This window comes from Peribacillus sp. NPDC094092 (assembly GCF_050279365.1).
Classification (GTDB): domain Bacteria; phylum Bacillota; class Bacilli; order Bacillales; family DSM-1321; genus Peribacillus.
The window spans coordinates 228,328-285,998 of record NZ_JBNNUC010000004.1; the positions used below are offsets into that span (position 1 = coordinate 228,328).

General features: G+C 35.1%; 42 protein-coding genes and 5 pseudogenes (1 of these 47 running past the window's edge). 10 read left to right on the forward strand and 37 right to left on the reverse strand.

Annotated features, from left to right (window positions below; translation table 11 throughout):
• The 5 genes and pseudogenes from ACQKNS_RS19515 to ACQKNS_RS19535 form a co-directional block, all read right to left on the reverse strand.
• Nucleotides 1–579 carry the beginning of an MFS transporter gene (locus tag ACQKNS_RS19515; RefSeq protein ID WP_427644935.1) on the reverse strand. It extends 657 nt beyond the left edge of the window, so the window shows 579 of its 1,236 coding nt (coding positions 1–579); the start codon lies at nucleotides 577–579; the stop codon falls past the left edge of the window.
• Nucleotides 580–741: 162 nt separating this feature from the next.
• Entirely contained in the window at nucleotides 742–3,060 is a 2,319-nt protein-coding gene (locus tag ACQKNS_RS19520; RefSeq protein ID WP_427644936.1) for a helix-turn-helix domain-containing protein, read from the reverse strand.
• Between the two features lie 212 nt (nucleotides 3,061–3,272).
• Nucleotides 3,273–3,848 carry an HPP family protein gene (locus tag ACQKNS_RS19525; protein WP_427644937.1) on the reverse strand — a complete coding sequence of 192 codons (576 nt, stop codon included), beginning with the start codon at nucleotides 3,846–3,848 and terminating at the stop codon, nucleotides 3,273–3,275.
• 280 nt (nucleotides 3,849–4,128) lie between these two features.
• Nucleotides 4,129–4,325: pseudogene (locus ACQKNS_RS19530) on the reverse strand (NAD(P)-dependent alcohol dehydrogenase); the annotation flags it as partial.
• Nucleotides 4,326–4,893: 568 nt separating this feature from the next.
• Complete coding sequence (locus ACQKNS_RS19535; protein ID WP_427644938.1) at nucleotides 4,894–5,232, reverse strand: DUF1360 domain-containing protein; 339 nt, start codon at nucleotides 5,230–5,232, stop codon at nucleotides 4,894–4,896.
• Nucleotides 5,233–5,449: 217 nt separating this feature from the next.
• On the opposite strand from ACQKNS_RS19535, the gene ACQKNS_RS19540 reads away from it, so the two are divergent.
• From ACQKNS_RS19540 to ACQKNS_RS19550, 3 genes are all read left to right on the forward strand, one after another.
• Nucleotides 5,450–6,541: a hypothetical protein gene (locus tag ACQKNS_RS19540; RefSeq protein WP_427644939.1), complete on the forward strand. Its 1,092-nt coding sequence runs from the start codon at nucleotides 5,450–5,452 to the stop codon at nucleotides 6,539–6,541.
• A 192-nt stretch (nucleotides 6,542–6,733) separates the two neighbouring features.
• A complete protein-coding gene (locus ACQKNS_RS19545; protein WP_427644940.1) occupies nucleotides 6,734–6,880 on the forward strand; it encodes a hypothetical protein in 147 nt (48 codons plus the stop codon).
• Nucleotides 6,864–7,298, forward strand: a complete 435-nt coding sequence (locus ACQKNS_RS19550) for a M67 family metallopeptidase (protein ID WP_427644941.1) — start codon at nucleotides 6,864–6,866, stop codon at nucleotides 7,296–7,298. Before ACQKNS_RS19545 ends, ACQKNS_RS19550 begins: the two co-directional genes overlap by 17 nt.
• Nucleotides 7,299–7,420: 122 nt before the next feature.
• Here ACQKNS_RS19550 and ACQKNS_RS19555 read toward each other — a convergent pair whose 3' ends face one another.
• Nucleotides 7,421–8,149 carry a GT-D fold domain-containing glycosyltransferase gene (locus ACQKNS_RS19555; RefSeq protein ID WP_427644942.1) on the reverse strand — a complete coding sequence of 243 codons (729 nt, stop codon included), beginning with the start codon at nucleotides 8,147–8,149 and terminating at the stop codon, nucleotides 7,421–7,423.
• Nucleotides 8,150–8,192: 43 nt separating this feature from the next.
• The gene (locus ACQKNS_RS19560) at nucleotides 8,193–9,434 is read right to left on the reverse strand and encodes a hypothetical protein (protein WP_427644943.1); all 1,242 of its coding nucleotides are present in this window, start codon (nucleotides 9,432–9,434) and stop codon (nucleotides 8,193–8,195) included.
• A 574-nt stretch (nucleotides 9,435–10,008) separates the two neighbouring features.
• Here ACQKNS_RS19560 and ACQKNS_RS19565 point away from each other — a divergent pair.
• The 4 genes from ACQKNS_RS19565 (at nucleotide 10,009) to ACQKNS_RS19580 (ending at nucleotide 17,884) form a co-directional block, all read left to right on the forward strand.
• Nucleotides 10,009–15,201 carry a hypothetical protein gene (locus tag ACQKNS_RS19565; protein WP_427644944.1) on the forward strand — a complete coding sequence of 1,731 codons (5,193 nt, stop codon included), beginning with the start codon at nucleotides 10,009–10,011 and terminating at the stop codon, nucleotides 15,199–15,201.
• 137 nt (nucleotides 15,202–15,338) lie between these two features.
• Nucleotides 15,339–16,217 carry a glycosyltransferase family 2 protein gene (locus ACQKNS_RS19570; RefSeq protein ID WP_427644945.1) on the forward strand — a complete coding sequence of 293 codons (879 nt, stop codon included), beginning with the start codon at nucleotides 15,339–15,341 and terminating at the stop codon, nucleotides 16,215–16,217.
• A 92-nt stretch (nucleotides 16,218–16,309) separates the two neighbouring features.
• Nucleotides 16,310–16,921, forward strand: a complete 612-nt coding sequence (locus ACQKNS_RS19575; RefSeq protein ID WP_427644946.1) for a class I SAM-dependent methyltransferase — start codon at nucleotides 16,310–16,312, stop codon at nucleotides 16,919–16,921.
• Nucleotides 16,922–17,056: 135 nt separating this feature from the next.
• Nucleotides 17,057–17,884: a glycosyltransferase family 2 protein gene (locus tag ACQKNS_RS19580; RefSeq protein WP_427644947.1), complete on the forward strand. Its 828-nt coding sequence runs from the start codon at nucleotides 17,057–17,059 to the stop codon at nucleotides 17,882–17,884.
• A gap of 15 nt (nucleotides 17,885–17,899) precedes the next feature.
• On the opposite strand, the gene ACQKNS_RS19585 is transcribed toward ACQKNS_RS19580, so the two are convergent.
• From ACQKNS_RS19585 to ACQKNS_RS19600, 4 genes and pseudogenes are all read right to left on the reverse strand, one after another.
• On the reverse strand, nucleotides 17,900–19,183 hold the full coding sequence (locus ACQKNS_RS19585) for a glycosyltransferase family 2 protein (RefSeq protein WP_427644948.1): 1,284 nt from the start codon (nucleotides 19,181–19,183) through the stop codon (nucleotides 17,900–17,902).
• An 84-nt stretch (nucleotides 19,184–19,267) separates the two neighbouring features.
• Nucleotides 19,268–20,464 (reverse strand): annotated as a pseudogene (gene sat / locus ACQKNS_RS19590) (sulfate adenylyltransferase).
• Nucleotides 20,465–20,493: 29 nt separating this feature from the next.
• Nucleotides 20,494–21,107, reverse strand: a pseudogene (cysC, locus tag ACQKNS_RS19595) (adenylyl-sulfate kinase).
• An 18-nt stretch (nucleotides 21,108–21,125) separates the two neighbouring features.
• Nucleotides 21,126–21,991 (reverse strand): annotated as a pseudogene (locus tag ACQKNS_RS19600) (sulfite exporter TauE/SafE family protein).
• A 1,721-nt stretch (nucleotides 21,992–23,712) separates the two neighbouring features.
• Here ACQKNS_RS19600 and ACQKNS_RS19605 point away from each other — a divergent pair.
• Nucleotides 23,713–24,498 (forward strand): FkbM family methyltransferase, encoded by a 786-nt coding sequence (locus tag ACQKNS_RS19605; RefSeq protein WP_427644949.1) that lies wholly within the window; start codon nucleotides 23,713–23,715, stop codon nucleotides 24,496–24,498.
• 225 nt (nucleotides 24,499–24,723) lie between these two features.
• Here ACQKNS_RS19605 and ACQKNS_RS19610 read toward each other — a convergent pair whose 3' ends face one another.
• From ACQKNS_RS19610 to ACQKNS_RS19620, 3 genes and pseudogenes are all read right to left on the reverse strand, one after another.
• Nucleotides 24,724–25,197 (reverse strand): CmcI family methyltransferase, encoded by a 474-nt coding sequence (locus ACQKNS_RS19610; RefSeq protein WP_427645144.1) that lies wholly within the window; start codon nucleotides 25,195–25,197, stop codon nucleotides 24,724–24,726.
• Nucleotides 25,198–25,308: 111 nt separating this feature from the next.
• Nucleotides 25,309–26,175: a dTDP-4-dehydrorhamnose reductase family protein gene (locus ACQKNS_RS19615; RefSeq protein WP_427644950.1), complete on the reverse strand. Its 867-nt coding sequence runs from the start codon at nucleotides 26,173–26,175 to the stop codon at nucleotides 25,309–25,311.
• Nucleotides 26,172–27,157: pseudogene (locus ACQKNS_RS19620) on the reverse strand (polysaccharide biosynthesis protein). Before ACQKNS_RS19620 ends, ACQKNS_RS19615 begins: the two are co-directional and overlap by 4 nt.
• 280 nt (nucleotides 27,158–27,437) lie before the next feature.
• Here ACQKNS_RS19620 and ACQKNS_RS19625 point away from each other — a divergent pair.
• A complete protein-coding gene (locus ACQKNS_RS19625; RefSeq protein ID WP_427644951.1) occupies nucleotides 27,438–28,130 on the forward strand; it encodes a glycosyltransferase family 2 protein in 693 nt (230 codons plus the stop codon).
• A 79-nt stretch (nucleotides 28,131–28,209) separates the two neighbouring features.
• Here the strand turns inward: ACQKNS_RS19625 and ACQKNS_RS19630 are convergent, their stop codons facing one another.
• The 22 genes from ACQKNS_RS19630 to ACQKNS_RS19735 form a co-directional block, all read right to left on the reverse strand.
• Nucleotides 28,210–28,911 (reverse strand): glycosyltransferase family 2 protein, encoded by a 702-nt coding sequence (locus ACQKNS_RS19630; RefSeq protein WP_427644952.1) that lies wholly within the window; start codon nucleotides 28,909–28,911, stop codon nucleotides 28,210–28,212.
• A 27-nt stretch (nucleotides 28,912–28,938) separates the two neighbouring features.
• Complete coding sequence (locus tag ACQKNS_RS19635) at nucleotides 28,939–29,979, reverse strand: glycosyltransferase (protein WP_427644953.1); 1,041 nt, start codon at nucleotides 29,977–29,979, stop codon at nucleotides 28,939–28,941.
• Nucleotides 29,976–31,103 carry a glycosyltransferase family 4 protein gene (locus tag ACQKNS_RS19640; RefSeq protein WP_427644954.1) on the reverse strand — a complete coding sequence of 376 codons (1,128 nt, stop codon included), beginning with the start codon at nucleotides 31,101–31,103 and terminating at the stop codon, nucleotides 29,976–29,978. The genes ACQKNS_RS19635 and ACQKNS_RS19640 overlap by 4 nt, the downstream gene beginning before the upstream one ends.
• A 64-nt stretch (nucleotides 31,104–31,167) precedes the next feature.
• Nucleotides 31,168–32,220 carry a glycosyltransferase gene (locus ACQKNS_RS19645; protein ID WP_427644955.1) on the reverse strand — a complete coding sequence of 351 codons (1,053 nt, stop codon included), beginning with the start codon at nucleotides 32,218–32,220 and terminating at the stop codon, nucleotides 31,168–31,170.
• A gap of 504 nt (nucleotides 32,221–32,724) precedes the next feature.
• Nucleotides 32,725–33,654, reverse strand: a complete 930-nt coding sequence (locus tag ACQKNS_RS19650) for a GDP-mannose 4,6-dehydratase (RefSeq protein ID WP_427644956.1) — start codon at nucleotides 33,652–33,654, stop codon at nucleotides 32,725–32,727.
• Nucleotides 33,651–34,616: a GDP-mannose 4,6-dehydratase gene (gmd, locus tag ACQKNS_RS19655; protein WP_427644957.1), complete on the reverse strand. Its 966-nt coding sequence runs from the start codon at nucleotides 34,614–34,616 to the stop codon at nucleotides 33,651–33,653. The genes ACQKNS_RS19650 and gmd overlap by 4 nt, the downstream gene beginning before the upstream one ends.
• A gap of 1,704 nt (nucleotides 34,617–36,320) precedes the next feature.
• On the reverse strand, nucleotides 36,321–37,421 hold the full coding sequence (locus tag ACQKNS_RS19660; RefSeq protein ID WP_427644958.1) for a glycosyltransferase: 1,101 nt from the start codon (nucleotides 37,419–37,421) through the stop codon (nucleotides 36,321–36,323).
• A gap of 1,191 nt (nucleotides 37,422–38,612) precedes the next feature.
• Nucleotides 38,613–39,632, reverse strand: a complete 1,020-nt coding sequence (locus ACQKNS_RS19665) for a mannose-1-phosphate guanylyltransferase (RefSeq protein ID WP_427644959.1) — start codon at nucleotides 39,630–39,632, stop codon at nucleotides 38,613–38,615.
• Nucleotides 39,633–39,897: 265 nt separating this feature from the next.
• On the reverse strand, nucleotides 39,898–40,356 hold the full coding sequence (locus tag ACQKNS_RS19670) for a dTDP-4-dehydrorhamnose 3,5-epimerase family protein (RefSeq protein WP_427644960.1): 459 nt from the start codon (nucleotides 40,354–40,356) through the stop codon (nucleotides 39,898–39,900).
• Nucleotides 40,349–41,194, reverse strand: a complete 846-nt coding sequence (gene rfbD, locus ACQKNS_RS19675; protein ID WP_427644961.1) for a dTDP-4-dehydrorhamnose reductase — start codon at nucleotides 41,192–41,194, stop codon at nucleotides 40,349–40,351. The genes ACQKNS_RS19670 and rfbD overlap by 8 nt, the downstream gene beginning before the upstream one ends.
• A gap of 4 nt (nucleotides 41,195–41,198) precedes the next feature.
• Complete coding sequence (gene rfbB / locus ACQKNS_RS19680) at nucleotides 41,199–42,158, reverse strand: dTDP-glucose 4,6-dehydratase (protein ID WP_427644962.1); 960 nt, start codon at nucleotides 42,156–42,158, stop codon at nucleotides 41,199–41,201.
• Nucleotides 42,155–42,895 carry a sugar phosphate nucleotidyltransferase gene (locus ACQKNS_RS19685; RefSeq protein WP_427644963.1) on the reverse strand — a complete coding sequence of 247 codons (741 nt, stop codon included), beginning with the start codon at nucleotides 42,893–42,895 and terminating at the stop codon, nucleotides 42,155–42,157. Before ACQKNS_RS19685 ends, rfbB begins: the two co-directional genes overlap by 4 nt.
• Nucleotides 42,896–43,238: 343 nt before the next feature.
• Nucleotides 43,239–44,186: a mannose-6-phosphate isomerase, class I gene (gene manA, locus ACQKNS_RS19690; protein WP_427644964.1), complete on the reverse strand. Its 948-nt coding sequence runs from the start codon at nucleotides 44,184–44,186 to the stop codon at nucleotides 43,239–43,241.
• 580 nt (nucleotides 44,187–44,766) lie between these two features.
• A complete protein-coding gene (locus ACQKNS_RS19695) occupies nucleotides 44,767–46,482 on the reverse strand; it encodes an ABC transporter ATP-binding protein (RefSeq protein ID WP_427644965.1) in 1,716 nt (571 codons plus the stop codon).
• Between the two features lie 582 nt (nucleotides 46,483–47,064).
• The gene (locus tag ACQKNS_RS19700; protein ID WP_427644966.1) at nucleotides 47,065–48,327 is read right to left on the reverse strand and encodes a LysM peptidoglycan-binding domain-containing protein; all 1,263 of its coding nucleotides are present in this window, start codon (nucleotides 48,325–48,327) and stop codon (nucleotides 47,065–47,067) included.
• 200 nt (nucleotides 48,328–48,527) lie between these two features.
• Nucleotides 48,528–49,277 (reverse strand): (S)-benzoin forming benzil reductase, encoded by a 750-nt coding sequence (locus tag ACQKNS_RS19705; RefSeq protein WP_427644967.1) that lies wholly within the window; start codon nucleotides 49,275–49,277, stop codon nucleotides 48,528–48,530.
• 460 nt (nucleotides 49,278–49,737) lie between these two features.
• Nucleotides 49,738–51,195, reverse strand: coding sequence for a cardiolipin synthase (cls, locus tag ACQKNS_RS19710; RefSeq protein ID WP_427644968.1), 1,458 nt, complete (start codon nucleotides 51,193–51,195; stop codon nucleotides 49,738–49,740).
• A gap of 232 nt (nucleotides 51,196–51,427) precedes the next feature.
• The gene (locus tag ACQKNS_RS19715; RefSeq protein ID WP_283896419.1) at nucleotides 51,428–51,691 is read right to left on the reverse strand and encodes a metal-sensitive transcriptional regulator; all 264 of its coding nucleotides are present in this window, start codon (nucleotides 51,689–51,691) and stop codon (nucleotides 51,428–51,430) included.
• A gap of 170 nt (nucleotides 51,692–51,861) precedes the next feature.
• On the reverse strand, nucleotides 51,862–52,305 hold the full coding sequence (locus tag ACQKNS_RS19720; RefSeq protein ID WP_427644969.1) for a CoxG family protein: 444 nt from the start codon (nucleotides 52,303–52,305) through the stop codon (nucleotides 51,862–51,864).
• 178 nt (nucleotides 52,306–52,483) lie between these two features.
• Nucleotides 52,484–53,008: a DUF4309 domain-containing protein gene (locus ACQKNS_RS19725; RefSeq protein WP_427645145.1), complete on the reverse strand. Its 525-nt coding sequence runs from the start codon at nucleotides 53,006–53,008 to the stop codon at nucleotides 52,484–52,486.
• Nucleotides 53,009–53,797: 789 nt separating this feature from the next.
• The gene (gene aspA / locus ACQKNS_RS19730; protein WP_427644970.1) at nucleotides 53,798–55,228 is read right to left on the reverse strand and encodes an aspartate ammonia-lyase; all 1,431 of its coding nucleotides are present in this window, start codon (nucleotides 55,226–55,228) and stop codon (nucleotides 53,798–53,800) included.
• Between the two features lie 23 nt (nucleotides 55,229–55,251).
• On the reverse strand, nucleotides 55,252–56,241 hold the full coding sequence (locus ACQKNS_RS19735) for an asparaginase (RefSeq protein ID WP_427644971.1): 990 nt from the start codon (nucleotides 56,239–56,241) through the stop codon (nucleotides 55,252–55,254).
• A gap of 226 nt (nucleotides 56,242–56,467) precedes the next feature.
• Here ACQKNS_RS19735 and ACQKNS_RS19740 point away from each other — a divergent pair, with 226 nt between their 5' ends.
• Entirely contained in the window at nucleotides 56,468–56,842 is a 375-nt protein-coding gene (locus tag ACQKNS_RS19740; protein WP_427644972.1) for a helix-turn-helix domain-containing protein, read from the forward strand.
• A gap of 538 nt (nucleotides 56,843–57,380) precedes the next feature.
• Here ACQKNS_RS19740 and ACQKNS_RS19745 read toward each other — a convergent pair.
• Nucleotides 57,381–57,548 carry a hypothetical protein gene (locus tag ACQKNS_RS19745; RefSeq protein ID WP_192205058.1) on the reverse strand — a complete coding sequence of 56 codons (168 nt, stop codon included), beginning with the start codon at nucleotides 57,546–57,548 and terminating at the stop codon, nucleotides 57,381–57,383.
• Between the last annotated feature and the right edge of the window lie 123 nt (nucleotides 57,549–57,671).

The following is a 57,671-nucleotide window of genomic DNA, read 5'->3' on the forward strand; positions in this document are numbered from 1 at the left end:
GATCGCAAACATTGTCCCCAGTGCATAGTAGGCATAATGCCAATTCAAGTCAATCAGCCTGGCCCCGATCACAAAAGCCAAAATTCCGCCAATTCCACTCGTTGACAAAATGAGCGATTGAACAAAAGTCCGTCTTTTTTTCGGGAAATTTTCGGCGATTCCTTTTGAACAGCTTGGAGGGTAGCCTGCATGGCCAATACCAGCCAAGAAACGAATCAAAATAAACATCAATAAGCTTCCAGCAAGGCCAAATGCGAATGAAAATATTGTAATAAGCGAAAGCGAAAGCATTAGTACCTTTTTATATCCAATCTTATCTGCGAGCCATCCCCCAGGTATCTGCATTAACGAATAACCCAGGAAAAATAAACTCATGATCAAACCGGTTTGACTTGTGGTTAGATGGAATTGTTCAGCAATTGGAATAATTGCAGTCGAAATCATGTTTTTGTCCATGTAAATCATGGAATAACCAGCCATTAAAGCTGTAGTCAACAAAACTCCACCGGTATTTTTTTCGTTTGATACCGAAAGTTTTACTTCACTTTGCTTCTTAATCGTTCCTTGAGAAACAGACATAAAAGGCTACCTCCGCAATAATATTTATGTAATCGCTTTCTTGTCTTCATTATAAATATTTTAAGTATTGAAAACATTCCAATCATTGTCGAAAACATACCCCTTCATTTGTCCTTTTTCGATACTCGGCTTCACCGGACAACAAAAAAAGACCATTAAGTTTTAACCTAATGGCCTAATTTCAAAGAGATGAATGGCATTTAACGTCAAAGTGGATTGTAAAAAAAGCTCCGAATCAATGTTTTCCTCATAAATTTGCAAATCTGGATAAGCTCGCTGCTTAAGATAGGTAATGATCTCCTGGTCATAAATATACTGCTGATTGAGATTGAGCCAATTAAAGTAAAATGCACCGTTATTTCTATCGAGAATGTGTTTGCGAATTTGATATGTACCAGAAGGCAGCCCTGAAATCATGATTCTCTTTTCCTTGGTTAAGGAGCGCAAAAAGAAACCTTCGACAGAATAAGTGGGATTAACATAGGAATTGTTATAAATGGCCAATTGGTACCCTTGTTTCCCCTTCGTCAGTACAAAGTCCTCACCTTCGGCTAAAATCTCCAGTCCTATTTTCGCCATTAATTGCATGTTAAAAAACGCCGGACGTTTTATTTGATAATAATAAAGCAGGGCAATTCCATTCATTGCAATATTTTCATTATCTATATTGCTTTTTTCTAATGAATGGGTATCAATCCAAAATCCTAAACCGGAAATCTCTTTTATAATATCAAGCATATCTTTAAAAATGAGAGCTGAACGAAAAAAAGTTCCACTTAAATTTACTGTATTACCGTAGAGTGTATTCCAGTTTGTCAGGTAAATTGGTGTGCCAGCCAAGCCAGCTGACAAAAGCTTTGCTTTTAATTCGATACACGATTTCTTTATATAATCTTTTACTCCCTTAAAGGAGCTGTTATCCATATCGGTAAAATCAACTTGTTCATTTGGATTGCAGCTAAAACAAACCAGGTCAATTTGATCCATTTGCTTTAAAAATTCAGTAACAGGGACTGATAATCCTTTTTCTAAGGAAAAAGGCACTTGAACTCCGACCTTTGCGGTGGAAGCCCTCTTCTTCACAGTTTGGAAGTATTGTTGATAAAAAGTCCGCGCTTCTTGATCCCACTCCGAGAAAACCAATTCAAATTGCCATTTTCCGACAAAGGCATCGCCAAAATAACTGACAGCATGCCGTAAAAAGTCATCTAGCATCTTTAAATAACCCGGGCAGCTAACGACTTCCTTTTCAATATCCACACTTATGAATGGAACTAAACCCAGCCTTTGAAACTCGTTAAATAAAGCATCAATCTTATAATACGGCCCACCTATTTGTAAAAGCGGGTCGATTGTCGTAAATGTGGGGGAAAATAGGTTCGCGAAATAGGCATATTCAAAATGGAGCCGCTCCTGAATAAGCTTTAATTCTGCTTGAACCTCTTCATTTAAGGCATATTCCAACTGTCCAATCACCAGTAATCGCTGAGCTTTCTTCCTCACAAGAACTGGCTCTTGCGGCAGGTTGATATGTACGGCCGAAACTCCAGATTCTTTCACCTTAACACTTTGGTCCGTTTGCGAAATATACTTGCTCAATTCAATTAAAAAGTCCGGCGAATTCACCAAGGTATATTGTTCGCTTATATTATTCACTTCCTGGAAAGGTTCTTTTTTGTGAAGACCTCGATATTCGGCAGGTGTTTGATTGTACATTTCCTTAAATGCCTTGTTAAAAGCTTTCACATTTGGAAAACCATTATTTAACGAGACTTTCATAATGTTATGATCGGTATATAACAGCTCATGAACAGCCGATTTCAAACGGATTTGTTTTACATATTGTGAAAAACTCACACCAACAGACTGTTTGAAATAACGGGACAAATAGTATAAGGATAAATATTGCCGTTTGGCAATCTCCTCAAATGACATCTGTTTGCGATAATTTTTTTCAATAAAAGTTAGGATATCCCTAATTCTTTCATCCTTCATTTCATTAAATCGATTCTGCCCAAGATGTGTCGTTTTGAAATTCCGGATCAGGAGTGTAACTAACTTGTAAATCTGGCTCTTGATTTCGAGTTCACTTCCATCCAGCTCTTGGTAATGTGCGATCAAAATTTCAGCCAAGAGTTGACGGATTTGGTCAAAAAGAAGATATAACCCGTTATCCTCTTTGGATGAATGGCAGTCAAAATAACACACATGAATATCCGGATAATGCTGCCCGATGGAATCAAGGGGAATTTGCAGCAATAGAACTACATTATCTTCATGACCCTTTACGGTATGGACATCATTAGCATTAATAAGCAGAAGATCATTTTCCGCCAAGTGAAAAGAATCTTGATTGACCATCACCTCAATTTCTCCCCGGATAACGAAAAGAATTTCAATTCCTAAATGGATATGCTGTGAGTGATGGCGAATATTTTGCAAACTGATTTGGTAAGAATCTTCCATTAATGATTCAGACATGAACATTCACCTTTTTTACTGGGATTTTACCACTGCCCATCAAGCTTTAGCAAATCATGATCAAACGCTATTTTTCATGAAATAAGATGGTAAGCAAGGTTTTTCATTCTATTAGTTAGAAAAGCCACAGCACCCCGCTTATTGAAGTGAAGCAGTCAGTACAATAAGCGGGGTGCTATAAAAAAGACACATATAAAAGTAAAATAGGGTTTTCATAACCAGTGTTTTGGATACTGTCTTGTTTGAAATAAATTATTATAAATCATCGATATTAAAACTAATAATAAGGTACCTATTACAATCGGGATCAGGAATCCCCAGCCAGCTTGAGAATTGATCGAAACAAGGGCACTTGCTGCTGCGGGAGGGTGAACGGTTTTTGTAAAAGTCATGATAATTAATACAATAGCCAGTACCAGACCGATAATGAATAGGCTTTTACCAAAAAAGCTCCAAATGATAAGGGCTGATATTGTAGAGATTATATGTCCTCCAATAACATTACGGGGTTGTGACAAGGGACTTTTATGCGCACCAAAAACAATAACACAGCTCGCCCCCAGCGGAGCCAATGCCATAGGATATCCTAAATAGACAGCTATAAAACTAATAATGATAATGGCAATGAGTCCACCTGTAGCTGAAACAAAGGAATCCAAATAATCAATTCTGTCTTTTTCTCTAGCTTCGCCCTTCATTTTCTTTAAATAGGCTGTTAAACCTATGTTTTGTTGATTACTCCAACTTTTTCCAAGACTTTTCTCAAAACTTTTTTCTAATTCCATCATTTATGTATTCCTCACGTTTTCTAAGTAAGCCGACAAGTCGACAGGGTTTTTATATATTGTTATCTTACAGGAAAACAATGAATTTTTAAATATATATCTGAATATTCATTGTATGTTTTCCCCCTAAAACAATTAACAATCCCCTCTTAGTCTGTGAAGCTTACATCATAGTTGGTTATTTTATTGAGGATTTGCCATTAATAATGAGTATAGATTAGTATTAGCCGGCCATCCTGATAATCAGAACGCACCCTTTAGCTTTATAAAAGCTTGCTTATTATCATGTCTTGCTGTTATGTTCCAAAATTAATGCGAGATTTCCTTTCTTGTGTCCTTTCTCTACATATGTATGGGTTAGAATTTCTTAATATCTGTCAATGACCAGTTTTAACTTCCCCGCTTCAACAAGTTCATTGAGGAAATTTAGAGTTCCGGTGAATTTTGACTCAATATCACCTTCTTGCTGGTTGTCAATTTAATAAGAACTTCAGCCACTTCATGACGCGTGAATTCAAGTGGCGGGACCATTAATCTATCTTCATCTTTTATGTATGGGGACATGTTTCATGAAGCCTTGTTCAAACATTTTTTTGCAGTAAAAGCTGTGTTCTAGGAACAGGGGTCTTATGCCTATTTTCAGCAACTCAAACTGGCTAAAGATTTCTTCTGCATTATTTGCCATAATAATTGCCTCACCCGAATGATCTCGGTCGACAAGTATTTTTAATGAAGTATTCCTCACTTTATTTTCCCCTTCAGTAATAAGAAGAAAAAATCCATTCGTTTCGAATGGATTTTAAGCAATCAATTGCTTCCCTGATTCTTAACAATAGAATTTAAGCCCTCTTGTACTTACTGTAAATGAGCACTGCCCCATGCTGTCAAAATTTTAACCTAAGAATATATGAGCCTCTCTGTCTATAAAGCACTTTTATGATGATCAGCATATAATACAAGTCTGAATAACTATATTCGCCAATCAAATTACATAAAGTTCATTAAGTTTTTCATTGTTTACTTTTACACGATTAGGGAAAATGCACTTTCATACTTTAGATTCAATAAAAGAAGCAGCTCCCGCAACAGCAAAGACCAATATGATTGGGAAAGCGACAGGAAAATAATAATAGGTAAGTACAGTAATAAGGGAACACCAAAACCCTACACACCAATAACAACTTAAAAGCGATCCAATGAAATAACGAAGTCCTGATCCTTTTATTTCAATGATTTCCTCCAGTTGTCCAGAGGCATTTTCCTGGATGGTGGCAGTCAAGAAAGGTTTTCTGATGAATGAAGTGATTTCGTCAAATACAATTAAATGTGTTAACCGGAAGGTAGCCAATATCAAAACAAAAAAATCCAGCCATTCAATATCAAACACCTATTCACCTCCTAATCTTTCTTTTACTATTTTATGATTTGAATTTTGATTATATAAATATACATCTATAAATCCCAAATTTTATTAGCCCATTTTCTGAGAAAAATGTACCCATAAAAAGATATCCCCATAGTATGTTAATGTGTTCAAAACCTGATACTGAAGGGAAAGATGTTTGATGAAAAAAAGGAACGTCAAATCTATTCAGGGCCGACAAGTGGTACCGAACCCCATCGGACCTGAATGTATTCGTGTTACAAAAGTATATGACTGGGTTGTTCTAACAAATCGTGATCGCAATAAAGTTCAAATACCTGAGGAATGCTTTGCAGCAATTGAAGATGCACGTCATGATGGAAACACCATAACAGCTACTTGTTCGGAAGTAGTTGGTACACGAAGCTGTGATTTTATCGGAGCCATTCCAGCTAATATTCCTACTGTTCCAGGGGCCCAAATTGTTTCCCTTGCCTTCCATGTCCATATCCGGGTTCAATTCTTTTGCAACGGAGAACCAATCCCAGGGTGTAATTTCGTAGTACCAGTTAGTTTCATGGATGAAGTAATCCTTTGTTTCCCAGAGGGAACAGAAATCAACTGTAATATTTTCGATGTTCAATGTACAGTCGTTTTAAATCAAATGCTTGGTGATATGGTTGTACTTGATGTGACCATGTGTAAAGATGTTCAAGTCGAAGCTGAGGTTAAGCTAGAGGTCGAAGCTAAGTTTTGTGGACCACGTCCTGTCATTCCGATTGAAGAAGATGGGTTCATATGCCCAACACCACGATTCCCTCAACAATGCCCAACCTTCTTCCCGACATTGAACTGCGACTGCCAAGGTTCAGCAGACTTTACTGGCGAAGCAACTATTAGTGTAAGAGAAGGCGGTATTGGTGGCCTTACAACAGGACAATTGGATCTCACGGCTCTAGTTTGTGACCAATGTACCCTTTCTGGTAGCAGAATACAAGTTACCTTCCTAGATACACTAGGACCGACACCTATCGGAACACCAGATGATGATATTGACCAAAGCTTCACGTTTACAGCCAGTGACTTTAACCAGCCTGTATGTGATTTAGCAAGAGGAACGCTTACAGTAACAGGTACTGGAACTATCACACCTGCTGGAGGGTTACCAGAAAATGCTGGCTTCACTCTAACCTTAACTGATCTTGACCCAGGGGGAGATACAGCTACGCTTACAATAAATGGTTCATCTACTATGGTAATGATATCTCTGACAGAAGGAGCTAACCCTGGATTAGAGGTTGAAGTAGGAGATTGCGAACGTTTTCCTGTATAATACTAAAAACCCGAGGGATATTAATCTCTCGGTTTTTTTTGTAAAGAAACTTGAAAAGTCTAATTCCATTATTCATTTAAACACTTAGTAAATGTACCCCGTATTTTAGGCGACCCATTTATTAATTATTAGGTTACCTAAAGATTCATGTTTTCATATTTATAGAGCATACCTATAAAAGGAGAGAAAAAAATGGCATCTGATAAGCTAAGACGTAAAGTAAGAAGAAAATTAGGAATGCCTAACCCGCAGCCCATTCAACAACATCAACAAAGCACTCCCTCTGCCCTCCAGGTTCGGCCAGTACGGGCAAAAGGTTGCTGTGGAAAAAACAAATGATTTAAGTTTATCAGCCGGTACTTTTTACATCACCAATCATGTTAAGCAAAAAATGATTTCCCATTGCAAACGAGAACTTCCTTATGAGGCCTGTGGACTGCTTTCAGGGGAAAATGGAGTGGCAGAAACAATTTGGCCTATGGAAAATGTCAATAGAAGCTCATTTTCCTACTCGATGGATTTAGATCAAATTCGTCATGTATTTGATCTTATCGATAGGAGGAATGAAGATTTAATTGGTATCTATCATTCCCACCCAACTGATAGTGCTTATCCGTCAGAGGGGGATATTTCCTTAAATAACTACCCAGAGGTAGGCCACCTAATTATTTCGTTTGCAAACTCTACCCCTGAATTAAAATGTTTCAAACTAACAGAAAAAAAAGCATTTCCGATTCAAATAAAATTCGTAAACTGAATTTATTAATGTAACTAAGATACTCGCACCTCTTCCTTATGTATTCAAGGTTGAATCTGCGAGTATTCTTTTATATCCTTTTTTTCTTTCCACACAATGATTATATTTAGTTTTTTTCCTTATTAAGAAAACTGATCGTTCCACTTTTTTACTAGGTTGGAATGCTTGTATTCTTTTCCATCAAGAATCATATCAAGGGCATGCCCGAAATCAATGGCAACCTTCTGGGTGAATTTTGCAATTCTTGGAGCTAAAATGGTTGCCGGAATCCCTGCAGAAATTAACGCTATTTCCCAGTCCTGATTAGACTGTAGCTCATTTTGTACTCCATTTAATTCCGCATATCCATTTAAATCCATACTGCCGGTAATTTGTACGCCCCGTTCTTTAAAAACGATTTCTGCTTCTTTTGAACGGCGTCCAACAAGAAATACCTTCTTATTACTCAGCCATGGCCATAATGTCCCCTCATCCAAGAGGCTCTGCATGATCCAAGCACAACAAGCTTTCGATGGCATGAACTTCAGTTGTTCAAGTACAATTCGGGTTTGTTTTGCCCAAGGATCCAGTCGCCAAGGAGCTATCAAACCAGCAATGTCTGTATCCCACAAAGACCTGACCAATTCCCTCTTCATTATCTCTGGTGAAAGCGATGCGCCCGCATAAGATTCATATCGTTTAAACTCCTGAACCAATAATCCATTGGCAGGCCAGCTTAAATAGCTTATTTCACCTATCCCAAAACGGGCAAGAGAAAAACCTTTTTTCTGTTTTATCGCTTGGTCCAATAACTTTATCACTTTCGTATTATCTAATAACTGTTTCTCAAAGTGATAATTCCCTTCAACCAACCCACTTCCCCTCCCAATATGCTCTGCCAATTACCCTTTTACATCATTGTTTCTTCGTTAATAATAAGGAAATTTGATTACTTGAACTGATTTCAAGATTCTGTTCTTTAAAAAACACAAAAGCTTCTACACGAATATTGCTGTTATCTACGGGTTGAAGGACGCTTATTTGTAAATTCGTTAAAGATTCTGTTTGCCTAGGGTTAATATTTTTAGATTGAATTGGACATATCCAGGTTTCTCCCTTCTCCATTTCTTCAAACCATTCATCATTCATATATCTCCACCCTTTTGTTTCTTCATTTTTCATTACCCCCAAAGTTTCGGCAACATTCGGCGGTAATATTTGCCCAGATATTTTTATACTTTCTGAAGGGGTGGAACGCAAACAGATAACTGGATTGCGCAAAATTTCCGTTCCGATATTTTTTATATGAAGATTTCCAATAAGCTTGATTTTGTTACGCTCTTCAAGTTCTTCAATAAAAATATGATAATCTAAAAATACTTCTGCTTCATTTCTTTTAATACTAGTTGGTTTCTTTAATAAAAACCTTTTCTTTCCTGGTAACCTTTTTTCTTTTTGCATGACAGGCTCTAAATTTAACCCAGTATTTTCAGAATGAACAAACATGTTTGAGAAAAATTCAATTGGAACTAATGACAAAACAGATAAAGGCGAACTTTCTTGAAATCTGGCTAATATTCCTATTGTTATGGACATCGCATATTTTTCACCAAATTTTTCCCAAAAATCTTCATCCGCAATAACAGGATACATAATCTGTATATTAATAAAAGGGTTATTTGTACCCCTAACTACCTCATTAGATTTAAATTTTGTTCCAGTTTTTGTACATTCATAATGAAAAATATCCAATAACTTTTTATTAGAGGATTTGGAATTATGAATTAACTCAAGGATGGGCTCTTTTATTACCGGAATTTCAAAGAGTGATAAATATACATGAAAATCAGCTCTTTCTGATTCCTTCTTTTCATCCATAAGAATCACTTTTACCCCACATGCAGAAAGGAATGTTTGAATATACTCCAGCACCTTCCTTTCTAGAAGGTTCTTTCTAAAGGTGTTATGTTTAATATCTTGATCGGAAGAAAGTATAATTCTTTTACCATGCAATGCAGAACTTAAATGTACTTTGTGATTTTCAGTATCTGGCTGCACATCAAAACCCAGTTCCCTAAAAAGATAAGTAAATGCCGGGAGAGACTCATAAGGTATGGTTCCTGCCTCCTTATTTCCAACTTCTACTCTAAAATCCATTTATGGATCCCCCTTTTAATCCCAGTTCGATTTGATTTTCAAAAGGATAAATAATACCGTGCGGCTTGTTTCATCACAAACCTTATATCACCCATTATTAATGATATGTAAGAGTAATGAAGAAATGATAAAGAATAAACTTAGCGGTCTTTAATGGATTGTGAAATTGTGAGGGAATAATAAGATAATATGCAATCACCAAATTGAAATACGGTACATATAACTATTATGGAATCATTTATAAAGGGATCAGTGTTTGATTAAAACACGTCATAAGAATAAAAGATTTTTCTGTCAAGATGGTTATTTTATGAGGAGGTATTTACTTTTATCTACCAACCCCCAGCATGATTTGGAAATCGCTACGTTCTTTATTACAAAGAAACACCAACAATCTCACGAACGAGTACACCATCTTAAGTTACCACCCATAAAAATCTTGATAAACATCTCCGCATAGGAACTTCTTGGTCATTTACGGCCGCTATCTCATCCTATCTAATTGATTCCTTTATTAGAAATGGCCGGAGATTGCGAGCTGTTCACACGTGATCAAAAATAAGGAGTGGTTATTTTGTACACAGATGATGAAAAAGCCAATGAACTTCAAAAAAGTAAATTGAATAAAATAACTCCAGTTCAACTTCAGCAAATGATCATTCACCTTAGATCTGAACTTTCCCTATACAAATCAAAAATTAATGAATACGAAGTGGATTATAGTAAAAAGAAAATAAGGAAATTAATAAAACACAATGAAGAAATGATAAATGAACAAAGAGCATATCAAGAACTAATCAATCGTAAGGAACATGAAAGGAAGAGTGCAGAATCCAAGGTTCAGAAAATGGAGGAAGAAATAAAAAAATATAAGACCGAACTACAGTACGTAACCAAAACAAACGACCAAAAGCAAAAAAATGACATGAAAACTCTTGAAGATAAGAATAAAACATTACAAAGGGAAATTGCTTCTCTTCAAAAGAAAGTTCAAGATTATGAGTCTGCTCAAAAACAAAATGTAAAAGATGAGGAATTTAAAAAGTTCGGCCATGAAGGTTTTAAAAAAATGGCGGATGGGCTTACAGAAGTGAAATCACTTCTTGCTCCAGTAAATAAAAAAATAACTAATTTAGATGTACAAAGCATTAATTTAGAGATTGAGAAATTAGTTGAAACAGTTATGTTTTATTTTCAAGAGCAAAATACATTCAAAAAAGAAATTCAAGGATTAAAAGAAACCATTCATTCACTCAATGAAAAAGAAATGAAATATAAAAATGAAATGAATCATCTTACTAAAACCATTGATCTTTTATACGATCAAGAAAAGCAATATAAAGTGGAGATTAATAATTTAGAAAAAGCACTATCAGATAAGGAAGAGCTTCATAAACAAGATATTAAAAAATTTAAACATGAAATTGAAAATTACATTTCAAAGATCGGCCACCTATCGGAACAGGAAAGCCAAGATAAGGCGGACATTGCAAATTTAGAACAGATGATTATCGATCTAACGGAAAAAGAAAACTTCCAGCAACAAGAAATCGATCTGTTAAATCAAACGATTAGCGTTGTATCTGAACAGGAAAGTAAATATATAGTTGAGATTGAAAATTTAGAGAAAGCCATGATCGAACTTACTGAAAAGGAAAATCATCATAAACAAGTTATCGAAAACTCTAAACTTGAAATTGAAAATAATACTCAAATGATCGACCACCTATTGGAACTGGAAAGTCATTATAAGGTGGACATTGTAAATTTAGAGCAGATGATTACCGATCTAAGGGAAAAAGAAAAATACCAGCAACAAGAAATCGATCAGTTAAATCAAACGATTAGCGTTGTATCTGAACAGGAAAGTAAATATAAAGTTGAGATTGAAAATTTAGAGAAAGCCATGATCGAACTTACTGAAAAGGAAAATCATCATAAACAAGTTATCGAAAACTCTAAACTTGAAATTGAAAATAATACTCAAATGATCGACCACCTATTGGAACTGGAAAGTCAATATAAGATGGACATTGCAAATTTAGAGCAGATGATTACCGATTTAAGGGAAAAAGAAAAATACCAGCATCAAGAAATCAATCAGCTACATCAAACGATTAGCGTTGTATCTGATGAACAAGAAAATAAATATATAATAGAGATTGAAAACTTAGAAAAAGCCGTAATCGAACTTTCCGAAAAGGAAGAGCAGCAAAAACAAGTTATCGAAAGCTTTAAACAGGAAATTGAAAATTATGTTCAGACAATCGACCACCTCTCGGAAAAGGAAAGTCTGGATAAGGTGGACATTGAGAATTTGGAACAGATGATTACCGACCTAAAGGAAAAAGAAAACTTTCAGCAACAAGAAATCAATCAGTTAAATCAAACGATTAGCGCTGTATCCGAACAAGAAAATAAATATATAATAGAGATTGAAAATTTAGAAAAAGCCATGATCGAACTTTCCGAAAAGGAAAATCATCAAATACAACTTATCGAAAGCTTTAAACATAAAATTGAAAATTATAATCAAATAATCGGCCACCTATCCGAACAGGAAAGTCATTATAAGGTGGAAATTAAGAATTTGGAACAGATGATTAAAGATCTAAAGGAAAAAGAAAGATACCAGCACCAAGAAATCGATCAGTTAAAACAATCGATCAGCGCTGTATCCGAACAAGAAAAAAATTTATATACGTTGGAGATTGAAAATTTAAAGCACACGATTAACAATTTAAAGGAAAATGAAATTCAACATCAACAAGAAATCGATCAGTTACATCACACGATTAGCATTGTATCTGAACAAGAAAATAAAAATAAAGTGGAGATTGAAAGGTTAGAAAAAACCATAATCGAGCTTTCCGAAAAGGAAGAGCAGCAGAAAGTAGTTATCGAAAACTTTAAATATGAAATTGAAAATTACACTCAAATGATCGACCACCTATCCGAACAGGAAAGTCAATATAAGGTGGACATTGCAAATTTAGAACAGTTGATTAAAGATCTAAAGGAAAAAGAGAACTACCATCAGCAAGAAATCGATCAGTTAAATCAATCGATGAACGTTGTATCTGAACAAGAAAATAAATATAAACTGGAGATTGAAAGTTTAGAAAAAGACATGATTGAACTTTGCGAAAAGGAAAATCATCATAAACAAGTTATCAAAAACTTTAAACAGGAAATTGAAAATTATACTCAAACGATTGACCACCTATCGAAACAGGAAAGTCAATATAAAGTGAACATCGAGAATTTGGAACAGATGATTACTGATATAAAGGAAAATGAAAACTTCCATCAGCAAGAAATCGATCAGCTAAATCAAACGATTATAGTTGTATCTGAACAAGAAAATAAATATAAAGCCGAGATTCAAAGCTTGGAAAAAGCCATGATCGAACTTTCCGATAAGGAAGAGCAGCATAAACAAGTTATCGAAAACTTTGAACAGGAAATTAAAAACTATACTCAAATGATCGGCCACCTATCGGAACAGGAAAGTCAATATAAGGTGGACATTGCAAATTTAGAACAGTTGATTATAGATTTAAAGGAAAATGAAAACTTCCATCAGCAAGAAATCGATCAGTTAAATCAATCGATGAACGTTGTATCTGAACAAGAATATAAATATAAAGCCGAGATTGAAAGTTTAGAAAAAGACATGATTGAACTTTCCGAAAAGGAAGATCATCATAAACAAATTATCGAAAACTTTAAACAGGAAATTGAAAATTATATGCAAACGATTGACCACCTATCGAAACAGGAAAGTCAATATAAAATGAACATTGAGAATTTGGAACAAATGATTTCCGATTTAAAGGAAAAAGAGAACTATCATCAACAAGAAATCGGTCAGTTAAATCAAACGATTAGCGTTGTATCTGAACAAGAAAATAAATATAAACTGGAGATTGTAGGTTTAGAAAAAGCCATGATCGAACTTTCCGATAAGGAAGAGCAGCAGAAACAAGTTATCGAAAACTTTAAACAGGAAATTGAAAATTATAATGAAATGATCAGCACCTTATCGGAACGGGAAAGTCAATATAAGGTGGACATTGCAAATCTAGAACAGATGATTATAGATTTAAAGGAAAATGAAAACTTCCATCAGCAAGAAATCGATCAGTTAAATCAAACGATTAGCGTTGTGTCTCAACAAGAAAATAAATATAAAGTGGAGATTGAAAGTTTAGAAAAAGCCATGGTTGAACTTTCCGAAAAGGAAAATCAGCATATAAAAGTTATCGAAAACTTTAAACAAGAAATTGAAAATTATGTTCAGACAATCAACCGCTTATCGGAACAGGAAAGTCAATATAAGGTGGACATTGGTAACTTAGAAAAGGCTAATAACCGACTTACCGAAAAGGAAGACCACTATAAGCAAGAAATTGATCATTTACATCAATCCATCCGTCTGGTTTCGGAGCAAGAAAATAAATATAAAGCCAAGATTGAAAACCTAGAGCAAATGATTATTAATTTTAAGGAATATGAAAATCAACATCAACAAGAAATCAATCAGTTACATCACACGATTGCTCTTGTTTCAGAGCAAGAAATTAAATATAAAGCCGAGATTGATAACCTAGAGCAAATGATTATTAATTTTAAGGAATATGAAAATCAACATCAACAAGAAATTAATCAGTTAAATCACACGATTGCTCTTGTTTCAGAGCAAGAAAATCACTATAAAGTGGAGATTGATAATTTAGAAAAAACGATGATGAATTTAAAGGAAAATGAAAATCAACGTCAACAAGAAATCGATCAGTTAAATCAAACGATTGCGCTTGTAACGGAACAAGAAAATAAATATAAAATGGAAATTGAAAGTTTAGAACAGACGATTAACAATCTTAAGGAAAATGAAAGTCAACATCAACAAGAAGTAGAACAGTTAAATCACACGATTGCGGTTTTTTCAGAGCAAGAAAATCACTATAAAGCGGAGATCGATAATTTAGAACAGACGATTAACAACCTAAAGGAAAATGAAAATCAACACCAAAAGGAAGTTGATCATCTAAAACAAACGATTGCTCTTGTTTCGGAGCAAAAAAATCACTATAAAATGGAGATTGATGCTTTAGAACAGTCGATTAACAATCTAAAGGAAAATGAGAATCAACATCAACAGGAGATCAATAATTTAACAGATTCCATAACAGACTTTACAGAAAAAGAAAATAATTATATTCAAAAAATTGAAACCATAAATAAAACGTTAGAGGATCAAAAAGAAAAAGAAATACGTTATAAAGATGAACTGGCAAAATATATTCAAGGACAAGACAAAAATTATTTACAACCAAGAAGTAAAATGGATAAACCTTTTAATAATAATGGAATAGAACAGCAAATTGGAAATACTCGTGTGAATTTTGGGGATGTCAATTCGCCAAATAACAAAGAGGTAATTCAACCAAATGCGTTTCGATTCTCGAATGAAACAATCCAACAAAAAACTACAACCAGAAATTTCAATAAACAAACATCACATTTTCAAACACTCTATCCCCCAAATAAACCGAATTACACAGAAATTGATAGAACACAACAAAATTATAGTTCCGGGATAATGTCATCGTATCAGAAAAGAGATTACCCAGATACTAAATTTAAAAACACTCATACAGATTCATTAGATATGTTTTATAAAAATCATCCTTTATATAATTTACATTCGGGAGCGCAAAAAACACCAATAGATCCCTTTAAGAATTATAGAAAGCATAAATAATAACCTTATTACCTTAAAGCAACAACTACTCACAAACGAAAATCAAGGATCGTGATACCCCCCTCTTAACATCCATTTCACAGTCCTTGATATTTTTTTATAATGAAAACTTCGTTACAAAAGGAGAGATAAATGAAATGAAAACTCATCCTTTAATTTCAATAATATTCCCTGCCAAAAATGAAGGGGAAAATGTGAAAAAAACTCTTGATTCATTATTTTCAGTTGAAACACAGTATTCCTTCGAAGTGATTATTATAAACGATGGATCATCAGATAATTGCTGCGACTTCCTTAATACCTATAATCATTCAAACCAAGTTAAACTTTTTCAAACAGAAGGAATTGGAGCTGCTAACGCACGAAATTTGGGTGCAACAAAAGCTTCTGGAGAATTCCTGATTTTTTGCGATGCCCATTTACAGTTTGAAGATTTCTGGATCGATCATATTATAGAACCACTGATTACAGGAAAATCGGATGCAGTAACCCCGGCAATCGCCTCGTTTGGCAATTCCGACTTCATTGGCTATGGTCAAACCTTAAAGTCAAACCTTAGAATTAAATGGAATTCTAAACAAAATGACCTCTTTGAAACTGCCGTATTACCCGGAGGATGCTTTATTATCCCCAAAAAAGTGTTTGAAGAGGTTGGCGGATTTGAAACAGGATTTAAAACTTGGGGACATGAAGATGTAGAGCTTTCAATTAAGCTATGGCTGTTTGGATTTCGCTGCCACGCCCTGCCTGGTGTGAAAATAATCCATTTATTCAGAAAAGCTCACCCCTATGAAGTTAGCTATGATGAAGTTTATTATAATTTATTAAGGATGGCCTACTCTCATTTTAATACTTATCGCATACAAAAGTGCAAAAAACTCATGATCCATGTAAAAGCAAACCCTATTGAATCCCAAGTGCTCCTTGATGGAGTTAAAAAGCAGCGACAGGCCTACTTTCAAAAACGAAAATTTGATGATGATTGGTACTTTGCCAAATTTAATATAGATTTCTAGATTTTACGAAGCGCCCTATCTCCCCAAAAGTGTCATGTCGTTTTTATAATTCCTTTCTAAACACACCAAACTGATGAAAGGTGAGAATGTAAATGAAAGAGCTATTTACAAATATTTATAAGAAAAACATGTGGGGAAATTCTGAGTCTGTATCTGGTCCGGGTTCATCACTTACTCAAACCAAAACACTCATTCAGGAATTACCGAGTATATTAAAACAGCTTCAAATAAAAAAAATGATAGATGCACCATGTGGTGATTTTAATTGGATGAAGGAAATATACAAAAATACAGAATTATATATTGGGATTGATATCGTTGATGAAATAATAAAAAAAAATAAAAAAGAATATCCATTAAACAAAGTACAGTTTTTCCATATGGACATTACAAAAGATTGTCTACCTACAGGTGATTTGATCCTTTGTAGAGATTGTCTTGTACATTTTAGTTTTTCTGATATTCATTTAGCTTTAAACAATTTTAAAGCAAGCCAGTCGAGGTATTTATTAACGACTACATTTACTACCCTTACGAGCAATCATGAAATACGAACAGGAAGCTGGCGCCCTCTTAATCTAGAGATTGATCCATTCAACTTTCCAAAACCGATCTTGGTTATTAATGAGAATTGTACGGAAGGAAAAATGAAATATACGGATAAATCACTAGCTTTATGGGATTTGAATACCATCAATTTTTAAAATAGATTGAATGAGACGAATAAAAAGGATTTTCCTATGAAAGCTCGTATTTCAGAGCTATGACTACCTTAATTACATCTAGCCCATTAGTAAACAATAGCCTTTATGAGGGGCTGCTTTGTAGGAGGAGAAAAATTGAAGATCAATAAATATCCAACTGCTACATCACCACTAACCTCCATTATCATACTTACCAGAAATGGCCTTTCTTTTACAAAAGAATGTATATCGAGCATATTTCGCCACAGCAAGGAAAACTTTGAATTGATCTTAGTTGACAATGGGTCTACGGATGGGACCGTTGATTTTCTAAAAACGCTCCCTAACTCCAAGGTTATTGCAAATAAAAAAAATAAAGGATTTTCCGGCGGATGCAATCAGGGCTTTACCATCGCAAGAGGAGAAAATATTGTCCTTCTAAACAATGATACTATTGTTACAAACGAATGGTTACGCAGGCTACTTTGGCAACTCAATAAAAATCCTTCCATTGGCATCGTTGGGCCCAGATCAAATAATGTCGTCTCACATCAGGCAATTATACCAACTACCTACAAGACAATGGACCAAATGCAAAAATTTGCTAAAGAATGGACACAAAAGCATGATCAGCAAGGCTATGAAGTGGATTACTTAAGCGGCCTTTGTATGATTTTTAAAAGAAGTTTGATTGATATGATTGGGGGTCTTGATGAACGCTTTTCCCCAGGGTATTTTGAAGATGCAGATTTCAGTATAAGAGCTCGAATTTCCAATAAAGAACTATGGGTAGCAAATGATGTTTTTATTCATCATTATGGCAGCAGCAGTTTTAGGTTAAATAGAGCATTACAGAATAAAATCATCCTAGACAGCCGAAAAAAGTTCCTTCTTAAGTGGAAGATGAGTGATTTGAAAGAAATTAAAGAAACTGTGGAACGCGAAAAGCCTTTCAAACGGGAACATCATTACATACCCTTTTGAAGGGCTTTTTTATTTTCAAAAAAGAATTTTCCACTCAAAAGGTTCTTCTGTTTTAAATTTAGATAACAACGAATGGTCCATTTTAACTGGATTCGTAACCGGAAGCTTCAGCTTCATCGCTATCTGTTTTTCTATAGGATGTAAACAATTGTTCAGGCTAATATAATAGTTTTCATGCCTAAATAGGGTGCCATCCGGCAAAATAGGTGTTCTTTCGGATAATTCCTCAATAGGTAAACCATCTGGTAATTGGGCTAATAAATGTTCATCAACGGATATTATCTTATCCCACCTAAAATTAAAATCTCTAAATGCTTTTTCATTTTTAATGAGGTGCTTATAATTATTTTGTAGATAATATACAGCTGGGTGATTTTGCGCCTTCACGAGCCTTTGATTCGGAAAAAGCAAAAAGTTTATAAATACCTGACTATCGATAGGTGTCCCCTCTTTATATTTGAAGAGAAATGGATCTGGAATCTTTACAACCATACCAGAATCATATTTTAATTTTGAAAACACTTCTTGGAAAATCTTTCTCCGTACTTGATTTTCAATAATGTAAGTCTCAGAGGAAGGCCCTCTCACAAGAGTTCCGTTTGGTATGTTCTTTGGCAAATGAGTATACAGCCTCTGGAATGATTGATCATCTTTAATCGCGATATCTAAAATTTCTGGAATAGGATGAAATGGCTTATATTTAGTTAAACGACTCCAAAAAGCTGCATCACCATTATACCAGTATGCTTGATCATCATTCCAGTAGCTTCCAAATTCCTTGTATATTCTTTCTGCAAGATTCCGAGTATGCATGATTGAACAATGATCAACAAACCCCACAGGATTCTTTAATACTCCATATGTTTTCCGTACTGTTTCCTTTTCAACTCTTCCAAATTCGTTTATGGTTTTCACCAATTGTTGTGAATATACGATTTCTATAGAAGGATTTTGATTCAATGCTTTTACCATCGTTTCGAAACGTGAAGGAAAAAATGAATTGTCATCCGTTAAATAAGTAAGATATTTTCCTCTTGTCTTAGGAATCGCTTCATTAATCAATGTTGCATACCTTGTTGTTTTGTATCTATCACCATCTTGAATGTTACTGTTAAAATAATGTATTCTTGGCTTATTTATATATTGCTTTATGATTTTTACTGTTTCTTCATTGGAGTTATCGTCCATGATAAAAAGTTCCCAATTCTGATACGTTTGATTGAGTACACTTTCTATGGCTTTACCAATTGTATTGGGTTTGTTGTAACTAGTTAAAATGATTGATATTATATGAGTCATATGATTTCCTCCACATATATGGATTTGATTTACGACCTACTTATTTTACATTTTCAATAGTAGTTATTACCCCTTTATTTTCCCTTACCTTTTTTGGTTCATGCCCTTAATAAGTACTTCTGCCACCTCAGGGCGAGTAAATTCAGGTGGTGGAGTAAGACCATCATGAAGCATTTCTCTGACTTTCGTTCCACTTAAAATGTACCTATCATCAGCAGAATGAGGGCATGTCTTCAATGAAGCCATATTCATACACTTTTTACAGTAAAAACTATGTTCAAAAAACAATGGTTTAAAACCTATTTTCCTAGGGGCAAACTGACTAAAAATTTCTTGTGCATCGTACGTCCCATAATAACTTCCTACACCCGCATGATCACGGCCAACAATAAAATGTGTGCAACCATAATTCTTTCAGACAAGCGCATGAAAGACCGCTTCCCTTGGACCTGCATAACGCATAGCCGCTGGATATATGGCAAGTCGAACTCGATCCAATGGGTAGTAATATTTTAATAAAATTTGATAGCTTTCCATCCGGGCATCTGCAGGTATATCATCCTTTTTTGTTTCACCCACAAGAGGATGTAACAAAGGCCCATCAACAGTTTCTAATGCTGTTTTTTGCAAATATTCATGGGCCCGATGGACAGGATTTCTCGTTTGAAATCCGACAACAGTATTCCACCCTAGGTCGGAGAACATCTTTCTAGTTTCGCTAGGATTCATATAAAATTCCTCAAACGGCTTATGTGAAGACCTATTTAATTGATAAATAGGGCCTGCAACATACATGTCCCCTTGCTCAAATAACCTTTTGACCCCTGGGTGATTAGAATCTATTGTTTTATAAACGAGGCGTGCTTCTTCTTGTTTATCATATTCGAACATTTCCTCTAACTGAATGACCCCAGACAGTTCTCCCTTATCATTGTATAGAGCAACTTCATCCCCCACAGTTATATTTCTTCGCGTCTTCCTTTGTTACAGGTAGAGTAACCGGAAGCGTCCATGGTAATCCGTTTGCAAGATGCATATTTTTTATGACGCTCTTGTAATCTTCTTTCCCCATAAATCCAATAAGTGGACTAACCCCCCCCCCCCGCAGGAGATCATTTCAACATCCGAAATATTCCATTTTGTGATAATTAGGGATGAAAGGGATTGACTCTTATCCAAATATTCTTCACGAGGAATTCCTGTTAACTCAGGATTAATCAGCTTGCCGCCATGTGGCTCAATTATGTTTCTTTGAACATCCACATTTAACACCTCAATCATCAGGTATGTTCTACATTCGTTTTTCTGATTTAAATATCTTTATTTTCTAAATACTCATTATCCTTTAGGAAGTTTATAATCTGAAGCACACATTCTTCAATAGAATATTGATTGGTTTCAGTAATGATTCAGGGTTTACCGGTTCTTCATAAGGAGCTGAAATCCCTGTGAAATGCGTGATTTCTCCTATTCTAGCTTTCTTATATAATCCTTTGGGATCTCGTTTCTCACAGGATTCTAGAGGACACTTGACATAAACCTCAAGAAACTCACCCTCATATACCTTTTTTCTGACATCATCACGGTCACTAGCATAAGGCGAAATAAATGTGGCTTATACTACAATCCCGCTATCGACAAAAATTTTGGCAACTTCCCCTATTCTTTCTATATTTCCCTTGCGGTCTCCAGAACTAAAACCTAGGTCTTCATTTAATCCGTTCCGTAAATTATCACCATCTAAAATATATGTCGAGATCCCCTTCTTATGTAGTCTTCCCTCAACCATATTCGCGATTGTTGACTTACCTGAACCTGATAAACCTGTAAACCAAAGAATATAGCTTTTATGACCATGTAAAGCTTGCCTAAGCTCTTTTGTAACGGAAAAAGAATGATGAAAGATATTCTTTTGTTTACCCATGTAATCTCCCCTATATTTTTATTGTAGAACACGCTTTTTATTATTCCCGATGGCCACGACTAATGACACTGTCCAACCAATTAATATAAGCAAGTAAATAACGGGAGAGAAATAATCATGAATAGACAAAGTGTTAATCAACGTTCGAGCATTAGTCAATATAATAAATCCCCCAACAAGGACTCCCAATAAATAAGAAGGCAATTTTGTAACGATCCATGCAGCAATGGGTGCGTCAATAATTCCCCCTGCCATAAGTGGGTTACCCAAAACCAGTTCACATCCTGCCAACCTAATGCAATTTGAAATCCCAAACTTGCAGAAATAGCAATAGCAAACTCACTTGTATCCACTGTACCAACTACTTTTCTAGCAGCTACCCCATTTTGTGATAAAAGGACTGGAGTTGTAATCGGGCCCCATCCACCCCCGCCCGTTGCATCTGAGAATCCGGCAATCGCTCCTAAAAAGATCAATTTTTTTTCTAGATAAATCAATTGGTTTTTTTTCAACGACAGGGTTTAACAACATAAAACGAAAAAGTACATATACACCAAGAATCAATAGAAAAAAAGAAATATAGGGCTTTACTATATCACCAGGTAAATTACTCAAAAAGTAAGCTCCTGTAAATGCCCCAACAGACCCCGGAATGATTAATTTAAAAAGTACTTGCTTATCCACGTTTCCGAATTTCACATGAGAAACACCAGATGATGCAGTGGTCACTACTTCAGCCAAATGTACTGATGCCGAAGCGACAGCCGGAGCAATTCCAAAGGTCAACAACATCGATGTTGAAGTAACCCCGTACGCCATACCTAAGGATCCATCAATAGCTGAGCAAAAAAAACGATAACTGCAAAAATAATAAGTTTTCTCATTGGTGGACCTCCCGCAAACGACTTTCATTTTGTGCACCCATCATGATAATAAAAGTGCTGTACCAGTGTATATACACTTGTGAAATAAAAAACCAAAGAATGAAACGTCTCTACAAAAAACGGAAATCTTGGAGTTAGTATAGTTTCATGGTCGCATCATAGTTAATTTCTTACCTAAAAGCTATCATGTTAGAGAAGGGATGTATCCCCGTCGGTAACAAAAGTGCATGCAAAAAATACAATGATGTTCCTTAATAAATGGTGGTCGATCGTTATCATTCTGGTAGCTCAAAATGAATTATTTAGACACTAGTATGGCTAGCTGAAATGACTCTAATAAAGAGATCATAAGTTATATTCTACGGTATTTGAAGGCTTGACAATGGCACACCAGATGAATTTGCAAGCTACACAAACAAAATAATGAGCAATAGGCAGATAGAGTGTTTTGACCCAATTAATTTAATTAAGAATAAAATTCATCCTTTACTTTAATACAACTCTTCGTAAGTTATCATCTTATTACTCTAGAAATTTATACCACTGTTCATTTCCATTATATAAACTTAAGGAATGTAGAGCAGCTTCAGTGAGTTGCGGTAATTGTAAAAATTTCAAAGTTTCATTTATAGAGAGGTGATTGGCAATAATACTTTCATAATTAATCATAATGTAAGGTACTTGAAAGTGATCCAATGTTTTAAAAACATATGGATAAACATTTTTTAGATTGTTATATCCTTCATCTTCATTTTTGACATGGTTATGATGTATTTGAGACTTACATGCAGCATGCCAATCTCTTGCAGTAACTACTGCCTGTACATAATAGCCCTTTTGAAGTAGTTGTTCAATATACTGTTGAATATCAGGCCATTTTCCTCCATGCGGAACACTTCTCCTAAAAACAATTGGATGTTCAGGTATTTATAAACTATTTTATCTTCAAAAAAAAGATGGTAATACACTTCAGTGGATTTTTATAGTCCATTTTGATGAATTTTATTTCTCTAAAGTCTTAATTGATTAGTCTAGCTTTTGTAATCCTTTTCAAAGAGAAATCACCTTCCTTTCCTAATAAATTGAAAACATAAAAATCCATTTATTATTAAACACATATGATTATTTTCTTTTTCATTTAAGCTATCAATTGGTGCTGAAACTCCGTTTACAAGGGAATAACTGTGTAGCAACAAATTATCCCCCCTTTCCGTTTACTTGTCGAGCTAACTGAGTATCTAACAAACACTATAATGCACACCATCAATAAATATTAAATCCGCTAATGGGAGACAACAGAATTATATCCAGATTTACGTCTATACCTATATTTTTATAAAAACCATGGACTGTTATCAAGAATACATTTAGCAGTAAATCCTCGTTAAATAACTATTTTAATTACTGTATTGTGGATGAAATTTTCGCGAAAAAGCTATTAATTCCTTCACATCCGAACCGAAAAAAATGAATTTCCATCAAATAAGCAATTTACGAAAAATTTTAAAAAAGTTCTCACTTTATATTATTCATTAATTTAAAACATTGTTCCTTTTATAAGGAATCCTACTTAATTAATTCATAAGAATTCTACAATAAAACAAGGAAATATAATGTTTTTAAATGATACTGCACATTTCCTTGCTTAATACATAAGTTATAGAACTGATGATAATGGAAATGAAATAAGTTTCTAAACAAACAAAAAAGGGGTTATTCATATGGGGTTTAATACCCGTAAAATTCAAAGAAATGGTGTGGAATATATAGTAAATGACTCCCCCTCTTATCAAGGGTTCTGGAATAGCTTTAGTTATTGGGAAATTGAAACCTTTCAAATTTTCGACAGATATTTGAATGCCGGTTCAACGTACCTTGATATTGGAGCTTGGATAGGCCCTACTGTGCTTTATGGGGCCCAAAAGGCAAAGCATGTTTATGCAATAGAACCAGATCCAATCGCATATCAAGAATTAACTAAAAATTTGAAATTAAATGATACTATTTTTTCAAAGGTAACATGCATTAATTCAGCGATGTCAGAAAAGGAAGGAAATATTACCTTATTTAAAAGGAACGAGTTAGGTGATTCTATGTCAAGTATTCTACCAACACGTTCAGAAAAAGATTCATGTGAAGTAAGAGCTATTTCAATAAATGAGCTCATTCGCCACTATGACTTATCTGAAATAAATTTTATTAAAATGGATATTGAAGCCGGGGAATATTTCTTGATTCCTTCAATTTCAGAATACTTAAAAAACAATAGACCAACGTTGAATTTATCTATACATCCACCATTTCTTTTCGAAGCGGAAAAATTGAAATTGACCAGGGATATTCATTCTGGCTCATCTTACCAAATAGAAGCATTAACCAAAAGAATACTGGAAAGCCTTGAATTCTATAAATATATTTATGACCCACAAGGAAACTTAACCAATAAAGATGAAATCTTAAATCTGAAGGATAATGGCATGTTTATTTTTACAGATGAACCTTGGTAATATAAATTTTTTAATAGATAGATTATTCTATCCTACATGAGGTGAACATACTTGGTATTAGCTTGGAGACTTCAATATTTAAGACTCCAAGCTAATACCATTACAAGATTTAAAAGATGGTAACAAAAAATGAGATGCTTGCCATTATAACATTTGAATTTATGTCTTTGTTATTATTCAACATTTACTAAGAAACATTTTCAAAGCATATTATATAAAATATAATTATTTATATATTACACCAATCCCATATCCACCTTGATTCCAATCATTAACAAGCTCCAGATATTTATTATCACCTTTAATTTTTCGCCAATATTCAGGTACTACCCCAACTCCTTCTGGCAGGCCAGGGACTATGTCATGCAACCCGATTAAACCTCCAGGCTTTACTAAGGGAGCATATAGATTGTAATCTTTTTCCACCTCCATGTGATCACCATCAATAAATAGAAAATCTAACATGTTACCTTTCAGTATATGCTGTACTGTGTTTAACGTTTCATGGAGTTGTGAATCCCCCTGTATTAGATGTAACTCCTGATTTTCAGACGTTTTAAATCGATCAACTTTAAGAATATCGACTCCTATTATTACCGCGTCCTCTGAAGCAACTTCACCAAATCTTTTTAATGTGAATCCTTCCCAGTTTCCTATTTCAAGTATATATTTAGGTTTACGCTCTCTTAAGATTTTCAGTAAATCCTATATCTCACTCTCTATTTGTTTCAATTTTATTCTTCCGTTACATATTTTGTAAGATTATAAATATATAACTCCCTGTTTGTTTGAGAACATTCTTTAATTTTCTTAATTGAAGTATGAGTATAAGTGATATCTATCCCGTTTCAAATCAATCCAGTCTTTTAATTCTTGAAGCATTTTACTATGATTAGGGACTGAGTAATTAAAGTCTACTCGAGTATTAAGAAGGCTCATGTCATAATTAAAAATATTACATCTTTCAATCTCAACATCCTTTTTATTAAAAAACTTTTTAAAAAGAATCAACATTTCATATTTCGATATTTTATTTTTTGCGCCTAAGTGTACAAGACCATATATATCCTGTCGTATGCTCCACTCAATCATTCTAGCTAATTCAAGTGTTGTTATTCCGTTCCAAAATACTTTTTCATAACCTTTTACAGTTCCCTTCTGATTCATAAACCAATGAAATAGCCCAATCCCTTCTTGTTTTAATTCTGGTCCTATAATCGATGTTCTGATTGTTAAGTTTTTACCACCAGATACTTCCCCCAAACTTTTGGTTTTAGCATAAATGGATAGACCATCTTGTGGGTCATTTTCAGTATAATTTCCCTTTTCCCCAGAAAAAACACAGTCAGTGCTTATATGAATTAAACGAAAGCAATACTGATAACTGTAATTTTCTAACTTATGTGGAAACAGACTATTTACATAAATTGCTTCAGTATTCCTTATTCTTGCTTGATCATTAAGGATTCCGACAGCATTAATTACAATATCAGGCCTGATTCTTTTTATTAAAGTCTCTACACCTGATTCATCCTCGACATTTAATTGAATCTCTCTCATATCACTATCCATCTTATACCTAACGGTATACCAAACTTCATGATTAGCTTCGCCTGACAAATAATCTTTTATCATATGACCAGCCATACCTTGACCGCCAAATATAAGGATTTTCAATCCAAAAAACCTCCTTTTTCTAACATCAGCCTAATCTCATCTGGTGACATTAAATCCCTATTAGAATCATATTTTTCAAAGTTTGCTTTTGGAAAATTAGCATAATACTGATGGAGGGACAGAGATGGATGCGAAGGAAGAATAACAAAATACTTGTCATTAAATTCGTAGGTATGAGGCGCTTCATGGTTCGATACCAATACTTCATGTAATTTTTCGCCAGGCCTTATGCCAATCTCCTCTAATACTATCGATTTTTCGGGATAGTTCTTTATTAACACTTCGGCAAGATCGATAATTCGACAAGAATTCATTTTCATTACAAACGTTTCACCTCCTTGTGCCTCTAGGGCTGCTTCTAAAAGGAGATTAACAGCATCAGAGACTGATAAAAAGAATCGAGTCATATCATTAGAAGTTAAGGATACATTTCGCCCCTCTTGAATCTGCCTTTTAAATAATGGCACAACACTACCATTTGTTCCTAACACATTGCCCCCCTAATACAAACGAAGTTTGTTTCACTAAGACAATTGGCTTGTATCATAAGTTTTTCGCCAAGTGCTTTTGTTAACCCATAAAAATTGATTGGATCCACAGCCTTATCTGTTGAAACATCTATTACTTTCTTAACACCCGCCATAATACTGGCATTAATGACATTTAGGGTTCCATTTACATTTGTTTTTAGTGCTTCCTCTGGTTGAGATTCACAAACAGGGACGTGCTTAAGTGCAGCCAGGTGAAAAATAAAATCAACATTCTTACATGCTATTTTTATGGCCTCATAATCTCTAACATCTCCAATAATAAATTTTAATGATGGGTGATAATTAAATGCCTCTAACATAGTTATCTGGGCAAATTCATTACGCGAGTAAATACGAATTTCCTTGGGGCAATATTGTAAAAGTTTTCTTGTAAGTTCGTATCCCCATGATCCTGTACCCCCAGTTATTAAAATGGTTTTATTTTTGAACATTACCTTTCCCCCCCGGTAGAATACTTGTCCCTTGTCAAATGAAAGGGTCAACTTTCTCTAGTTAAATTATCACGAATGAGATGATTTATAATGTTATATTATGATTTTTTCATACTAATGTATGGGTAATAGTTGTCTAATCAAAAAATTATTAAAAAATTATTAAAATTTTAATACTTGCCAAGGGTCACCCATGTAAAATGGTAGGATTTAGCCGTTTCATTAAATTATAATTTTACATAAAATGACTATTAATAAAAATAAGGAAGTGTGTCGATAAATGATAGGCATTTATTTAGTGGTTTTTAACCAACTAGAAGATACTAAAAAATGTTTGGCCAGCCTCAAGGCAAATACAGGCTCTTCTTATAAACTTGTAGTGATTGATGATGCCTCTACAGACGGAACAGCATCTTTTCTCAAAAGCCAAGGTTACCAAGTAATCGAGAATAAACAAAGAACCAGCCAATCCTATAGAAATAACCAGGGATTAAAATATTTTTTAAACGATCCTGACCTTGAGTACATTGTTGCCATTCATAATGATATGACCTTCTATCCTAATTGGTTAGACCGATTGGTTGATCATTATAATTTTGATAGTAATATAGGTAAATTATCGGCCGACAGTTATCACCAATACGGGAAAAATGATCCAGTTGAAGCAGCCAATTTTATGCAATTACACCGATATCAATATCGGGATGGCAATGGAGGCCCTTGGATTATGAGCAGAAGAGTAATAGAAAAAGTGGGTTTATTTGATGAACAATATATTGGATGTGGAGGTTATGAGGATTGGGACTATAACAACCGAGTTAAACAGTTGGGTTATCTAGTAATGATTACCAAAGGAAGCGTGGTTTTGCATTTAGGGATGGGAACAAGGAAAAATTTAAACACAATTATGGAAGCCCAAAGCAACGCACTGGTATATCACAAGAAATGGAATACGTTTAACGAACAAATTTAAAGTAGATGACGGTGAAATCGTTTCATATAATGATTTCACCGTTTTTTTAAATCAAACATTGTTCTGAGAAACAGGAATGTTAATTATCTATCCTTTTTTGAACGTACTGCTCTATGACTGGCGGATGATTTCGATTAAACGGCTTGATTTCCCGGCCAGCAAGGATTTGTTCTGCAGGAATGTGGGAGACTGTATCGACAAGCCCCTCAATTTCTTCGTAATATTTAAACTTTTCTTTAATATATGTTAGGTGTTTTGTATAACCATAGTGTACATATTGCAAACGTGAATCGATAATTTTACTTCCTACACCTTGTAGATACTCATGAACTGGTTGAACCCAACGTAGGTTTTCGTGATTTCGAATTAAAAACTGCCGGTAATATCTCATATCAAAATCACTCTCATTTTGCATATGCCATACATCACCCATCAAATGGTAAAACCAACATGTATATGCATCTACTGTTTCATCTGATATGAGTTTTTTTATATTTGCAGCCAGATCCGGATAAAAAATTTCGTCAGCATCAACTTTTAACAGCCATTTTCCTGTCGCTGCTTCTAAGGCCAAGTTTCGTAATTTAGCAAAATCACCTCTTTCATTACAATTAATCAACCTAACTTTATTAAAAGACTTGGCAATTTCAACTGTTCTATCTGTGGATCCATTATCTACTACAATTATTTCATCAACAGCATCATAAATTGATTGAATAGAAAATGGAAGAAATTCCTCTTCATTTCTAACAACATACATAGCCGATACATTTATAGCCATGCTTAAAAACCTCCTACTTTTGCAATATTATAAAGTATTGTAGAATTCAAAGTATTTTTTTCCAATATTATTCCAATTTTTCTCTCTTAAATAATCATTCCCACTTTCTACTAACTTCTGTTGAAGCCATGGATTGTTAATTAAATGGTTCAACGCGCGCTTTATTGTATTAGCATCTTCACCGTTCATTTTGTAAACTTCATTTTCCAGGTCAGCAAAATATAATAAATCCGTTGTAATTATTGGCTTCTTTGCAGCTAATAACATTTTTACAGCAGCAGACGTTCCTTTTTGGTTGTGATCTTTATAAGGTAATATATTTATATCCATAGCGTGCATAAATTGCACAATTTGCTTCTCATCTAGGTAGTCTTTAATCCATATAAGGTGTTTATTCCTTGAAAATTCAAATTGAAGATGTTGGAGAAACGAAGAATATGTCCCGTTATTATTTAGATAATTGGGATAATGAGAAAGAAAGTAGCCTTTAATATTTGGGTATGTTTTCCTTAACTGATTGAGTGCTTCAATTAAGTTATCAATGCCTTTATGAGGGAAAGGAAAGCCAAAAAATCCTATAGCCGGTTCTCCGTCAATACGGTTGACCCTTCTCACCTGCTTTGCTGTCTTTAGAAGAAATGAACGTGTGCCCATTGGAATAACAACAAGGTTATCTGAAGGGAATCCCCAAATAATACACTGTCTTTTCATTTCATCAGAATGGACAATAACCCTTGAACTATTTTCAGCTACCACTTGATTATACTTGTTGAATTCTGAATCATCACTCCATGTATGCAGAGTGGTAACAATAGGAATATCCAAATCCATTAATTCTTTCATGACTGTCTTTAATAACTCAATAGGATATAGAGAATATTCATATTGAAAGTGAACAAGGCTAATATTATTTTGTTTGATTACAGATATAAAATTTTGATGTATAGAAGGTATAATGACAAATTCAATAATGTTACTTGTCGTATTGTTTATTAAATGCTTTGTATATTCAGCTATTCCGCATTCTTGCCCCCAAGTGGGTAAGACCATTCCAATTTTTCTTTTCATTTTGATGCCCCCAAATTGCTTAATTCAGAAAATACTTTTCCTATCATATTACTATTACTCCATTGGTGCTCAACTTCCTTTCTAGCGAGTAACCCTTTTTGTTGAACTTCTTTAGGATTTTCAACAGCGTAACGCATCAATTTACGAGTATCTGTAAGGGACGGTACAGCCCAACGGGAGCCATTATAAATATCATCATTAGGAATACCAAATCTAGGTATTAACTCAAGTCCCAAGGAAGGAATTAGATAGCCATTCTGTTGGTTGATAAAATCGAGATGAGCCGACCAATTTGTTGTAATAACCGGCAAACCACAAGCCATTGCTTCTAGTGCGGGAAGATTCCAACCTTCTCCTCGTGTTGGTATAATATAGCAGTTTCCAATGCCATAATACGATGGTATACTTTCAGTATCTAATCCTTCGGTAATAAGATTAATCATTGGAGGATTTACAATTTTCATTTGGTTTATCATTTCTTTTATTTCCTTAATAAATTTGTCACCATTTGGATCAAAATTACTCCCATCATATGTTTTAATCACTAATGCGACTGGATCATTAAATGTAAACTCTTCCAAGAAAGCCTTAAGTAATAGATCGTACCCTTTGCGGTAAACCCACTCAAAGTTGGAAACGAAAACAAAACGGCCTTCGGTATTAAATAAATTTAAAGGTTTAGCATTGAGATTGAAATGATTGGTATCTACACCAATAGGAATAACTGAGATTTTTTCTTTTTGAACTCCACTTTGTATAAAAGTTCCTTTATTAAATGTTGAGGGAACCCAAATTTTCTGCATTTGATTACATTTTTCAACCCAGTGCTTGGGAATACTATCACATTCAAGCATAGTCATTCCAATATTTATTCTCCCAGGAATAGGATGAAAGTCTTGTGCGATAGTAATATGAAGGATAGGTCCTTCCGGAAGGACCTGAGATCCGCTCATTTCTTGAAGTTGTTTTATTTGAGAGGGAGACAGCCCAGCATTAAGTTGACTCCAATCCTTAGGAATTATTCGGATCATGAAACCTAAATCCTTTAGGCCGAATACAATTGTTCGCAATGCCTGAGCGTATCCTGAAGCGTCAAAAGTTGGTCCAATAATAGAAATTTCCAATATTTATCCCCCTATCACCCATATATAATATGTGGTCTATCTAGCCACTCCAAATTTATCTGCCTTAAATTTTTTTTGAAATTGACTTTAATTGCAAATACAAAACACAATAATGATTAGAAATACTTTTCCAGCTGTTAATTCTCTTGAATGAACTTGCATTCATCACTAATTGGTTTCTTAAGTTTTCATTAGTTAGTACGTCATAAATTGCATTTGCTATAAATGAGGGTTCAGAATTAGAAATTTTATATACCTCATTTGTTAAGTCTGAAAATTGAAGAGACTCTGTTGTTATAATCGGCTTTTCAGCATTGAATAAAAATTTGACTGCCGATGAAATACCTACACTTCCGTATTGTATATATGGAAGAACAAAAACATCCATACCCTGAAAAGATTCAACTAGCGACTGCTGAGGTAAATACTCTTTGTGCCAGTATAGGTAATTAAACTGTTTGAATTTATTTTCAAGCTCATTTTGATATGGAATGGCAGAATGTGTTTTTTCAATTGAATTTGGTAAGTGAGAAAAAAAATGACCTTCTATTTCCGGAAAAAAAACCTCATTTAGTTCTTTTATTGCTTCGATAAGTTGAGAAATTCCTTTATTCGGAAATGGAAATCCAAAGAAACCTATACGAGGATATCCAGGTGGGTTTTTAGGGGAAAAATTCAGTGGTTTGTTAATAGAAATATCAGGACAGCCCATCGGAATTACAACTAACTTATTTTTTGAAACACCATCTTTGATACATATTTTCTTAAATTGATTTGAATGGACTATAATACAGGTACTAAAAAAAGAAATTAAATTATTATGATGTTTCATTTCGTGAGACCAAGAGTGAACTGTGGTTATAATTGGGATTTTTAAACTCATAAGGATTTTCATAGCATTTTTTAATTCATGGATATTATACATGGAATACTCATACTGAAAATGAACCATATCGATTCCCGCATATTTTAAGTTGATTGGTTGCAGCCTACTCAGATTTGTAATTATTTTAACATTTATGATTTGATCATTAATCCCATTAACTAACTGTTTAGTGTATTCAGCCACACCACATTCTTTTCCCCAATTTGGGATTACCATTGCAACTTTGATCATTCTTTTACCTCCAAGGAAAAGAACTAATTCTTAATGAAAACTGCTTCAGTCCATTAATGTAACCACGATTTCTTTATTTAAAAATCGTCTTGCTAATTGTTGTGATATATTAATAATTTATTAGGAAATAGGTCTATTACGCCTAGATGTTCAATACCTTATGCCAGTGGTGTGTGATGAAAAACACTTTTTTTTACTATTAAATCAGACACGGGAAAACTAAAAATTCTTTTTTTATAAAATATTGCCATACATCTCAACTCGAATGCATTCACAGGGATTTTGTTAACATTAGTTTTTGCAATCACGCCAAATAGATGATGAAATGTTTTATATGTTGTTTTTCGCAGTTTTACATAACAACAAAGTATTTTATATTTTGAACAAATTATCATTCTTATTTACTTTTATTAAATCAATTTTAGTACCATTCGTTTTTTACTTAGTTTCAATTATTTATTCAACAACTAATTTAAATCCACTAATATGATCTGTTTCTGTTTCTTATGCTAAGCGATTCAGCCAATTATTATATATACATTGTAAAGATTGCTGAATGGGTAAAGTAGGTTCCCAATTGGTTAGTTGTTTCAATTTTGAATAATCCCCTACAAAGTACGGAACTTCTGAAGGTCTCATTTTTTCCTTATCTATTTTAACAATTATTTCTTTATCTGAAAAAGAGAGCAGCATTTTGAGTACTTCTTGAATCTTTGTACCTTCCCCCGAACAAACATTGTAAACTTCTCCCGCCATACCGTTTAAAGCAACCATGTAATACGCTTTAACAATATCTCGGACGTCAGTAAAGTCCCTAATTGCTTCCAAATTCCCAACTTTTATTTCATTTCTGTGGATTTTCCCTTTATTCATTAAGGCTATTTGATAAGCAAAATCAGATGTAACAAAACCCAGTCTTTGACCCGGACCAATATGATTAAAGGGCCGTATATGAATAACATCTAATCCATACACATTGTGATGTTGCTTTATCATCATACCTATAGCCGCCTTACTTAAACCATAAGGATTAGCTGGATTTAAGTGTGTTTCTTCAGAAATTTTTTTTTTAATATCATAGACCTTTCCATACTCTTCTGAGGATCCAATGGTTATCAATCTTATGCACTGATCAACTTCCTTAATGGCCTCCAGCAACTTAGCGGTTCCTATTGTATTTATCTCAATAGTTTTAGAAACATACGACCATGATTCTCTTACATTACTCATACCCGCAAGGTGAAATATATGGGTGGGTTTTATCTCTTTTAATAGCCTAATAATTTTTTCTTTGTCTAACAAGTCAAGTTGATAAGTTGTCTTACGTGGATTCGCTTTTCTTGAAGTTCCAAAGACCTCTACACCTTGATTTTTTAATTCTTTCTTTAAATATTGACCCACAAATCCTGTTATCCCTGTAACTAATGCCCTCATAAAATCACACGATTTTTTTCTAAATCATGATCTACCATCATTTTCACTAATTGCTCAAAAGAAACCTCCGGTTCCCAATTTAATTTATCTTTCGCTTTTTCTGGATTTCCAAGCAATAAATCAACTTCTGCAGGGCGCATAAATTTTTCATCTTGAATAACATAGTCTTGCCAATTAAGTCCTACATGTTGAAATGCAATTTCAATAAATTCCTTTACCGTATGTGTTTCACCTGTAGAAATAACAAAGTCTTCTGGATTTTTCTGTTGTAACATAAGCCACATTGCTTTTACATAATCACCCGAAAATCCCCAATCACGTCTTGCTTCCAAATTACCTAAACGTAATTCTTTTTGTAATCCAAGTTTTATTTTGGCTGTAGCATCTGTTATTTTGCGTGTTACAAATTCTATACCTCTTCTAGGTGATTCATGGTTAAATAAAATTCCTGAACACGTAAACATTCCGTAACTCTCGCGATAGTTGACAGTAATCCAATGACCATATACTTTGGCAACACCATATGGACTGCGCGGATAAAACGGTGTATTTTCTATTTGAGGAGTTTCCATAACTTTTCCAAACATTTCACTGCTTGAAGCTTGGTAAAAACGAGCAAAAGGTTTAACTAACCGAATGGCTTCCAACATATTAACTACACCTAATGCTGTTGCCTGACCTGTATAAATGGATTGTACCCACGAATCACCAACAAACGATTGTGCAGCTAAGTTATAAATTTCATCTGGTTTGGATATTTTTACTGCGTTAATCAATGAGGACAAATCTAATAAATCACCAGGGATTAACTCAATTTCATCCAGTATATGTTTGATATTCTCAAAGTTAGGAATAGCAGTTCTTCTTTTAATTCCATATACTTTATAACCTTTGCTCAATAATAATTCTGCTAAATAAGATCCATCTTGCCCTGTTATACCAGTAATCAACGCTTTCTTCATACTACCAACTCCAGTTATTTCTTTAGACATAGCATATGATATTCTCACATAAAATAAATGACTAGACCAATCCCCAATTTTGACTATATTGTTATTTTAGTCACACAAAATTGTTAAATTTAATTAGTGATATTTTGATTCCTGATCTTCTAGGGTTTAAAACTATATCTATCCACTGATTCAAGAGTGATAAAATAAAAATATAATTATTTCTTCATGAACAATTTTTGTTACTCCTCTATTTTTTCATCATTCAGAGTATCATTAATTTTATGTTCTTGTGATTTGTGACAAATTAGCAACACGTTCTCAGTTATTGCAATAATCACTTCAAGTTTTTTTAGATAATTGTTGGTAGGAATCGAACGTATATGATTAATGAGTTAATTCCGTCTTCATTAATCCATTTCAAAGGATTTCAGTTTCCTATTGCAAATAAACTGGTATTGTAAAAATAGTAATAGTATTGATATTTTATAAAATGGCATAATTTACACTTAACTTTTTGAGAAGTGAATATTAGCTCTTTAGAGATTATTCATTAACTTCTTAAAATATGCTAATTAATTATTCCGATTTTTTCCAATTAATAAACAAAAGTTCAAAGTCCATATATATGCCAGTTTTCTGATAAACATTTTGATTCTATAAGTTCTTTTGCATTTTAAAGCCCAGGTCTTTCTATAACAAACAATTCTATATTGTATGTACCTTATTTCCGCTTCCATTCCCGTTCCCAGCCTGGGTGGTTTAATTCCTAATATTATTAATGCTACATCTTTTGGTCATTTTTTACACAAGGTTAATTATTACAAGAAAGGACTCATCATAAGAAATGTTATGTAAGCAGGCATAGCTACAAAAAAACTTTAATAATTAATTTAAGAAATTAAAGCGGGTAAAAAAATGAGATAATTTCTACTGAAGAAAAATAAATTTGTTTTGTCTTTTCTTTACGTTACATCGCCTAAACCGAGTATTCTTACCATTTGCTAAAATAATCTCTCACTTTCCGTTACCTTGATTTCTTATTAGAAAGACCTAAATTCCCCACATATATCTTAGATATATGTAAAGTCTTCCGTATCCGTACCTAACAAATCAGGCTACTCCATCGAGAGTAACTTCAGTATGATAATGATTTTGACTCGATAGTATCTACATAGCCGAGTTTATTACCAGTAATTTCAATTATGTATATTCTGAACTTTACTTCTTAAAAAATCTGAACTTGGAGTTAGTATAGTTTCAAGAACACATTTTTTAGTTAAGTCCTCACAATAAAAGCTTTCAATAAAGCACACTTGTCACAAAAGCTCTCAGAGGTTTTAGTTCTTCATACGGATCTTGGCTCACAATATACAAGCAGTGAGCTTACTCAACTTACCCAAAACCTCATAAGCAATCCTTTTAGTCAGAAAGTTTGCCCGTACGATAATACCTATATTGAATCCTTTCATGCCCTATTAAAAAAGGAAGAAGTCAACCAGATTCAGATTATCAAACAGCTAAATTAGCTATGTTCCAATTTATTGAACGTGGTATAACCGAAAAAGAATTCACAGCAGCTTAGGCTATCGAACCCCATAAGCCATTGAAGATCAAATTAGGAATAGCTTAGATTTAACTTTTTAGTTTCCAAAATATTGACTCAAATCCAAATTGAATCAAATTATTATTATTAATTTATGAAAGTTACTATTTTTATTCATTTTGATTTAAACGAGTTTTATAAATTCCACCAATAAATTGAGGTGAATATTTTAACTTAATTGTTCTTTTAGCTAGCATACCTATACGGCTAGTGAAGCTTTTGTCGTCAACAACTTTTTTCATAAAATATGCTGCTCGATCAATATGAGGTTCTGCCCATTTTTGATCTGTTGTATAAGGTCCGTAATTTCCATCAATATTTTTTAAAGTAAAATCAACTAAACATGAATTATTTTCATTCATAAAGTCAACGTTTCCCGACCAGTTGGTAGCAATCACTGGTTTCCCCAAATACATCGCTTCAGCAAGAGGTAAACCAAAACCCTCTGAGCGGTGAAGGGAAACTAAACTGTCTGTGACATACATTAACCCATTTACTTCTTTGCGGCTTAACACTTTGTCAATTAGAAATATATTATTAAACCCTATAATGCTTTGTTTTAATAGATTAACTTCGTTTAGAAAATGAGAAGCATTATTAATCTTAATAACTAAACCAGCGGTTGGATCATTTTGCGGAAAAGCTTTCTTAAATGCCTCTATGACCGCAAAAGGGTTTTTTCTGGCTGTTGTGCTGTGAAGATCGAACATCGTTAAAAATAGAAAACGATTATTTGGTAAACTAAAGTGAGTCCGATTTATTTCAGGTACTTCAACGGAAATTGCATGAGGAATAAAATGAACAGGTTTTGATGTCTTCGAAGAAATTGAATTTAATGTAAACAGTGAAGGAACCCAAATTTCATTTATTAATTCAAAGCTCTTTACCCAAGCATCAGGAAATTCAGGCAATTCCCAATGCCAATAGCCTATGTTATATCGATTGATAAACCATTCTCTTTTTAAGATGTTTAATGTATAGTGGTGATAAAGTTGGTCTGCATTTATAAAAAAAATATTAGTTTTATAAAAAGGTTTTTTAACTTCTTTGTGTTTCCAACTTAGATCAGTTTGTCTTGAAGGACATCTAGGAAAATTAATGATACCAAAAGGAACACCGACAGACTGCAGAGCTTTAGCAGCCGAGCGACATGCTTCTCCCAAACCTGATTCAGCTCTAGCATATCCGATTAGATTTACTCCATTTTTCATCATCAACACCTCATTTTCCATTATCTAGGTTCATTCCCTTTCAAAGGAATGCGTTTACCATTTCAATCTATTTGTTTCCCATCAGTTTTTTTATTTGTAAAACATAGAGGATATAATTCATTTAATAGTTCGTCTTACATAATTTGGATTTACATATTAATACTATATGTATAACCATTTTTTTTGGAACTACATTGATACCTTTAGCATCTATTGTTATTTCTACATTTAATCATTAATTTATTTATTAAAAAAGGACCCTTTAAGGTGTCAAGTAGAATTTATTCAACCTGGAAATGAGCCTTTCTGTTTGAGCATTTAACGGAGATTAAGAAGATGTTTGAAAACATTCATTTATTCATTTACATATGTATGTTGGGTGAAACCTAACGAAACACATAAAAAAGTTTTTGGGTCTACTTTTAGAGTTTCTGGAATTAGCGGACATCGTTAAGTAATTGGTCCTGGACATGGTCGAATACCCACGTTCTCTGGTGTTGGCTTCCATAAGAAAAAATTAAAATATCTGTTTTTGAACAGACTGAATATCATTTGCCTGTAACATTAGTAATACTTATGCATTTTTTATACGAAGCCAGGTTTAATCCATTCCTTGGACTCTTATAATAATTCCACGAAAAAATGGTGATTTTCACGAAGAATATATCGTAGAATTTGTTTCAGAGATCTCCTTTTTAAATAATTAACCTAAAGTATCTTTTATTTTATCTTAGCTAAACTACATGGATTTTAATTACTCCTTTTTACATTCACTTATAAAAAAAACGACGAACCGTGATAAAATGGCGTCGTTTTCATTCTATATCTAGATAAAACGTGCATAAGGCTTTGGTTAAACTGATGTCCTCCAGCATGTTGTTACAATGGCCCTTTAACTGGAATGGATACTCTTACTTAGTGTTCACCGACAAATGTATGAGTCACCGAATCACAAACTCCTAAATATCATCTTTACTGTTTAAAAAAAGTAATTTTATGAAGATGTTTGAAATAAATACAAATTCATTTTGGAGGCTTTCAAATTTTTAAATTTTTCGAAGATGATCTTATTTTTAATCCCTAGACTATATTTCACTTTTTCAAAGATAGTTCATGCAGATTTGATCGTCTTGATCTGCAAACCCGCAATTATGACTTTTTTCATACTTATATCTTCTTCACAAAAATAATTCACTCTTTTAGAAATTGCTGATTTATGATTTTTTTAATCTTCTGTTCTTTGGATTTATGACAAACTACAAGTCCATTTTCTGTAGTTGCGATAATTAAGTCCTCAACACCTATAAGAATTGTTTTCCTATCGGTATATACAATACAATTTTGAGTTGAAGAGGTAATTACTTCTCCTCTCATTAAATTATTATTATTGTCACTTAATTGAACACGCTCTAAACCCGTCCAAACCCCTAAATCATCCCAATTAAAATTGACTGGAATAGTATAAACGGCTTCTGTCTTTTCTAATATGGCATAATCGATTGAAACTTTAGGCAGTAAAGGATAAACAGCTTTTAGTTCGTTTTGATTTTCACTTATTAGCTTCCACAAGTCAGCTTGAAGCGTTCTAAAATTGGCAGCAATTGTAGAGGGCTTGCATATGAATATCCCACTGTTCCAAAATACATTTTCTTCCTTTATTAATTTTTCAGCAGTCTTTATATCAGGTTTTTCAATAAAAGTCTCTACTTTAAAAACTGAAGAATCATACTTTGCATCTTTCTTTGTTTGTATATAACCGTATCCAGTTTCGGGTTTGTTAGGGGTGACCCCCAGTGTAACAAAGGACTTTTCACTGATTGCAACATCCTCTGCTAAAGATAATGCATTCCTAAGAGAATTACTGTCATCGATATACTGATCTGAAGGTGCCAAAACCAATACCTCATCGTCCTTTTTATTCAAAAAATGTAGAGCTGTAATTGCAATACACGGAGCTGTATCCTTCTGGTCAGGTTCCAAAATGATCTGTTGGTTCTTAATTTCAGGCAATTGTTCCATTAACAAAGGTAAATATTTTTCAGTTGTAACAACAAAAACCTTGTCAGCTGGCAGCCAGTTTCTAAAACGTTGGTAGGTTTGTTGAATCATCGTTTCTTTAGAATATAAGTTTAAAAATTGCTTAGGCTTTTCCTCTGTACTTAATGGCCAAAAACGCCCTCCCTGTCCCCCGGCCAAAATGATTGCTTTCATATTTTTACACACCCTTTTTATTCTAGTATCAATTTTTAAAAGTGAATTCGCTCTACTCTACTGCTATTATGCTTTCTGTCTTCATCATTTTATGATTTACAAAGGCATTGGTAAAACAAACACTTGAATTAGTTTGATACAGCTATCTTAGAGATAACTTCTCTTTATTTTTATTTCACTGACAAAGAAAAAGACCAGATTCCACTAAATAGCTACAATAGAACCTACTCCAAATACAATTTTATTTCTTCCTGAATAGACCTCATTATTTGTTTTCTGTCTCCCAGGAAAACCCTATTACCGAATCATCCCAAATAATCCGTTTCTCATCAGGATTTATCCGGTTATATGACTCTGTTGTAAAGTAAAGAATCGTAGCGGGTTTTTGCCCAAGAACACGATACCCATGCGCAATGCCTTTTGGAATAAGTAGCATTATCGGATTTTCCTCACCCATATAATACACATCAGTTTCACCCTTTGTAGAAGAACCTTCCCTCAAATCAAAAAGAACGACTTGGGCATTTCCTGAAGGAAAAAACCATAGATCATCCTGTTTCTCATGATAATGAAAAGCTTTAATGACTCCTGGATAACTCATCGATAAAGATGCCTGACCAAATTTCGATAACAATTCAGGTTCATCATCACGGACAAGCTCTGCAAAAAAGCCACGGTCATCACAATGTTTTACAAGTTTCTTAACCTTTACACCTTCAATCATGACAGACCTCTTTTCGAATAAATTCTTTTAATGCTTCATTCCATGGACGGAGGATTTGAACGTTTTCCCGAAGCAATGCTTTATTTTCCAAAACTGAAAAATGAGGTCTTGGAGCTAAAGCACCAAATTCCTCAGTCGTTATGGTTTTCACCATATATGGATCGAATCCAGCTTCCTCAAAAATAGCCTTTGCAAATATATACCAAGAGCATGAACCCGTATTACTTACATGATAAATGCCGTTTTTCTTATCGAATAAATGACTAATCGTTTCAGCAAGATCATTAACATAAGTAGGGGAGCCCACCTGATCATTTACAACTCTTATTTCCTTATTTTTTTTCGCCAGTTCTAACATGGTCTTCACAAAATTCTTTCCGTCATGACCGTATAACCAGGAAGTGCGGATCACGGTCCCATTATTTATTGAAAGTACTAATTGTTCCCCAATCCATTTGCTTAAACCATATATTGATTGTGGGTTTGGAACATCTTCCTCCAAATAAGGAGATTGCTTATTTCCATCAAACACATAATCAGAACTAATGTAAAACACCCGCGCACCAACCATATTTGCAGCATTCGAAACATAGCCCGTACCAAGACTATTTACTTTAAAAGCTTTACTACGGTCCGTTTCACATTGATCCACTGAAGTAAATGCAGCAGCATGAATAATGATTTGCGGCTCAAGTTCGGTAATTTTTTTATAGACTTCCTCTTTTTCTGAGATGTCTATATCACTTTTACTTAAACTTACCACAGTATGAAATTTACCTAACTGTCTTTCTAGTTCTTTTCCTAACTGGCCATTAGCACCGGTAATGACAATATCCAAATTCTCACCCATTCTTTTGTTCATTTTTGCGATACCATTCAATCGTCTTTTGAATCCCTTCATGAAAAGAAATAGTGGGCTTCCAACCTAGTTCCCTCGTGATTTTCGAGGAATCCATGGCGTATCGACGATCATGCCCTTTTCGGTCCGCTACATGCTTGACTAGTTTTTCGTCTTTTCTTAACTGCTTTAAAATATAGTCGATTATTTCTCGATTTGTTTTTTCGTCTGAACCTCCAATATTATAGACCTCTCCGGCCAATCCCTTTTCAAGAACAGTATGGATGGCCCTGCAATGATCCTCAACATATATCCAGTCACGTATGTTTAATCCGTCGCCATATAAAGGGATTTCTAGATTATTCAAGGCTCTCGTAATGACTTTAGGAATGAATTTTTCTTTATGTTGCATGGGACCATAGTTATTGCTGCACCGTGTAACCGTTAATGGCAGTTGATAAGTCTGGTAAAAGGATCTTACTAATAAATCCGCACTGGCTTTACATGCTGAATATGGATTGTTTGGAGAAAGTGAGGTTGTTTCAGTAAATGGAGAATCATTCGGCTCTAAAGAACCATATACTTCATCTGTTGATATTTGAATCATTTTATGAGCTTTTCCAGATATAACCGCTTGTAATAGGTTATATGTCCCGATAATATTTGTGTGAATAAATGGAAATGCATCCTCAATACTACGGTCTACATGGGATTCGGCAGCGAAATTAATGATCGCAAAATAATCTTGATCAAATACCTTGGATAATTCTGATTTTTCACCGATATCTGCCTGAATACTTCGGCAGTGATTCGATTTCTCAAATGACTGGATATTCTCAAGTTTACCGGCATAGGTTAAAGAGTCCACGTTGGTTATATAGTAATTAGTATTCTCAAGTAAATAGGATATAAAATTGGATCCAATAAAACCGGCTCCACCTGTTATGAGGAGGTGTCGTTTCACTTCTCATCCTCCCTCTTTATTTTTTCATGTACATATTGATTCGCTTGATAAAGCGATTCATGTGTACCTGCATCAACCCACCATCCTTGTAAAATATCATATTGAAGTTGATCATCTTGAATATATAGATTAATCACATCGGTAATTTCCAGCTCATTTCGATGTGAAGGTTGAATCGTTTCAATATATTCAAAAACCTTTCGATCATACATATAGATTCCGGTCACACAATATGAAGACGGAGGATTGCTCGGTTTTTCAATGATGGACTTAATTTTTTGATTGCCTTTGTCTAAATGTGGTACACCATATCGAGTAAGATCTTCCACTTCTTTTAGAAGTATCATTGCACCCTGTTTCTGTTTCTGAAAAGACTGAACAAATAGAGATAATGAATCTTCAAAAATATTATCTCCTAGTAATACGACAAATTTTTCATTATTTATAAAATTTTTAGCTGATATTAGTGCATCCGCTATTCCTCCACCTTCGTTCCCCTGTATTTTAAATTGAATGTTTACATGGAGATCTTCCACAAGCCCTAATAACTTTATAAAGGAACTAAGATGGTCTTTATTTGTTACAATTAAAATTTCATTTATTCCGGCTTCTTTCAACTTTAAAATTGACCAATAAATCATCGGGTAAGGCCCTACTGGTAAAAGATGCTTATTAAGAAATTTAGTCAATGGCTCTAGACGAGATCCTGTACCACCAGCAAGTATTACTCCTTTCATTTTTTACCACCTTTATATTGTTTTTTATCAGAAATTTTACACGAATAAATGGATAAAAGGTTTCTTTTTCCGATCATGTATTATTACTTATTACTATATGAATGACATCCTCACTTGACATATAATTTATTATTATTAAGTTATGTTCCAACTAATTTACACTCTAAATAAGCAGACAATCTATTTACTTTTTCAAACTTTTTGTCTGACTTTAATACATCTTAAGTCATTCCTATTATATTGTTTAAAATTAGAGTATTTTACCTTTTCATGTTATTATTTATATTGGGGTATTATTATTTTTTACATTTAACATCATTCACTACCATTTCCCCCTAATTTTTCATGGATGTGAAACGATTAGCTCTAAATTACCCTTAATTTCAAAATCCCCTAATTCGAACGGCAGAATAAAGTGGTCTCCTTTTTTGATTAAAAATGTTCCTTCTGCTGTTTTAATTTGACCATTTCCTTCGATTACACTTGCTAATAGAAACCTTTCGTTTTGTGAGTAAGAAAAAGAACCATTCACTTCCCATTTATATACAGAGAAATACTCTGAACCTACAAATTTTGTAATAGTTGCCTCATCTTTGTTAATCACCGTGTACCCTGATTCTTTTAGTTCATGAGGAATTATTGTTACATCAATCGCTTTATCCAAATGTAATTCTCTCAGCTTACCATTACTGTCGACACGATCATAATCAAAGACACGATAAGTGGAGTCAGAGCTTTGTTGTGTTTCCAAAACAAGAATTCCTTTACCGAGAGAATGTATCGTACCAGCTGGTACATAGAAAAAGTCTCCCGGTTTAATTTTTACTCTTTTAAGCAAACTGTCCCACTGCTTATTTTCAATCATGTTTATTAATTCTTCCTTCGTATTTGCATTATGCCCTAGTACAATCTCTGAACCTTCTTCACAGTAAATTATATACCAGCATTCTGTCTTACCCTGCGTACCGTTTTCCTTGTTTTTAGCACTTTCATCGTTAGGATGTACTTGTATAGATAAATCATTATTCGCATCTAAAATTTTTGTTAAAAGTGGAAAATCCCCCTGTTTCATTCCACCAAAAATCCCAGGGTATTTTCCCCAAAGCTCTCCTAGGGAAAGGCCTTTATATTTACCTGCACTTACAACACTTTGCCCATTTGGATGGGCAGAAATTGCCCAGCATTCACCAGTATTTTGTGAAGGAATGTTATAATGAAATTTGTCTCGTAACGCAGTTCCTCCCCATATTTTTTCTTTGAAAATCGGTTGTAAAAATATTGGGTGTTTCAACCTTCTTCAAACCCCTTCATGTTAATTTCTACAAATTTTACAAAACTCCAATCCATCTACTAAATATTATTATTTTATGGATTACTTGAAGAATGGTAACGTTGCATCTGCGGAATTGTGGAATGAGTTTATTTAATCCTCTAATAAGAATCCTCCATTTAAAAAAAGTTAGCCACTAAACGAAGCTATAAGAAGTCATATCCGCATTCACTTAATTACACCCAAATTCAAAAAAGACCTGGATCAACTCCAAGTCCTTCCTGCTAAACATGTGCTACATAAATCTATATCCTATATTTCCCGTGAGTCGGTTTGTTACTATGCCAGATGCCCACTTCCACTGACATTCAGTTCGGTATCGCTCATTCAATAAGCGGTTCAATCAAGTTGACAAGCCTGCTATACCAACTGGGCAGGTTAAGTCTGACTGTCCCGATTCGCCAATATGAAGAGCATCAAAAAGTTGAGCAACTTATGTGTTAAAAGATAAAGATAGTTATAGACTGTTCACTTATTCAAAATAACTCCACCATATTAATAAAAGCTACATATCCTCCATAAAAGGACATGTAGCTTTTTATTATTTTTGAAATTGTAATTGATGCAGATTGGCAAAAATGCCTCCCTGTTTAAGTAAGTCGTCGTGACCGCCCTCTTCAGCAATTCCTTCTTCCGTAACAACCACGATCTTGTCAGCGTTTCGAATGGTTGCCAAACGGTGAGCGATGATTAACGTAGTTCTGTTTTCAGCTAGTTCAGTAAGGGCCTGCTGAATGATTCTTTCCGTCTCTGTATCGAGTGCAGAGGTTGCCTCATCGAGAATTAATATTGGCGGATTCTTCAAAAACATCCTTGCTATTGCAATTCGTTGTTTTTGTCCTCCAGATAATTTCAAGCCGCGTTCACCTATTTGAGTCTCATAGCCTTCTGGAAGTCCTTCAATGAAAGTCTCTAAATGAGCTTTCCTTGCAGCTTCTTGAATTTGCTCATCCGATGCGCCAAGCATTCCGTATGCAATGTTCTCTTTTACGGTTCCCGTGAATAGAAACACGTCTTGCTGGACAATGCCAATTTGTGAGCGCAATGACTTTTTCGTCATCTCGCGAATATCAATTCCATCAATGGAAATCGAGCCGGCATTAACATCATAAAATCTTGGGATCAATGAACATATGGTCGTTTTCCCGGCTCCTGAAGGCCCGACAAAAGCGATGGTTTCACCCGCTTTAACGGTTAGATCAATACCTTTTAAAACCGGCTTTTTATCTTCATAGTTAAAAGAAACGTCTTTAAAGGAAATATCACCCAAAAGGGAAGTTACGTCAATTGCATCCTTTTTATCCACGACATCAGGCGCGACATCCAAAAGTTCCGTAAAACGCTTGAAGCCGGCCATCCCTTTAGGATAAAGTTCCATCAACGCACTGATTTTGTCAATCGGCTTAAATAATACATTAACGTATAAGACGAATGCTACCAGTTCACCATAAGAGAGCTGCCCATGGAAAGTTAGCCAAGCTCCTATCACCAAGACGGCAAGGGTCATAAACCGCGTCATCATGTAAATGCCTGATAAACTAAAGGACATTACCTTATATCCAAGAAGTTTCGCTTTACGGAATCTGCGATTATTAGTAGAAAATCTTTTCATTTCATATGTTTCATTAGTAAAGGATTGAACAACCCTCACCCCTGAGACGCTATCTTCCACACGGGCGTTTACATCTGCAACTTCTGTATACATTTTCTTCCACGCTTTATTCATCTTTAAATTACTTATGACAATTAATAATACGAGGAACGGTAAAATACAAACCGATATGAGTGCCAATTTCACATTGATTGTCAACATAATCCAAAATGCACCTATAAAAGTCATGAAGGCAATGAATAGATCTTCGGGACCATGGTGGGCAAGTTCACCAATATCGAACAGATCATTGGTTATCCGGCTCATGATATGTCCGGTTTTCGTGTTATCAAAAAAACGAAAAGATTGTTTTTGCACATGCTCAAATAATTCCTCACGCATATCAGTCTCAATATTGATACCCAATTTGTGACCCCAATACCCTACGATGAACTGTAAGAAGGTACTGATGATATAAAGGAGGAACAAGCCGGCACTTACCGAAACAATTGCAGACCAATCGTCGCCAGGCAGCAGTGTATCTATAAACCACTGAACAGCTAGCGGAAATGCAAGTTCAAGTACAGCCACGACCACTGCACTGAAGAAATCAATAATGAATAACCGCTTATGCGGCAGGTAATATGAAGCAAATCGTCGAATCATCAAATTTTTCTCCTTTTTTACATATATAAAGGAGTATAATTCCATATTCAATATTCAGCAAGCATTTCAGTACCCCCATGCTCATATTATGGTAAAACCATCTAAATAAAACAGCCCAACCCGGTTCATGCAATCTATTAAATTAAGGAGTGAATCCTGTGTAAAAAATACCCATTCTAAATATCCATGAACTTTATTTTCGTAAAAGAATGGTATTCATGAAAAACACATCGTTTCGATGCCTTTGGATTAGTCAGGCGTTGGAAAATCTAGGGGATATATTTTATGTAGTCGGGTTGATTTCACTATTATATACCCTGACGGGATCTGCCTTATATTTGAGTTTGCTTCCGTTCACTACAACTACAACGATTTTTCGATGATGCATTCCATTCAATTCACCAATAAAAAGGAGCCTTGGGTTTCCATGGCTCCTTTTTCATGTTTCAAGGGCTGTCGAAGAAAATTGTCTCTTTTTAAAATCTTGCTCGATGTGATTGGCTTGCGCTTGATGAAAGCTGTACAACCAAACAAGGAAAAAAATATATAATGCTTCATTTCACCACCTGGCACCCATTCATTTTATTTGATAATCCAGATATTATTATCTATAAACTCCCAATTCTGTGGAAATTCCAAACCAATCTGCCAATAAGTTGCGCCTATCAGTTCATATGCATCGATCATTTCATATTTAGCGCTTATCGATCGAATATCTTCAAACCAAACGACATGGTTCGAATTCTCTCTTCGATAAGAATAGGTAGGGGATGCCGCTGAAGTATCAAATGTTATTTCAGAGCCAGTTGCAATGGCAAGATTTTGTGCATTCTGAGCTGATAAAGCTTTAGTCTCGTTGCTTGGTACTATCCAATCGTATCCATACATAGGAAATGCCGATTGCAGTTTATACTCAGGTATATTCGACAAAGCATAACGAAGAACTTCGCCCATCCACCAAAGTGGGGAAATGGGTTCAGGCGGGCCAGTTGGATAGCCATAGTCAATGGTCATAACGGCAACAAGGTCGGCTGCCTCTCCAATCCCCCGATAATCATGCCCGCCTACAATTCGATTATCAGGATTATCCTCTGTTTTTGCATGTACGTTCACATGCAGGATCAGTTCGTTCAACCTCTTCTTTAATTCTTTTAAAAAAAGCACATAATCGGAACGCCTGGCAGGTGGGATGAATTCGATGTCCATACTGACTCCGCCATACCCTTTCTCCCTAACGAAATTCAGCATACTATTGATTAAATTCGCTCTATATACGGAACTAGCAAGGACTTCACCAGCCAAATCAGGATCAAAATCCCCACCTTGGAAGTTCCTGATCATCAGTAGCGGCTTCACCCCTGTCTGCTCGCATTTCGCAATAAGGGGGAGATCATCACCATCAACGTATGCCTTTCCTTCCCTTGTAAACGAATAAGCTACAATGGCTAAATAGGATAATTTATCTCCATTCTGCTCAAGTGTTTCAAACACTACTCCACCTGAAGTCGGGAAGGCAAAACCCAGTGTAATCAATTGATTTTTGTAAGGAGAAGGAATTAAAATTTCCGTTCCGACTTTTAGCGAGTTTGCAACGATTCCTGGATTTGCCTCCATGATCTCCGCTGCACTCGTACCAAAACGACTGCTGATTCTAGTAAGGGTATCCTGACTTTTAATTAGATACCTCCGATTCACCGCTTTTTCATTAGGTATATACAATGCCAGGCCAGGGACCAAAGTTGTTGATTTCAATCCGTTTACTTCAATTATCCTCGATGGGTCAACTTTATTTTTTGTGGCAATTTCCCAAAGACTATCACCTTTTTTCACAATAATGATCGTCATTAAAAGCCCTCCAAACTCCCTTCAAAAAAGTTTATGTCATTCAGGTAATTGGATAGAACGCATTATCACATTTCCTAATGATGATATCCCTGCATTTTAGACTTTTAATTGGAATAAAGTTCACTAAAAAAAGAGGCTGTCCTAAGGGACAACCCCACGCTTTAAGCCATCAATTGATTCGTTTCACATACTCCCACCCATCAAAGTAAATTCTTAATATCGTAGAACTTCCCATTCTCCAAATCTTCCGCTTCAAGAAGCTGCAAAAGTTTATCTGCCACAAATTCAGGGCTTCTTAACATGCCCTTCTCTTTATATTCATGAAATTTGTCCCGATCGGAAAAGTCGCGTTCGTCCGCTGACCGGATTGTCCCTTGCATCTCCGTATCCATTACACCTGGTGAAAAAGAAATGAGAGACGTAGGAAAAGCTGTTTTATCCTGTTCCAACCCTGCAACCCGTGTGAACATTTCCAGCCCCGCCTTAGTACTGCAATAGGCTGACCAGCCATGATAAGGGTTTTTTGCTGCTCCTGAAGATATGTTGACCATTACCTTCTTCCTGTTCCAGTCTTTTGTCTGTTTAACGAATTCATCAGCCAAAACGACGGGTGCCATGAAATTCACCCGCATGCTTGTTTCCAAATTTACTATGCCTAGGTTTCCTACCGTCTTTATCGGTTCAATGACACCTGCATTATTAATGAAATAAATGTCACTTGTTTCATCTACAGCAGAAAGAATCTCATTGACTAAGGAAGGTAACTTTTCAGTTTCATTCAAGTCCATCGAAATAAATGTAAGTTTCGTCCCGGATTGGTCGGCCATCTGCTGCATTTCAGGATGGGCTGTACGGGCAACTAAGATGCAATGATCACTCGTCTGCAAACATCCTTTGGCTATGGCAGCACCTAAACCTTTTGAAGCTCCTGTGATTATAAACGTTTTCACGACATTTCCCCCTTTTATGGATATAAACTATTGTACCAAAATGGAGTCCGAAATGATCTCCTGCCGAATCCCTTTCACTATTCATACCGATGATGATTACTATAATTTTAAAACACTCTTGGCTATACCCCATGATTTTTTTCATTTATATGTAATAAATCCTCATTGGATTGAAGAATTTTGCGACACTCTTACCGAAAAGGTGGTTTCTGAAAGAGGGGTTGTAAAATGATTTCCACTCCAGGCACTCGCTTTCCGCGGGCGGTCCGGGAGCCTTCTCGGCGCTCTTTGCGCCTGTGGGGTCTCCCTTGGACGCTCTTTTCTAAGCAGGAGTCTCGTACCTTCCTTTCCAATCAAACTGAACTTTTTATAAATAAAAAAACTGCAGGCAAACTCGCTTTTTTCTCGAATTTGCCTGCAGTCTGAGCGGACCATGTGTAATGGTCCGCTTATTAAAAAATTATAATATCGGTGATAATAGCCTTGCAATGGACTCTTTAAAACGAATCCATTTTGAACGCTTTTCAAAGTCTTCAATTGTAAGCTGCCTACAGACCTCAACATCCTTATAAAAAATCCTTGTCAGTGTTTCAGCCATTCCTTCATCATAAATGAAGGCATTGACTTCAAAGTTCAATTTAAAACTACGGACATCAATGTTAGCTGTCCCCACCGAGGAGACCTCTTCGTCCACCACGATCATCTTTGCATGAATAAAGCCGTTATCATAGATGTATATCTTAGCTCCCGCTCTTAATAGCTGCCCTGCGTTGAACGTTGTAGCCCAATAAACGAAAAGGTGATCTGGTTTATTCGGAATCATGATTTTTACATCTAACCCTGATAAGCTGGCAATCCTGAGTGCATCCAATAAACTTGCATCCGGTATGAAGTAAGGTGTTTGAATGAGAATCGATTTCTTTGCTGAAGATATTAATTTAATATAGCCATTTTTGATTTGTTCCCATTCAGAATCCGGCCCACTTGTCACTATTTGCAAATCTATATTGCCTTGAGGCTTTAAAACAGGGAAATAATGAGGCTGATAAGTGATATCATGGTGCTTTGATGCCTGATTCCAATCCAGGATAAAACGGGTTTGAATGGCTTTGACAGCGGAACCCTTTATCCGAAGGTGCGTATCACGCCAAAAACCGAATTTTGGATTAAGCCCTAAATATTCATCACCAACATTAAAGCCTCCAACATACCCTACTTTTCCATCAATGATGACTAGCTTTCGATGGTTACGGAAATTCAGCCGTAAATTTATAAATTTTAATTTGGATGGAAAGAATGCCTCCACTCGGCCTCCTGCCTGCCTAAATTCCCTGAAGAAACTTTTAGTCATCCCCCTGGAACCCAGCTCGTCATAAAGAACCCGAACTTTGACGCCTTCATTCGCTTTTTTAGTCAAAGCATCAATGAATCGTTTACCCAGGCCGTCCCTCTGAATGATGTAGTATTGTATGTGTATATGGTTTTCTGCCGCTTCGATATCTTTAAAAAGCTGGTCAAACTTATTTTTTCCTTCCGTAAAAATATTGACTTGATTATCTTCAGTGAGCACGGCATCATTGTTCCGGAGATGCATATAAATCAAATCACGGTAATTGCTTGAAGAAGCATTTCGAAATGGAAAATGATTCGTTGAAAGCTCTTCCATCTGTTTATCAAGGATTTCTTCAATCCCTATTTTCTTCTTGTCCTCCCATTGGAATAAGTGGGCATGCCTTAAACTCGTTCCAAAAAGGAGATATAAAATAAAACCGACTACAGGGAGAAAATATAACACCAATAACCAAGCCCAGGTGGTGCTCGCTTCCCTTCTTTCAAAAAATATGACAATCGTGGCAAATAAAATATTTAGAATGATGACGAGGCCGAGCAAAACCGATGTAACATGCGTAAATTCCATAGTATACCCTCACTCAAATTTTATCCCTTTAAGGATACCATGCAAATTCTTTATATCAAAGGATTTGCTTATCAGAAATGAAAACAGAGAATTCAAAAAAAGGGCCTCTTCCGGTAGAGGCCCTTTTTTAAAAAATCCATCCACATTGACACTGGAATTTCCCAGATTGGACAGATTGTTTTTAATCATTGTATTAAAAATTCCATTCAACAATAACAATAAATATAACTGCTTATCGGCTTTTCACTAATAAATTCACTGCTTCTTTAACTAGCTCTTCGGGATTCTTTTCTCCGGTTTCATTAGCCTCCCGGACGCATTCTACAAGATTTGAACTTACTATTACCCCGATTGTCCTATCGATTGCAGATCTAGTGGCAGATAACTGCGTTACTACATCTCTGCAATCTTTATTTTCCTCCATCATTTTCAATATCCCACGAAGCTGTCCTTCTATTCGCTTCACTCTATTTTTAACCTGCTTATCATATTCCATGTGAGGCCTCCTACCCTGCCAATTACTTATGAATCCCATCCAGACATCCATCATAAAACCTATTCAGTTGAAATGAAGGATTGATAAAAATCTTACAATTTATAATACATACCACTTAGGTATAATTGTCAAGTGCAACAATCAATAATGATAGCTCCAATTTGCAATTTCTATTTTTGCACTAGGAGACTTTGTGCAACCGCCTCAGAAAACTCGATCGTCATTTGAGGAACATAGGTTTTTAACAACGCGTTGACAATAGGGGCTTTGGCACCTTTTGCCGTAATCGCCAGGCAGCCAGTCATTTTAGTCTGTCCATTTCCGTACTGTTCTGCTAAAAAATAGCCATGCCCATCAAATTTTTCATTTAATCCCTTAAGTTTAAATGTTACCTTTTCGGGTTCAATCCATTCCAATATATTCACTTCAAGTTTTATTTTCTTCTTCATTAAGCCCAAATCGCTTTTACACTCCCAAATGAGTGTCCGCTCATTCATCATCACATGATTTATATATCCTGGGACAAGAGGTGCCCAACGATCTATACTACTTACAAATCCCCATACCGTTTTTATTGAAACACGTAAAATGATACTATGTACACCTTCTGACAAAGCAGTTCCCCCTTAATCATTCTATTTACATCTTTTTAATGTATGGCTGAATAATATTGAATAGAACGGTAAGCTCAGATTCTTAAACAAAATTCACCTGAGAAACCATCTAAAGATACTGACAGCAAAGAATCGCCCTCGGCCATAAAGGGACGATCCTTTTTTATCGTATTCCTATTCAATCTGACGCAAATTCAACCGTATACATACTCAATTTTGGATCAGGGTTAATCCAGGCGCTTTCAAACACGAATACCACTTTATAATTTGCGTAATCTGTATAAGTGACATAGTACATCCCTTCTTGCTCCACTTCACTTACAGGTTCACCAATCAATCCCTTCAACATGGATAAATGGATGGTTTGCAATTGCGGATCAAAATCATCAATGCCGGTAATCACTTTTCTTCCTGTTGAACCGTCATAGAGGAATCGGATATTATGGGACCAATAATTGGCCGCAACGGTACTTAAATCTTCAGGTGCGCCCCAGGCTTTTTCCACTTTCTTCAACGAATCACCTACAGAAAATGGGCCACTGTTAATGGTTTGCTGGGATTCATAGGCTAAACCCATGATTTGCCGAATCATAAGGTCTGGCGTGGATTGTGATGTTAATGAAGATGAAGCAAAAGCAGCCTGCCCACTTAACATCAGGAATACGAGCATTAGACATGCAACATTCCGGATAAAACGATTCACTTGTTTCAAAGGTATCCTCCCTTTCCGCCTTGAAATGACTAATTACATAATTTAAAGATGTAAATTTGCGTATGCCATTCCAGTTGGTTTTACATTTACTATTAATATTCATTGGAACTTTGGACACATACCATTCGTTTTAGGAAAAACTGAAAATGAAATACTTTACGGAAATGGTGTCTTCTTTGTCCGAGTGGACACTAAAAAATGTTCACAGCGTGTCCTTATGAAGATAGTTAATTACAAGTTAACGATGATGGAGATTTGAGAATCATGCTTTAATAGGACCTTTTAAAACAAAAAGGCTGCTATTTTAATAGCAATGGATTTTGTCCCTAATAAAGCTGTAGGCACTGCAGCAGGACTGACTGGCGTATTTGGATATTTATGAGGCTTTGTAGCGGTTGATGCTATTATTATGTAGTTGCTTTGCAGGTGGAATGCAGGTTTTACATAAATAACTGTGTTTTGGCAGTAGCGATATTTGCATTTACATGGAATGTTCGTGGACAGGAAGTAGTAAAGGGCTAATCAGGCATATTGAGCTCAAACACTCCATCTCTCCCAGATATATTCTAAGGGGGATGGATTTTTTATGAATAGATAGATGACCAAAATTATCTTAATATTCAAATATCTTTATCTAAAAAGTTTGTTGACGGGCGGTTTGGGTAACATTTCATAAAGGAATGTATATAATAAATGACTATGCCTTTATACCAACGGTCCTAAAGGCATAGTCATCACATCAAAAGTCATATGGACTAATGCTTCCTACTAATTTACTCGTTATTGCCTATCAAAAAGAGAAGCTCCCGCTATACCGGGTTTTGTCATCTCATAAGGATTTAGGATCAAATCCAATTCTTCTTCTGTCAACACATCGTATTGTAAACAAAGTTCGCGAACTGATTTGCCTTTTAATATCGCTTCACGCGCAATACGTGAAACCACTTCGTACCCAAGGTGCGGATTGACTGCTGTAATCACTCCGACACTTTGTTCGACATAATCTTTTAAATGTTGCTCATTCGCTTCAATGCCTTCTAAACAATAGTCTGTAAAGACATTGAAAGCATTGTTCATAATGCTAATTGATTGCAATAAATTGAATACAAGGACTGGCTCCATTACGTTCAACTCAAGTTGCCCTGCTTCTGATGCTAAGCAAATCGTATTATCGTTCCCGATCACTTGGAAAGCGACTTGATTAATTAATTCCGGCATTACTGGATTTACTTTTCCTGGCATGATGGATGAACCTGGTTGACGTGCTGGAAGTGTGATTTCTGCTAATCCCGCTCTCGGTCCTGAAGCCATCAAACGTAAATCATTAGCAATTTTAGACATATTCATCATACATACTTTCAATGAAGCTGACACTTCAGTATATGCATCCGTATTTTGGGTTGCATCTACTAAATGTTCTGCTCCTACAAGCGGCAAGTTACTGATTTCAGCTAAATATTTAACAACATTTTCAATGTAACGAGGATCTGCGTTCAATCCCGTTCCCACGGCTGTTGCTCCCATATTCACTTCATATAAATGTTGACGTGATTGACTGATCCGTTTTATGTCCCGATCCAACACGCGGCTGTATGCCTCAAATTCTTGACCGAGTCGAATTGGCACTGCGTCCTGAAGATGTGTGCGTCCCATTTTGATAACATGATCAAATTGTTTTGCTTTATTCTTTAAAACCGTATTCATCTTTGTCATTGTTTGTAACAATTGCTCTAAAAGCCTCAGTGTTGATAAATGAATAGCAGTTGGGAATACGTCATTGGTTGATTGCGACATGTTAACATGGCTATTTGGACTTACATGTACATAATCCCCTTTATTGTGTCCCATGAGTTCTAACGCACGGTTGGCAACGATTTCATTAATGTTCATATTCATTGATGTACCTGCGCCGCCCTGAATTGGGTCAACGATGAAATATTCATGCCACTTTCCATCAATCACTTCATCTGAAGCTTTGACGATAGCGCTTCCAATCCCATCATATAACCGTTTCGTATCCATATTTGCTAAAGCCGCTGCTTTTTTAATCATGGCTAGTGCACGAATCATTTCTTCATTGACTTTGTAACCCGTAATCGGAAAATTCTCTACAGCGCGTAAAGTTTGTATTCCATAATAAACTTCTGCCGGGATTTCCTTTTCCCCAAGAAAGTCTTTCTCGATTCGGTATGTTCTCTCTTCTATCAACATTTCATCTTGCCCCTTTGTTAGTTCTATAATGTAATGTCCTCTGCAATCGGTGCTTCCATCATTTCCTTCACTTTTTTGGGATCCTTTGTCTTGGCTAAAATCCACATCAGCTTAGGAACGATGGCTTCTGTATTCATATTTCTGGAACGAATGATGACATTCTTATTCACTTTTCGTCCCACTTCGTAAATATCCATATCTTCCCCTTCTTCTAAACATTGGGTAGTAATGACTACGGATATTCCACACTGGACCAACTCATTCAATTTTTCTAATATATTTCTTCCTTGAAAAGGAATACCACCGCTTCCATAACTTTCAATTACGATTCCCTGACATAGATTTTTCAGAGAATCAAAGAATTCAGGCTTAATACCGGGATGCAGCTTAATCAAAGCAACATCAGTACATAGGGAAGCATCTAACTTAGCTTCCTTTTTCTTTGGTGAATGAACTGGCTTTAGATACTCAATTTTATCTTTGGATATGGTAGCGATATATGGATAGTTAATACTTTCAAACGAATCATAGCTTTTAGTTCTCAATTTAATGGCCCTAGTCCCCTGGATGACTCTACCATCAAAAACAACATATACTCCTCCAATATCTTCACAAGCAAACCGAATCGCATCAGAGATATTTCTTTTGGCATCTGTCTTTTTAAAGGCAATTGGAATTTGAGAACCTGTAATGACAATTGGTTTCCCTAAATCTTGTAACATATATGAGAGCGCAGCTGAAGTGTAAGCCATTGTATCTGTTCCATGGGTAATCACAAAGCCATCGTAATAATGGTAGTGCTCATGGATGGATTGTGCCATTTCTGTCCAATCTTCCGGCTGCATATTTGTACTATCAATATTCATCAAAGGCTTACTATCAATCTGATAAAGTAAATCCAATCCCGGCAGGTGTCCTAAAAATTCGTCAGCTTTCATCTCTGGAACCAGTCCATTTTTTCCTTCTAACGATGCAATTGTACCACCTGTAGTAATTAACATCAACTTCTTCATTTTTGACTTCAACTTCTCCATATACTACCCCCTATAAAGCCTCCCTGTCTTACTATCATTCAATCATCTTAGAAAAATGTATTCGCTATAAATGTACATGTTGCGCGTACACCACATGTTATTATAGTTCTGTTACAGAGCGAAATCAAGCTAAAATCATTCATTACGCGTACGCTCATTCGAATTTGATGTTATAATGGATTTATATAAAAGGAGAGTTATAAGAATGGTTGTAAATAGATTAACTACATTAAGGAAGGCCAAAAGGTGGTCTTTGCAATATACCGCTGACAGACTCGGAATCGCCAAGAGTACCTATGCAGGTTATGAATCGGGCCATCGCCGCCCTTCATTAGAAACGATCAATTTATTGGCAGACTTATATGATACATCAACTGATTACATTCTAGGTCGAGTGGATTATCCATCTAAAGAAATTACCACTGAGTCAACTCGGGTCATGGAATTAACGGATTCACCAAATATGGAGCTGGCTGTCGATGGAATTTCCCTTTCTGAAGAGGAAACGATTCAATTCATCGCTTTTATTAGAGCTAAACGAGAAGTGGAAATAAATCGCAATAAACAAAATAAAACATAGCCAGACATTTAGGTAAAGACTTGGTATATGGGAAATGAACAGCACTTCATTACCAGGTTCCACGATGTAACTGGCATGATTTATTTTAAATGAAAAAATTCCATGGCTTTAATTTAACCATTTAAAATAAGTCGGCTATGATTAATCGTTAAGTTCTCCCTTTAGACGCTATACGTATTATTTCTCGATAGCTAGCAAATAAACAGTTTAAACTTACCTAATTGTGCCCAAGTTTAGAAAATTAAGATTTATTCATTATAATAGAAGAAAATAGGATAATTAAATGTCATCCAATATCATTTTTCTGTTATCTTCATTCATTTAATTCCTTTCCATAAAGGCGGATGAGTCAATTCAGCTGTTTTTCTTTCATTACACTTTGAATTATTTGCAATGAAAGAAAAACCATAGCAAAGCTTATGGTTTTTCCCACGTAAATAAATGAAAATTGCTGTCTCATCTTTAAAGCTAAAAACGAAGCGGACTGAAGGTAAATCGTTTAATTCATGTGCTTCATTCGAATATGTTCCCCAATAAATCAAGGCATCTCGTCATCTTTTTCCCGATTTTTGAAAGCTTCATGTGTGACAATATCCTCGATTTGTTCATATTGCCGGCTGTGTTCCTTCTCTTCGCTAATTCTATTATCGGGTAGATTTCCTGGATGCCCTTTTTCTTTGTGATTAAAACTTTTCCCACGACTCATACTCATTCTCTCCTTTCTAATCATTGTTTGTTTAGTTTTCCCAAGCACACAAAAAATATCATGTAATTTCTCTTTTCCTGTTTTTGCAGCTGGTTTGGATTCACTTGTTATTTTCAGCCGAAA

Bases quoted from the DNA above. Each gene is read 5' to 3' on its own strand.
- ACQKNS_RS19520 (WP_427644936.1), bottom strand. From the start codon at position 3,060: ATGTCTGAATCATTAATGGAAGATTCTTACCAAATCAGTTTGCAAAAT.
- ACQKNS_RS19525 (WP_427644937.1), bottom strand. From the start codon at position 3,848: ATGATGGAATTAGAAAAAAGTTTTGAGAAAAGTCTTGGAAAAAGTTGG.
- ACQKNS_RS19545 (WP_427644940.1), top strand. From the start codon at position 6,734: ATGGCATCTGATAAGCTAAGACGTAAAGTAAGAAGAAAATTAGGAATG.
- ACQKNS_RS19560 (WP_427644943.1), bottom strand. From the start codon at position 9,434: ATGGATTTTAGAGTAGAAGTTGGAAATAAGGAGGCAGGAACCATACCT.
- ACQKNS_RS19570 (WP_427644945.1), top strand. From the start codon at position 15,339: ATGAAAACTCATCCTTTAATTTCAATAATATTCCCTGCCAAAAATGAA.
- ACQKNS_RS19575 (WP_427644946.1), top strand. From the start codon at position 16,310: ATGAAAGAGCTATTTACAAATATTTATAAGAAAAACATGTGGGGAAAT.
- ACQKNS_RS19585 (WP_427644948.1), bottom strand. From the start codon at position 19,183: ATGACTCATATAATATCAATCATTTTAACTAGTTACAACAAACCCAAT.
- ACQKNS_RS19605 (WP_427644949.1), top strand. From the start codon at position 23,713: ATGGGGTTTAATACCCGTAAAATTCAAAGAAATGGTGTGGAATATATA.
- ACQKNS_RS19625 (WP_427644951.1), top strand. From the start codon at position 27,438: ATGATAGGCATTTATTTAGTGGTTTTTAACCAACTAGAAGATACTAAA.
- ACQKNS_RS19630 (WP_427644952.1), bottom strand. From the start codon at position 28,911: ATGGCTATAAATGTATCGGCTATGTATGTTGTTAGAAATGAAGAGGAA.
- ACQKNS_RS19635 (WP_427644953.1), bottom strand. From the start codon at position 29,979: ATGAAAAGAAAAATTGGAATGGTCTTACCCACTTGGGGGCAAGAATGC.
- ACQKNS_RS19645 (WP_427644955.1), bottom strand. From the start codon at position 32,220: ATGATCAAAGTTGCAATGGTAATCCCAAATTGGGGAAAAGAATGTGGT.
- ACQKNS_RS19650 (WP_427644956.1), bottom strand. From the start codon at position 33,654: ATGAGGGCATTAGTTACAGGGATAACAGGATTTGTGGGTCAATATTTA.
- gmd (WP_427644957.1), bottom strand. From the start codon at position 34,616: ATGAAGAAAGCGTTGATTACTGGTATAACAGGGCAAGATGGATCTTAT.
- ACQKNS_RS19660 (WP_427644958.1), bottom strand. From the start codon at position 37,421: ATGAAAAATGGAGTAAATCTAATCGGATATGCTAGAGCTGAATCAGGT.
- ACQKNS_RS19665 (WP_427644959.1), bottom strand. From the start codon at position 39,632: ATGAAAGCAATCATTTTGGCCGGGGGACAGGGAGGGCGTTTTTGGCCA.
- ACQKNS_RS19670 (WP_427644960.1), bottom strand. From the start codon at position 40,356: ATGATTGAAGGTGTAAAGGTTAAGAAACTTGTAAAACATTGTGATGAC.
- ACQKNS_RS19685 (WP_427644963.1), bottom strand. From the start codon at position 42,895: ATGAAAGGAGTAATACTTGCTGGTGGTACAGGATCTCGTCTAGAGCCA.
- ACQKNS_RS19695 (WP_427644965.1), bottom strand. From the start codon at position 46,482: ATGATTCGACGATTTGCTTCATATTACCTGCCGCATAAGCGGTTATTC.
- ACQKNS_RS19700 (WP_427644966.1), bottom strand. From the start codon at position 48,327: ATGACGATCATTATTGTGAAAAAAGGTGATAGTCTTTGGGAAATTGCC.
- cls (WP_427644968.1), bottom strand. From the start codon at position 51,195: ATGGAATTTACGCATGTTACATCGGTTTTGCTCGGCCTCGTCATCATT.
- ACQKNS_RS19715 (WP_283896419.1), bottom strand. From the start codon at position 51,691: ATGGAATATGATAAGCAGGTTAAAAATAGAGTGAAGCGAATAGAAGGA.
- aspA (WP_427644970.1), bottom strand. From the start codon at position 55,228: ATGTTGATAGAAGAGAGAACATACCGAATCGAGAAAGACTTTCTTGGG.
- ACQKNS_RS19735 (WP_427644971.1), bottom strand. From the start codon at position 56,241: ATGAAGAAGTTGATGTTAATTACTACAGGTGGTACAATTGCATCGTTA.
- ACQKNS_RS19740 (WP_427644972.1), top strand. From the start codon at position 56,468: ATGGTTGTAAATAGATTAACTACATTAAGGAAGGCCAAAAGGTGGTCT.
- ACQKNS_RS19745 (WP_192205058.1), bottom strand. From the start codon at position 57,548: ATGAGTCGTGGGAAAAGTTTTAATCACAAAGAAAAAGGGCATCCAGGA.